The sequence below is a fragment of the Paenibacillus hamazuiensis genome, assembly GCF_023276405.1.
GTDB classification, from domain to species: domain Bacteria; phylum Bacillota; class Bacilli; order Paenibacillales; family NBRC-103111; genus Paenibacillus_AF; species Paenibacillus_AF hamazuiensis.
This window is the reverse complement of record NZ_JALRMO010000001.1, coordinates 2189746-2247416: the sequence shown is the minus strand read 5'-3', so window position 1 is coordinate 2247416 and position 57671 is coordinate 2189746. Positions and strand designations below refer to the sequence as shown.

52 protein-coding genes and 2 pseudogenes (2 of these 54 only partly in view) are annotated in these 57671 nt (G+C 54.9%); 10 read left to right on the top strand and 44 right to left on the bottom strand.

From position 1 onward, the window contains the following. Both larE and MYS68_RS09870 read right to left on the bottom strand, forming a co-directional pair. Nucleotides 1-369: the beginning of an ATP-dependent sacrificial sulfur transferase LarE gene (larE, locus tag MYS68_RS09875; protein WP_248925679.1), read on the bottom strand. 474 nt of this gene lie to the left of the window's left edge; only the first 369 of its 843 coding nucleotides appear in the window; the start codon lies at nt 367-369; its stop codon lies beyond the left edge, outside the window. 133 nt (nt 370-502) lie between these two features. Continuing rightward, nucleotides 503-976 carry a glutathione peroxidase gene (locus MYS68_RS09870; RefSeq protein ID WP_248925678.1) on the bottom strand — a complete coding sequence of 158 codons (474 nt, stop codon included), beginning with the start codon at nt 974-976 and terminating at the stop codon, nt 503-505. 171 nt (nt 977-1147) lie between these two features. On the opposite strand from MYS68_RS09870, the gene MYS68_RS09865 reads away from it, so the two are divergent. Continuing rightward, a complete protein-coding gene (locus tag MYS68_RS09865) occupies nt 1148-2446 on the top strand; it encodes an AAA family ATPase (protein WP_248925677.1) in 1299 nt (432 codons plus the stop codon). Nucleotides 2447-2480: 34 nt separating this feature from the next. Beyond that, a pseudogene (locus tag MYS68_RS09860) lies at nt 2481-4060 on the top strand (hypothetical protein). On the opposite strand, the gene MYS68_RS09855 reads toward MYS68_RS09860, so the two are convergent. From MYS68_RS09855 to MYS68_RS09835, 5 genes are all read right to left on the bottom strand, one after another. Continuing rightward, on the bottom strand, nt 4057-4953 hold the full coding sequence (locus MYS68_RS09855; RefSeq protein WP_248925676.1) for an SDR family oxidoreductase: 897 nt from the start codon (nt 4951-4953) through the stop codon (nt 4057-4059). The pseudogene MYS68_RS09860 and the gene MYS68_RS09855 overlap by 4 nt on opposite strands. Before the next feature lie 80 nt (nt 4954-5033). After that, nucleotides 5034-5195, bottom strand: coding sequence for a hypothetical protein (locus tag MYS68_RS09850; protein WP_248925675.1), 162 nt, complete (start codon nt 5193-5195; stop codon nt 5034-5036). A gap of 107 nt (nt 5196-5302) precedes the next feature. Next, a complete protein-coding gene (locus MYS68_RS09845) occupies nt 5303-7120 on the bottom strand; it encodes an ABC transporter ATP-binding protein (protein WP_248925674.1) in 1818 nt (605 codons plus the stop codon). Between the two features lie 110 nt (nt 7121-7230). Next, complete coding sequence (locus MYS68_RS09840; protein WP_248925673.1) at nt 7231-9066, bottom strand: ATP-binding cassette domain-containing protein; 1836 nt, start codon at nt 9064-9066, stop codon at nt 7231-7233. A 204-nt stretch (nt 9067-9270) separates the two neighbouring features. Continuing rightward, complete coding sequence (locus tag MYS68_RS09835; protein ID WP_248925672.1) at nt 9271-10938, bottom strand: DUF4091 domain-containing protein; 1668 nt, start codon at nt 10936-10938, stop codon at nt 9271-9273. Between the two features lie 131 nt (nt 10939-11069). Between MYS68_RS09835 and MYS68_RS09830 the strand changes: the two genes are divergently transcribed. After that, nucleotides 11070-11993: a nucleoside hydrolase gene (locus MYS68_RS09830; protein WP_248925671.1), complete on the top strand. Its 924-nt coding sequence runs from the start codon at nt 11070-11072 to the stop codon at nt 11991-11993. Between the two features lie 25 nt (nt 11994-12018). Next, on the top strand, nt 12019-14454 hold the full coding sequence (locus MYS68_RS09825) for an HAD family hydrolase (RefSeq protein ID WP_248925670.1): 2436 nt from the start codon (nt 12019-12021) through the stop codon (nt 14452-14454). Between the two features lie 13 nt (nt 14455-14467). Here MYS68_RS09825 and MYS68_RS09820 read toward each other — a convergent pair whose 3' ends face one another. Then, the gene (locus tag MYS68_RS09820) at nt 14468-15544 is read right to left on the bottom strand and encodes a DUF3900 domain-containing protein (protein WP_248925669.1); all 1077 of its coding nucleotides are present in this window, start codon (nt 15542-15544) and stop codon (nt 14468-14470) included. A gap of 158 nt (nt 15545-15702) precedes the next feature. On the opposite strand from MYS68_RS09820, the gene MYS68_RS09815 reads away from it, so the two are divergent. Continuing rightward, nucleotides 15703-16227, top strand: coding sequence for a GNAT family N-acetyltransferase (locus tag MYS68_RS09815; RefSeq protein ID WP_248925668.1), 525 nt, complete (start codon nt 15703-15705; stop codon nt 16225-16227). A 20-nt stretch (nt 16228-16247) separates the two neighbouring features. Here the strand turns inward: MYS68_RS09815 and MYS68_RS09810 are convergent, their stop codons facing one another. From MYS68_RS09810 to MYS68_RS09780, 7 genes are all read right to left on the bottom strand, one after another. Continuing rightward, nucleotides 16248-16874, bottom strand: a complete 627-nt coding sequence (locus MYS68_RS09810; protein ID WP_248925667.1) for an NUDIX hydrolase — start codon at nt 16872-16874, stop codon at nt 16248-16250. Nucleotides 16875-17106: 232 nt separating this feature from the next. Next, entirely contained in the window at nt 17107-17754 is a 648-nt protein-coding gene (locus tag MYS68_RS09805) for a superoxide dismutase family protein (protein WP_248925666.1), read from the bottom strand. Nucleotides 17755-17826: 72 nt separating this feature from the next. Next, nucleotides 17827-18495, bottom strand: a complete 669-nt coding sequence (locus MYS68_RS09800; RefSeq protein WP_248925665.1) for a GNAT family N-acetyltransferase — start codon at nt 18493-18495, stop codon at nt 17827-17829. A 27-nt stretch (nt 18496-18522) separates the two neighbouring features. Next, a complete protein-coding gene (locus MYS68_RS09795) occupies nt 18523-19380 on the bottom strand; it encodes a carbon-nitrogen hydrolase family protein (protein ID WP_248925664.1) in 858 nt (285 codons plus the stop codon). Continuing rightward, nucleotides 19377-20015 (bottom strand): class I SAM-dependent methyltransferase, encoded by a 639-nt coding sequence (locus tag MYS68_RS09790; protein WP_248925663.1) that lies wholly within the window; start codon nt 20013-20015, stop codon nt 19377-19379. The genes MYS68_RS09795 and MYS68_RS09790 overlap by 4 nt, the downstream gene beginning before the upstream one ends. A 300-nt stretch (nt 20016-20315) precedes the next feature. After that, entirely contained in the window at nt 20316-21260 is a 945-nt protein-coding gene (locus MYS68_RS09785; protein ID WP_248925662.1) for an aldo/keto reductase, read from the bottom strand. A gap of 17 nt (nt 21261-21277) precedes the next feature. Beyond that, on the bottom strand, nt 21278-22282 hold the full coding sequence (locus MYS68_RS09780; protein ID WP_248925661.1) for a Gfo/Idh/MocA family protein: 1005 nt from the start codon (nt 22280-22282) through the stop codon (nt 21278-21280). A gap of 127 nt (nt 22283-22409) precedes the next feature. Between MYS68_RS09780 and MYS68_RS09775 the strand changes: the two genes are divergently transcribed. Continuing rightward, on the top strand, nt 22410-23252 hold the full coding sequence (locus tag MYS68_RS09775) for a helix-turn-helix transcriptional regulator (RefSeq protein ID WP_248925660.1): 843 nt from the start codon (nt 22410-22412) through the stop codon (nt 23250-23252). Between the two features lie 72 nt (nt 23253-23324). Beyond that, a complete protein-coding gene (locus tag MYS68_RS09770; RefSeq protein WP_248925659.1) occupies nt 23325-23909 on the top strand; it encodes an LOG family protein in 585 nt (194 codons plus the stop codon). Nucleotides 23910-24067: 158 nt separating this feature from the next. Here MYS68_RS09770 and MYS68_RS09765 read toward each other — a convergent pair whose 3' ends face one another. The 9 genes from MYS68_RS09765 to MYS68_RS09725 all read right to left on the bottom strand — a co-directional run bounded on the left by MYS68_RS09765 (nt 24068) and on the right by MYS68_RS09725 (nt 30833). Continuing rightward, nucleotides 24068-24391, bottom strand: coding sequence for a hypothetical protein (locus MYS68_RS09765; RefSeq protein WP_248925658.1), 324 nt, complete (start codon nt 24389-24391; stop codon nt 24068-24070). Nucleotides 24392-24394: 3 nt separating this feature from the next. Continuing rightward, on the bottom strand, nt 24395-25297 hold the full coding sequence (locus MYS68_RS09760; protein ID WP_248925657.1) for a TIGR01777 family oxidoreductase: 903 nt from the start codon (nt 25295-25297) through the stop codon (nt 24395-24397). Between the two features lie 128 nt (nt 25298-25425). Further along, nucleotides 25426-26280: a polysaccharide deacetylase family protein gene (locus MYS68_RS09755; RefSeq protein ID WP_248925656.1), complete on the bottom strand. Its 855-nt coding sequence runs from the start codon at nt 26278-26280 to the stop codon at nt 25426-25428. Continuing rightward, nucleotides 26277-26936: a class I SAM-dependent methyltransferase gene (locus MYS68_RS09750; protein ID WP_248925655.1), complete on the bottom strand. Its 660-nt coding sequence runs from the start codon at nt 26934-26936 to the stop codon at nt 26277-26279. Before MYS68_RS09750 ends, MYS68_RS09755 begins: the two co-directional genes overlap by 4 nt. A 78-nt stretch (nt 26937-27014) precedes the next feature. Further along, on the bottom strand, nt 27015-28058 hold the full coding sequence (locus tag MYS68_RS09745) for a GNAT family N-acetyltransferase (protein ID WP_248925654.1): 1044 nt from the start codon (nt 28056-28058) through the stop codon (nt 27015-27017). 7 nt (nt 28059-28065) lie between these two features. Further along, a complete protein-coding gene (locus tag MYS68_RS09740; protein WP_248925653.1) occupies nt 28066-28407 on the bottom strand; it encodes an EamA family transporter in 342 nt (113 codons plus the stop codon). Beyond that, nucleotides 28404-28805 (bottom strand): DUF2304 domain-containing protein, encoded by a 402-nt coding sequence (locus MYS68_RS09735; protein WP_248925652.1) that lies wholly within the window; start codon nt 28803-28805, stop codon nt 28404-28406. The genes MYS68_RS09740 and MYS68_RS09735 overlap by 4 nt, the downstream gene beginning before the upstream one ends. A gap of 7 nt (nt 28806-28812) precedes the next feature. Then, nucleotides 28813-29532 (bottom strand): glycosyltransferase family 2 protein, encoded by a 720-nt coding sequence (locus tag MYS68_RS09730; protein WP_248925651.1) that lies wholly within the window; start codon nt 29530-29532, stop codon nt 28813-28815. Next, nucleotides 29499-30833 (bottom strand): glycosyltransferase family 39 protein, encoded by a 1335-nt coding sequence (locus MYS68_RS09725; RefSeq protein WP_248925650.1) that lies wholly within the window; start codon nt 30831-30833, stop codon nt 29499-29501. The genes MYS68_RS09730 and MYS68_RS09725 overlap by 34 nt, the downstream gene beginning before the upstream one ends. 145 nt (nt 30834-30978) lie before the next feature. Between MYS68_RS09725 and MYS68_RS09720 the strand changes: the two genes are divergently transcribed. Continuing rightward, nucleotides 30979-33996 (top strand): ATP-binding protein, encoded by a 3018-nt coding sequence (locus tag MYS68_RS09720; RefSeq protein WP_248925649.1) that lies wholly within the window; start codon nt 30979-30981, stop codon nt 33994-33996. A gap of 87 nt (nt 33997-34083) precedes the next feature. Here MYS68_RS09720 and MYS68_RS09715 read toward each other — a convergent pair whose 3' ends face one another. The 16 genes and pseudogenes from MYS68_RS09715 to MYS68_RS09645 form a co-directional block, all read right to left on the bottom strand. Further along, entirely contained in the window at nt 34084-34902 is an 819-nt protein-coding gene (locus MYS68_RS09715; protein ID WP_248925648.1) for an alpha/beta hydrolase, read from the bottom strand. Between the two features lie 15 nt (nt 34903-34917). Beyond that, nucleotides 34918-35259, bottom strand: a complete 342-nt coding sequence (gene ytxJ, locus MYS68_RS09710; protein ID WP_248925647.1) for a bacillithiol system redox-active protein YtxJ — start codon at nt 35257-35259, stop codon at nt 34918-34920. A gap of 30 nt (nt 35260-35289) precedes the next feature. Continuing rightward, nucleotides 35290-35790, bottom strand: a complete 501-nt coding sequence (locus tag MYS68_RS09705) for a metallophosphoesterase family protein (RefSeq protein WP_248925646.1) — start codon at nt 35788-35790, stop codon at nt 35290-35292. Nucleotides 35791-35908: 118 nt separating this feature from the next. Further along, nucleotides 35909-37009 (bottom strand): GerAB/ArcD/ProY family transporter, encoded by a 1101-nt coding sequence (locus tag MYS68_RS09700; RefSeq protein WP_248925645.1) that lies wholly within the window; start codon nt 37007-37009, stop codon nt 35909-35911. A 15-nt stretch (nt 37010-37024) separates the two neighbouring features. Further along, on the bottom strand, nt 37025-38206 hold the full coding sequence (locus MYS68_RS09695; protein WP_248925644.1) for a Ger(x)C family spore germination protein: 1182 nt from the start codon (nt 38204-38206) through the stop codon (nt 37025-37027). Then, nucleotides 38203-39129 (bottom strand): spore germination protein, encoded by a 927-nt coding sequence (locus MYS68_RS38495; RefSeq protein WP_338043559.1) that lies wholly within the window; start codon nt 39127-39129, stop codon nt 38203-38205. Before MYS68_RS38495 ends, MYS68_RS09695 begins: the two co-directional genes overlap by 4 nt. A 64-nt stretch (nt 39130-39193) precedes the next feature. Further along, nucleotides 39194-39697 (bottom strand): annotated as a pseudogene (locus MYS68_RS38490) (spore germination protein); the annotation flags it as partial. A 164-nt stretch (nt 39698-39861) separates the two neighbouring features. After that, complete coding sequence (locus MYS68_RS09685) at nt 39862-40623, bottom strand: GTP cyclohydrolase II (protein ID WP_248925643.1); 762 nt, start codon at nt 40621-40623, stop codon at nt 39862-39864. Nucleotides 40624-40760: 137 nt separating this feature from the next. Beyond that, the gene (locus MYS68_RS09680) at nt 40761-42833 is read right to left on the bottom strand and encodes a hypothetical protein (protein ID WP_248925642.1); all 2073 of its coding nucleotides are present in this window, start codon (nt 42831-42833) and stop codon (nt 40761-40763) included. Nucleotides 42834-42929: 96 nt separating this feature from the next. Beyond that, nucleotides 42930-43817: an ABC transporter ATP-binding protein gene (locus MYS68_RS09675; RefSeq protein WP_248925641.1), complete on the bottom strand. Its 888-nt coding sequence runs from the start codon at nt 43815-43817 to the stop codon at nt 42930-42932. Nucleotides 43818-43819: 2 nt separating this feature from the next. Further along, nucleotides 43820-46726 (bottom strand): ABC transporter permease, encoded by a 2907-nt coding sequence (locus MYS68_RS09670; protein ID WP_248925640.1) that lies wholly within the window; start codon nt 46724-46726, stop codon nt 43820-43822. 30 nt (nt 46727-46756) lie between these two features. Then, nucleotides 46757-47809, bottom strand: a complete 1053-nt coding sequence (locus tag MYS68_RS09665) for an efflux RND transporter periplasmic adaptor subunit (protein ID WP_420852104.1) — start codon at nt 47807-47809, stop codon at nt 46757-46759. Then, nucleotides 47784-48509, bottom strand: a complete 726-nt coding sequence (locus MYS68_RS09660) for an ABC transporter ATP-binding protein (protein ID WP_248925638.1) — start codon at nt 48507-48509, stop codon at nt 47784-47786. Before MYS68_RS09660 ends, MYS68_RS09665 begins: the two co-directional genes overlap by 26 nt. 556 nt (nt 48510-49065) lie before the next feature. Continuing rightward, nucleotides 49066-50289 carry an RNA polymerase sigma factor gene (locus tag MYS68_RS09655; RefSeq protein ID WP_248925637.1) on the bottom strand — a complete coding sequence of 408 codons (1224 nt, stop codon included), beginning with the start codon at nt 50287-50289 and terminating at the stop codon, nt 49066-49068. A 9-nt stretch (nt 50290-50298) separates the two neighbouring features. After that, nucleotides 50299-50652: a YciI family protein gene (locus tag MYS68_RS09650; RefSeq protein WP_248925636.1), complete on the bottom strand. Its 354-nt coding sequence runs from the start codon at nt 50650-50652 to the stop codon at nt 50299-50301. 127 nt (nt 50653-50779) lie between these two features. After that, entirely contained in the window at nt 50780-52165 is a 1386-nt protein-coding gene (locus MYS68_RS09645) for a protoporphyrinogen oxidase (protein WP_248925635.1), read from the bottom strand. A gap of 230 nt (nt 52166-52395) precedes the next feature. On the opposite strand from MYS68_RS09645, the gene MYS68_RS09640 reads away from it, so the two are divergent. Together MYS68_RS09640 and MYS68_RS09635 are read left to right on the top strand one after the other, a co-directional pair. Beyond that, nucleotides 52396-52977 (top strand): hypothetical protein, encoded by a 582-nt coding sequence (locus MYS68_RS09640; RefSeq protein ID WP_248925634.1) that lies wholly within the window; start codon nt 52396-52398, stop codon nt 52975-52977. Next, nucleotides 52949-53155 carry a hypothetical protein gene (locus MYS68_RS09635; protein ID WP_248925633.1) on the top strand — a complete coding sequence of 69 codons (207 nt, stop codon included), beginning with the start codon at nt 52949-52951 and terminating at the stop codon, nt 53153-53155. The genes MYS68_RS09640 and MYS68_RS09635 overlap by 29 nt, the downstream gene beginning before the upstream one ends. A 61-nt stretch (nt 53156-53216) precedes the next feature. On the opposite strand, the gene MYS68_RS09630 is transcribed toward MYS68_RS09635, so the two are convergent. The 4 genes from MYS68_RS09630 to MYS68_RS09615 all read right to left on the bottom strand — a co-directional run. Beyond that, nucleotides 53217-54767 (bottom strand): response regulator, encoded by a 1551-nt coding sequence (locus MYS68_RS09630; protein ID WP_248925632.1) that lies wholly within the window; start codon nt 54765-54767, stop codon nt 53217-53219. Between the two features lie 3 nt (nt 54768-54770). Continuing rightward, complete coding sequence (locus tag MYS68_RS09625; RefSeq protein WP_248925631.1) at nt 54771-56498, bottom strand: sensor histidine kinase; 1728 nt, start codon at nt 56496-56498, stop codon at nt 54771-54773. A gap of 154 nt (nt 56499-56652) precedes the next feature. Next, nucleotides 56653-56925 carry a hypothetical protein gene (locus MYS68_RS09620; RefSeq protein ID WP_248925630.1) on the bottom strand — a complete coding sequence of 91 codons (273 nt, stop codon included), beginning with the start codon at nt 56923-56925 and terminating at the stop codon, nt 56653-56655. A 59-nt stretch (nt 56926-56984) separates the two neighbouring features. After that, nucleotides 56985-57671 carry the 3' portion of a TIGR00266 family protein gene (locus MYS68_RS09615; protein WP_248925629.1) on the bottom strand. Its footprint extends 102 nt past the window's final position, so only the last 687 of its 789 coding nucleotides appear in the window; the start codon falls outside the window, past its right edge; it ends in the stop codon at nt 56985-56987.

Below are 57671 nucleotides of genomic sequence, written 5' to 3'. Positions count from 1 at the left end.
GCCGAAGACGACATGGTCGTAGCCGCGCTCGTTGGCGATCGGAATCAGATGATCGAACAGCGAGTTTTTGCAAAAATAGCAGCGGTTGGTCGGATTTTCCGCATAACCGGGAATCGCCAGCTCGCTTGTATGGATAACCTCGTGATGCGCGCCCAGCTCCTTCGCCAACGCAATCGCTTCTTCCCGCTCGCGGACCGGATACGTTTCCGAATCCGCGGTAATCGCCAGCACGTTGTCCTTGCCGAGGAATTCAAGCGCCGCCTTCAGCAGAAAGGCGCTGTCCACACCGCCGGAGAAAGCGACGACGACTTTGCCGAGCGACTGCAGCAGCTCTCCGAGTTTTTCGTACTTTTGTTCTATGTGATCCATCAAGATTCATCCTCCTGGGCTTCAGACAAGAAGTAATGTCATATTAAAGATTTGACATTGTCTATTATAGGGCTTTTTCGCTTCAGGAGAAAGAACTATATAAAAGGTAAGTACCCTGCCGGTATTAATCGGATTACAATAAAGACGTTATATCTTTGACCAACTGTTCGTCGTCAGGCGTCACTTTGCTGGAATAACGCCCGGCGATGGCGCCGTCTTTGCCGATCAGAAATTTTTCGAAATTCCACTGCACGTCGCCCGCAGGTTCCGCATGTTCGGTCAGGTAAGCGTAAAGCGGATGCTTGTCTTCCCCGAGAATGCGCACCTTATCGAACAACTCGAAGGTGACTCCATAGTTCAGACTGCAAAACTCCTTGATTTCCTCCAGCGTGCCCGGTTCCTGCCCGCCGAAGTCGTTGCACGGGAATGCGAGGATGCGGAAGCCGCGGTCTTTGTATGTGCGGTAAAGCTGCTCCAGTCCCTCATACTGGTTCGTAAACCCGCATTTCGATGCGACGTTGACGATCAGCAGCACCTGCCCCTCGAAATCCCACAGCGATTTGGGCTGCCCTTCGGCCGTTTTGACCTCAATATCATAGATGGACATGTAAAAAGCCTCCTTCGGATTTTGGCTTGGCATCAAGCTGTTTCCATTGTATCATTTGTTCGGCTTCGGGAAAACTTTGGAAAGATTGGTGCGTCATGCCCGAAGTTTGGTACAATGTAGATTAGCTGTCCTTAGTTCAGCGAACTAACGCACACCGAAAGAGGAGTTGCCATGAACGACACTCAAGCGATTCAAGATAAAATGCAGCGATCGATCCGCCTGCTCGAAGAGCGGTTTCTCGAGCGCGAGGAGCTGATCCGGCTCATTTTGCTCGGCGTCTTTGCCGGGGAAAACGTGCTGCTCGTCGGCCCTCCCGGTACGGCCAAATCGCAGCTCGCCCGCGCAGTTGCACAGCTGTTCGGCGGGCCATGGTTCGACTACCTGCTTACGCGGTTTACGACGCCGGACGAAATTTTCGGGCCCGTATCGCTGCAGCAGTTGAAAGAAGACCGATACGTCCGGCAAACCGACGGGTACTTGCCCGGAACGAGCTTTGCGTTTCTCGATGAAATTTTCAAAGCGAACAGTGCGATCTTAAACGCGCTGCTGTCGATTTTAAACGAGCGGATGTTCTTTAACGGCCGGGAAAAGCAGCAGGTGCCTCTGACGTTTCTGATAGCCGCCTCCAACGAGCTGCCGGAGGAAAACGAGCAGCTTGAGGCGCTGTACGACCGGTTTTTGCTGCGGTACGAGGTCGGCTTTCTGAAACAAATGTCGAGCTACGAGCAGCTGTTCGATTTACCTACGGAGGCGCTCCCTCCCCTTCTGTCGACCGGCGATCTGAACAAAATCCGCGAGGCTGCCGCCCAGGCGACCTTGCCGGAAAACATGATCTACATGCTGTTCCAGCTCAAGACGTCGCTCGAGGAGAAAGACTACCGCCTCTCCGACCGGCGCTGGAAAAAAATCGGCCATGTTTGGAAAACGTCCGCCGCGCTCAACGGGCGCGACAGCGTTTCCGTGTGGGATACCGTCTACACTCCGCATATGCTGTGGGATTTTCCGGAGGAGCTGGACACGATGCAGGAGCTGTACCACGCCGTGTTCCAGGATGCGCTGAAGAAGGAAGTCGAACGCGAGCTGCCGCTCCGCTCCTATGACCAGGTCGCCTCGAAATGGCTGGAAAAAGAAGACGAGCTGCATGCGTTCCAGTTTAAAAAAGAAGTCGGCGGCAAGATGAGTGCCGAAGCCGTGGAACATATGAAACATCTGACCGAGCACTGCCGGGACGAGCTGGAGGAAACCGCGCGCCAGCTGCGCAGCAAGCTCGTCGTCTGGCAGCAGCGGGAAAAAGATTTGCCGGGCTATATCCGCAACCAAAATTTCCTCGTCATGCATGCGGATCAATATGCGGTCAAATATACGCATCTGCGCATCCAGGGCGAGCGCATTTTGCAAACGATCCAAGGATTGTACCGTACGCTCTTCGACCGGGAAATTCCCGGCTTTCAATACGACTATACATTGTGAACGGCGCTGACGGCCGGAAAGGCGGTGCACACCGATGATTATCCGATGCGCGCGCATCGACCGTTACGTGTTCGACGGCTATGTTCATTCGTCCCGCATCGCCCAGGAATGGGTGCGTGAGGCGCAGGCGAAAACGCCGTGGTTTTCCGTCGAGTTAAGGCGCTGATGTGGCTGACGGACAGCTTCGAAGAGGAAGTGAAGCGGCGTAAAAAGGACGAGAAGCTGCTCACCGTCGGCATCGAAAGCCGCAAACCGCAGCAGGGTCAAGAGTCGCCGCAAGTGAGCGAGCATTTGTCGGAAAAGCAGCTCGAGAAGCTGAAGCTCGTCGGTTATACGCTGCAAATGGGAAAAAAAAACGTCGAGGAAAAGCAGGCCGCCCTCGATACGCGCCCTCTCGTCGCTGCGGAGATCCAAGCGCTCAAGGAACGCATCGCCTCTCTGCAGGAGGAAATGCGCACGGAGTTTATGAAGCGAGACAAGCTGCGGCAGAAGCTGAAAAAAGCGGAAGCCGAGCTCGACCAACGCGAAAAGCAGTTGGACCGCATGGACCGCCGCGAAAGCGAAGCGATGAAGGAGCTGGAGGAGCAGCTCGGTGATTGGCTGAACCGCTCGCTCAAGGAAACGCTCGCCAAAGAGGATGTCGAGAGCCTCAACGTGTTCGAGCTGCTGAAGGCCAGCCAGCAGGTTGCGAACCGCCGCTGGGGCAGCGATCTCGGCAAGCTGCACCGGCAGGAGCACGAGCGTTATATGCAGTGGGTCGAGAAGCTGCGGCGTCATCCCGAGCTCGTCTCGTTCCTGCAGGAGGTCGGCCGGAATGTCCAGCAGCTCCGCGCCAAACGCCGCCGCAGACGGTCGCCGCACATGCCGGAAGCCTATGACGACCTGCGCCAGTCCGGAGACATCAGCCATATGCTGCCCAGCGAAGCGAGCCTGCTCGCCGATCCGGACTACGAGGCTTATTTTACGGTCAAATGGCTGGAGCATAAGCTGCTCACCTACAACGTGTCCGGACGCACTTTCGAACCGCAAAAAGGCCCGGTCGTCTGCATGCTGGACACGTCGCATTCGATGCGAGGCGGCAAGCTGCGGCTCGCGCAAATTTTCACCGGCACGTTCGCTTCGTTCACGCTGCTGGAAAAACGCGACTTCGTGCTGCTGCTGTTCGGCGCCAAGGGCGAGCTCGTCGAGCGGCGCCTTTACTGGAAAAAGCCGGACTGGCCGGCTTTCTACGCTCTATCGCAAATGGCGTTCGGCGGCGGTACACACTTCGACGCGCCGATCAAACGCGGGATCGAAATCGTCGGCGCAAGCCCGGCATTCCGCGATGCCGATTTTGTCATGGTGACCGACGGGATCGGCCATATTTCTCCGCCCGTGCGGGAAATGCTCGGCGAGCTCGGACAGCGCAAGCAGGTGCGCCTCCATACGCTTATCGTCGGCAATCCGCGCCAGCATTTGGCGCAGAAATACGACATCCTCGGAGTATCGCATCATGTGCGGTTCGCCGCCACCTGGGAAGCGCAAAATCCCGAAAGCAGCGAGCTGCTGCTCGATGTATTTCGCAAGCCGGCGCAAAAACAGTCAACCGGAAAAACGCTGCATCAAAATCCCTAAGTTTCGCCGCCATCGACGTGAAAGGTCTGCCCGATAACAAAGGTGGAGTCGTCCGACGCTAAATATAAGTATACGGGCGCGATTTCAAACGGCTGGGCCGATCTTCTCATCGGACCGGCGGGATCTTCGGTCCCGTAATACATGTACCTTTCGGCAGGAAACGATGATGGAATGAGCGGCGTCCACGTTCGACCCGGGGCAACGGCATTGACCCGAATGCCCCGGTCAATCAAAGAAACCGCGAGCGACTTGGTAAAAGCGCTGACCGCTCCTTTAGTCGCCGAATAATCGAACAATCCCGGGTAGCCTTTTACCGCCGCTACCGAGCTCGTATTAATGATGGCGCTGCCCGGCTTTAAGTAAGGAAGAACTGCCTTGACAAAATAAAAACAGGAGAAAACATTTGTTCGAAACGTTTTCTCCAGCTGTTCGGCGGAAATTTGTCCGATGTCCGGCTGATAATGACTTTCTGCTGCGTTGTTGATCAGAATATCGATTCGTCCGAATTCGGATAACGTGGACCCTACGGCTTGCCGGCAAAATTCTTCATTACCGATGTCCCCGGCGATCGTCAGACAGCGGCGGCCGAGCCGGCGGATTCTTTCCTTCGTCTCCGCGGCATCCACGTGCTCATTTAAATAAACAACCGCGATGTCCGCACCTTCCAGAGCGAACAAATAGGCGACCGCACGCCCGATTCCGCTGTCCCCGCCTGTAACGATCGCCACTTTATCCTGCAGCTTTCCCGATCCGATTCGCCCCGGCAACTCCGAAACCGGTCGCGGTTGCATAATGGCCTCCACTCCCGGCTGCGAAGGCTGATACTGCGGCGGAAACTCAGCGGGAATATCTTCACATTTGATCTTGTGACCGTAATAGAAATTGGAATACATAAAGGTTCCTCCATTTCGGCTTCGCTACTTCCAGATTATTCTTCTCGCCGAAATAGGTGAACGCCCATAATTTCCAACTTTTAAAGTTCCAATTGCTCCCTGCTGTACTTGTTGTCCCAGACGAATTCGAGATCGAAGTTCGTCGTATCGTACGTGATCAACCTGTTTAAAACCGTACAAACAATTGCTGTAGGAATAGCAAAAACGATGCACCACAAAAACAGTTCGACGCCCGGAGCCATTCGCCTCAACTCCCTGCAAGCTTTTACTCCATTGTATGAAAGCGCTTCGCGGTTCATGTGTGCAACCGTCACATTTTTTTCAAAAAGACCAAGCATAACCGCTCTCGTTACGCCTGCCGGTACCATTCCGCTTGAGTACGGAACATGGCTGCGTATTCCCCGCCGGAGGCGAGCAGCGTTTCGTGCGTGCCCTCCTCCGCGATCCTCCCGTTTCGCAGTACGACGATCCGGTCCGCGAAACGCGCCCAGCCGAGTCGGTGCGATACGAACAGCGTCGTACGGCCTCGCGCCAGCTCGCGGAACGAGCGGTACAGCTCGGTCTCATGCTGCGGGTCAAGAGCCGCAGTCGGCTCATCGAGCACGAGCAGGCGCGGATTCCGCATCGCCGCCCGGGCGATCGCCAGCCGCTGCCACTGGCCGCCGCTCAGCTCCTGTCCGCCCTCCGATAGAAGTCCTACCGGCGCATCGAGTCCGCCCCGTCCTAATTCCAGCCCTGCGGCTCCGGATACATCCAAGGCCCGCCGAATCGCGGCATCGTTTCGAAAATCGTCCTGCTGCCCGAAAGCGACGTTATCGCGCAGCGTCGTTTCGTAGCGGACGAAATCCTGGAAAACAGCGGCCATGGAGCTCCGCAAAGAAGTCGGGTCCAGGTCGTTTATATCGGTGCCGTCCCAAGTAATTCGGCCTGAAGTCGGCCGGTACAGACCAAGCAGAAGCCGCACCAGCGTCGACTTCCCCGCTCCGTTCTCTCCGACAAGCGCGACCGTCTCACCCGGTTTCAGCTCCAGCCGTATGCCGCTCAGCACCGGTTCGTCCGCACCGCAGTAACGGTACGTTACGTCCTCGAACCGAATGAACCCTTCTTTTCCCGGGGGCAAAAAGCGGGACCGCTTATACACAGGAGATCGTTCGCTATCCGGATATGCTTTTAAAAACTCGACCAGATCGTATATTTTTCCGCTTTGGACATATATTTTTCCGAATGGAAACGCCATTTTGGACGAAACGGCGTACGCCTCGCGCATCGCTTGAAACACAACGACCATCGACCCGGCCGTGAAAACTCCCGTTTTCATATGCAGCGCCATCCATATCATTGCCGCAAACAATCCTGCGATCTGTATTGCCGACACAAACATGCCGCGCCGTATTTCCCTTCGCCTCGCGTCCATCCGCAGTCCGAGCGATCCACGCATCATGCCGCTCCATTTTTCAATGAGATAGTCAAGCGACCCGAACAGACGCATCTCCTTTACCGTTTCGGGTCGTGCTGCCATCCCGCGCAAATAATCGGACTGCCGCCCCGAGGTCGTCAAATCGCGGTTTAGCCTGCGAACGACGATGTCCGATTCCAGCCGGACGGCAAACGACAAGGCAAAGGCGACCGACAGCAGCAGACAGAGCAGCGGATGAATCAGCGAAACGGCGGCCAACAGGCCGAATAATTCAAAAGCCAGACGAATAAACGAGATCGCATTTTGCAGCACGCCGAACAAATCCGTACCCGCCACTGTTTCAGCCCTTTGCAGCCGGTCATAGTACAGCGGGTCGTCGAGTTTCTCAAGCGAGTCGGAGACGGCTCTTTGGTGCACCTCCGCTTGAATTTGCATGGAAGCTCTGTCCCGCAGTCTGGCATCGGCCATATTTTGACAAGCGGAAAGTATGACGCGCAGCAGGGCAATGCCGGTAAAAACGGCGAGAGGCGGCAATGCGGCTCGAACCGTCGCATTCCATTCCCCGCCTGCCGCTCCCTCCGCAAACAAGTTAACCAAATCTTTTTGCGCCGAATAACCCGGCACAAGCAGCACGCCGAGCAAAAGCGGGATACTCAGCCAAACCGACGTCAGAACCGGCATGCCTTTCCAAACCCGGCCCATAAGCGACACAACGCTTCGAACCGTTGATTCGCCTGAAGTTCGTCTCATCCGTTCACCTCGCTATATATTTGCAGCGCAGCCTAGCCCTTGTCTCTCTGCGGCGTAATCTTTAAAATCGGGCCAAGTTGTTTTATGGCTAATCTCCGTCCCTATTCCGTTCACGCATACCAGGAAGCCTGAAGCCTGAACATCCGGCAGTATTCGCCACCGCGCTCCATCAGTTCGCTATGCGTTCCTTCTTCAACAAGCCGGCCGCCTTTCAGCACAAAAATCTTGTCCATCAGCTTGGCCGCGCCAAGCCGATGAGTAACAAGCAGCGCCGACCGTCCTTCCGTCACCCGCAAAAACAGCTCGAACGCTTCCCTCTCGCTTTGCGGATCAAGGGCTGCCGTCGGCTCGTCGAAAAACACGAATTCCGCATTGCGCAGCAGCGCTCGCGCGGTCGCGATTTTTTGCCATTCCCCTCCGGAAGGTTCGATCCCGCCGAACGGCGGACCGAGCTGCGCATCCAAATCGCGGAGTCGGCTGCCTGCCGACCGAAGCGAGCCCTGCAGCTCCTCATCCCGATCAAGCGCGGACAAATCCCCGATTGCGACATTTTCCCGAAGCGTCACGTAAAGCCGCGTAAAATCCTGAAACACCGCGGACATACGCCTTCCGGCATCCCCGGCGGATCCCCTTTGCCGCTCAAAGGCCCAGTCGATGCTTCCGCCGTCCGGGGCATACATACCCGCCAGCAGCTTGACCAGCGTCGATTTGCCCGAGCCGTTTTCCCCGACCAGCGCTGCTCGGATCCCCTGAGGGATCGTCAAATTGACGCCGCATAACGTATCTTTTTCAGCGCCCGGATAACGATAACGAAGATCCCGCACTTGAAGCAGCATGCCCATTCCGAAGAGAGCGGCAGCGGTCGATTCGGCAGGCTTGAAGGTCCGCGTGCTTTCCGGCTCTTTATCTGTCGCCGGACGTATCGACGAATAGGAGAGTTCGTCATTATCGATTTCCTTAAGCTCCATATATTCGCGAAAATCAGCCCACCTCATATACTCCGTTCGCATCGTAACCGTATACCCGATCAGCCCGGGCAGCTGTGACCATAACAGCGTAAAGGCGATAAACAGCAAGGTGAACTGTCCGGCGGTAATCCCGCTTGCTCCCGGCAGCAGCACGATAAGAGCGACAAGCAGCCCGCCAAGCAGCGCCATCAGCAGCTCCGGAGCGATTTTTCGCAGTTCGGCGGTACGGACGGCATCCCACGATTCCTGCGATCGTTTTGCATGCAGTTCCGACCAACGGGACGCGAGCACAGGCCCCAGGCCGAACAGACGAATTTCTTGGGCGGCCTCGCGTTTGGTCATCAGATCGGCATAATATCGCAGCAGCCTGCGGGCAGCGGTCTGCTCCCGGTTTAATTGCTCGAGCCGTTCCGCCGACTTTCCGAAAAAGCGGATTTGCAGAAAGGCTGCGGCACATACGACCAAAACGGGAATCCAGTGACCGTATGCGAGGATAAGCGCAATCAATGCCGCCGCCTGCATGACAAGCTTCATCATTTGGCAGCCCGTATCGTAAATCCGATAAAGCGAAACATGAAACGCCCGTTCGCGGAGATTCTTCATCGCGGGATTTTCCAACGCGGCGAGCGGCAACCGCGCCGTTTTCCTCAGCAGAAGCCGCTGCTCCTCGAGCGAGCCGATTTCAATCAGCCGCGTCATCGCCATCGGGATCGGCACCATCCCGATGTTGTTTACGGCCATGAGCAGGGCAAGCCAGCCTGCCGCCGTTATGATCGGCCCGATCGGATCCGGCTCTGCCCAAGCCTGGACACGGTCGATCAATGTTTTAACCAGCCACAGCTCTCCCGGCACGATCGGGATGCTAATGAGCAGCGCCGCCGCCAATACGAGAACCGGCGCACGTTCGACCCGATATAAAATCGATGCCGCGTTTGCAAAACAACGGTTATACTCCCGGATATTCCACCACTCTCCCATTCCCCGTTATGGCTGCCGGTCCGATATATAACATCGCGCTCGCGGCAGCAGCATCCATAAAGATATAGAAATTTTTCCAAAAAGTATAGACTTATAATAAATCCAGATTTATAATACTATTATAGGGAGCTTGGAATAGCCCCCTCTTGTTAAAATCACCCAAAAATCAAAAGACACCGCGAGGGTGTCTTTTTTTTCGTTATCTCAGAGGACAATCTTCTCTTGTATCCTCCGGTTAACCCGCTCCCTTAACCCGAGCAGCCATTCGGCATCCTGCGGAAATTGATCGAAGGTGAGCGGCTCGGCCAGTCCCTCCTCCACCAGTCGGAGCGTCTCCTCGCGGCCGATCAGGCTCTCCAGCAGTCTTAAAGCGCGCAGATCCTGCAGCGCCTCGTAAAACACCTCCATGCGGATCGATTCGATCGGTCCGTCCTTTCCCGGATACACGAGAAAAGCGTCTCCGGAAGGAAAGGCGCAGCCCGCATCCGTCGTATGAAACGGATCGACGGACGATACGGAGTACTGCGTAAACCAGAAGTTATATCCCCAGTGTAAAAAGCCGGCTATATCGAATTTGTACAGCTGTACGCCGATTACCCGGTTGCGCGCGGACGGGAAAGCGAAAAACCGGTTGGACACTTTCCGAAACTGCGAGCAGCAGTAATACGTCCACAAAGGTTCAACGTTTCCCTGCAAAAACGGCGCGATCTTGTTGCTCGCAGGTATCGGCGTCGGCACGTCTCCTTGCTCGTAGAAGTCGTAGTCGGACAGCGCATCGATGATCGGGAAATCTTCCAGATGGCGGCGCACCGACTCTCTTGCGCTCCGGTACGACAGCAAATGCTCCTTATGCGGTTCGTCCGAAATATGGAAGAAACATCGCCGCTCAAGTCCGTTTTCCTTCAAAAATGCGACGAGCTCCGGCAAAAATGCGTCCAAAAACGCTTTGTAAGCATCGGAGGAAGCGTCGGTTTCCCAGCCGAATAGCTTTACGGGCTGTCCGTCCTCTGCAGCGACAATCTTGGGCGCGTGTTTGGCGCCCCACTGCGTGAACAGATGGGACATTTCCAAATAACGGATGCCGACCCGGCCGCACATCTCCACCCATCTTCGCAGCTTCCCGAAGCCAAACGAATACGACTCCCCGTTTTTGATCACATCGATGAGCTGCACGGTCGGCCTTTCCCCGCCGACTTTCGTATCGAGAGGCGGTGTAAACAACGGGGTAAGCAGCATGTTCACGCCATGCCGGGTAGCGGCGTCTGCGTATGCTTCCATCAGCCTCCAATGCTCTTCGCCGAAGACCTCGACGTTGTAATGGACGGCTAAACAATCCGCGTGAAACCATTCGGTGTGAATGAGCGTTTGATCCGGGAGCGCCGCAGGAAGCAGCGTCAGTTCGAACGCTGCTTCGCCGAGCAGCCGGCCGTCCTCCGCTTCGAACATGATGCGGATCGGATAAACGCCTTCCGGAATGCTGCCGCCGAGTTCGGCACCGACCCAAAGCGACCGCCATTGTCCGGGAACGGCGAGATGCCCTTCCGTCTCGGATACGGGCAGCAGCGGATCGGGAAACAAACCCGGCGCAGAGCGCAGAAGCGTCCCTTCGTATTCCGGGTACATCGGCAGCTCCGACGGCACCCATCCGACCGTCCGCACCGAAACGAACGGCTCGAGCCGAGATTCGACCTTTACTCGAACACCGCGAATCGTTCTGGTCACACCCTGAGCCCTGTAGGCTACCTGGAACGAATAGGTTTCGCCTGCAAGAGCCGTAGCCTGGCAAACCGGCTGCTCCGCAATATCCTCATCAGGAAATACTTTGCTGAGTGAACTCAGCGTTTTGGTTTCGATGGACGGTTCGGCCGACATGGTGGAGTCCTCCTTTTCCCTTTTAAAAGTTACATTCATTGTAACCTCGGGGGATGCAGTCTACAAGGCATTTATGCCGGTCCCCGAATTCGGGAACAATGGACATAAGCTGCAAAAGGAGGAAGCCCAGCATGGAACGATATGCGCTTTCAAACGAGATCATGATGGCGAGACTGGCCATTCCATCTCAAAACCCGCTGCCCGTCTTCATCGATACCGACACATCCAACGAAATCGACGATCCGTTTGCGATCGTTTACGCCTTGCTTTCCCCGGAAATTGATGCGTGCGGCATTGCATCCGCTCCCTTCCGCCACGAAAAATCCCGCAACCCTGCAGGCGGGATCGAAAAAAGCTGCCGGAGGATCAAGGAAATTTTATCGCTGCTCGGAAAAACCGGCGTCCCCGTCCACAAAGGCGCGTCATCGTTTCTTTTTTCAAGCGAAGCTCCCGTCCTCAGCGAGGCGTCGGAAGCCATAGCAAGCGCCGCGAGGCGGCAGCCTCCCGACGAGCCGCTTTATGTCGTCTCCATCGGCGCATTGACCAACATCGCCTCCGCCCTGCTGACGGATTCTAGAATCATAGACAAAATTGTAGTAATCTGGTTAGGAGGACACGCGTTTCATTGGCCGGACACGAAGGAATTCAACCTGCTTCAGGATCAGTCTGCCTTCGAGACGGTTATGGCCAGCGGCGTGCCGCTTATGATCGTCCCTTGTTTCGGCGCAGCTTCGCACCTGCAAACGACGCTGCCGGAAATACGGGAGCATGTCCTCCCTTGCGGAAAGCTTGGGCAATTTTTATACGATATCTATGTAAAATGCAGTTCGGATCATTTCGGATACGCCCGCGTGCTGTGGGATATGGCTCCTTTCGCTTTTTTGGCGAATCCCGAATGGACGCTTCACCGGCTCGCCCATTGTCCGCGGCTTACCCGGGATTTGCGCTGGTCAACACACGATAAAACGAGGTTGGTCCGCTACATTTATCATATTGACCGCAATGCGGTGTTCACTGATTTATTCCGTAAAATTCGCCGATTCAGCGGAAGTTAGTTTTTTTACATGGAGAGAGGGAACGATGACAATGCTTCGCAACAGCGATATAGAAATTGCGCCTGACAATTTGGAATTATGGAAAACCGACCGTGATTTGAGGCAATTTGTGCCGATGCAGAATAAGATCGAGCTGGTCAGCCTGGATATTTTCGATACCCTTCTGTTTCGCAAATGCATGTCTCCCGGAAAAGTCTTTAACCGCATGTGGGAAAAAGCGGCCTCGCGTTCCGCTTCGCTCCCTCCCCTGAATGCCGACGAATTCGCCAAACTCCGGATTGACGCGGAACATACGGCCAGGGATTTAAAATGGGCGCGCGAACGCAGCTCCGAAGTGTCGCTTCGTGAAATTTACGAGCAAATGCCCGGTTCCATCGGAAATACCAATATGTGGTTCGACCTTGAGATAGAAACCGAAAGCGAAATGTGCTATCTGAATCCGAATGCCGCCTCCTTGGTCAATTGGTGCAAACGGCACGGCAAACGGGTTGCGCTGCTGTCCGATATGTACTTGCCGTCATCCGCTATTCGGAGCATCCTTCGTTCCGCAGGGCTGAACGCAGACGAGTCGATCGATGTATTGCTCGTATCGTGCGAGGAGAACGGCGACAAGCGATCAGGGTATTTATTCGACCGTTTGCTGGCTAAGTTTCCCGGCATCTCCCGTGCCGCTATCGTACATATCGGGGACAGCACGTACGCCGACATAGATGGCGCGCGTTCGCGAAACATTCCCTGCATTCATTATCAGGTCGTTCCGGAAAATTTCGACAGTCCCTTTCATTGGGAATTTATTCGCCACGGAAGCGTGCTGCCGAACATCAAATCGATCCGTAAGCTGGCGGGCTGTTCCTTGCATAAAGAGGAGTATACCGGGGAGGAAGCTTACTTCCATCATATGGGGGCGTCCTTGTTCGGGCCGTTTCTGCACGATCTTTGCGAATGGGCCGTCGACGAATGCATCCGGAGCGGCAGATCCTCCATCCATCCACTGATGAGGGAAGGTTACCTGCTTGGTCCGATGCTGGAGCGCGTCGTGCGGCAGCGGGGCCTATCCCTTGAGGTTAAACCGCTCTACGTGTCGAGACAGGCGTTGTACTTGCCTTCTTTGGAGCAATTCGGGGTCCTGGAGCTGGATGAGCTGCTGCAAAGAAGCGAGATTTCAGCAAATGACGTTTTTCATGCGTTACAATTGGAGATGGCGGAGTTTGCTCGGCTGTCCGGCGTTTCCGAAGAGCTGCTGCGGACGCCGCTTTCGGACCACCCCGAGCTTCGAAAGCAGCTAGCGGACTATCTCGGACAATCCGCCCAACTCGAGCAAGTCCGACGGAATGCCCGCAGCCAACGTGAGCTGCTTATGCGGTATTTGGTTCAGGAGTGCGGCCCTTCCCCGGCTCTTGTCACATTGGATATCGGGTTTAACGGGACCATTCAAACGGCGTTGGACCGCATTTTTCGGCTGACCGGTCAGCCGTACGCCCCCATCCATCTGCTGGCCGTAGGTTCTTCGGCAATCAGCCGCACCGTACTAAGCGGTCACGATGTGCGCTGCTATATGACCGACTCCGGCGAAAACGCGGATCTGGCCAAGACGCTGGCGCGAACTCCCGCCTTTTTGGAGGAGCTGTCCATGGGGACGTTCGGCACGACGCTGGGCTACAAGCCGGACAACGCCGGTGCCGTTCGGCCCGAACTGGCCGTTCTGCGACACAAATCGCATGACTTTGCGTTAAAGGAAGCTTGCCAACGCGGGATATTCGCATTCCAGCTGTACCTGGACTATTTCCGGAAGCGCATCGATCCGAACGTCCCGAAAAACCGGCGGCAGTGGGTGCTGCCGTTTCACCGGCTGATTGACATGCCGACTCCGAAGGAAGCGCAGCTTCTGGGCGATCTGACGCATCAAGACAATCATTTCGGGGAAGTGTCTCTCCCGATTTGCCCGTCTTTTCCACAAAGCTATTTCGAGCATGGCGGCGATTATTTTATGGACTTTTGCAACTTGGCGCCATCGGTGATCAATGCATTTTGGCCGCAAGGGATTGTGACCCGCGACTTACCTTATTACAGGTTCAACTATTTTTCGCGTTTGCAGGATGCGTTCGGACGAAAGACGATGCTCGCCAACCTGATGCTGCGAATCAAACAAAACCGGGCAAGCATCGTTCATGTCGCAGGCTCCGGCGGAATAGCGGATGAAATCATCCAAACCGCCTATTTTCACGGCATCGACGTCCGTTATTTGATCGGATCCGGCCGTACCGAACGGGACCGTCCGTGGGGCAGCTTCCGGTACGGCACGATTGACGAAGCCGGAGATTCCGGAATCCATCACTATGTGATCGCTTCGCTTGAGCGGCCGGATGCGATCATACAATCGATACTGGCTCAATATGCGGAAGCCAATGTTGAGCCGACAATTTATCCGATACTTCCGGGCGGCGATCTAGGGAAGGTGTGAGTTTCCGGCCGGCTCAGTAAGGTACGCCGTCCTCTTCCTCCGCCTTGCTGCGGATGCGCTCCACCGCCTGCTCCAGCGTCTCGGGCTGGGCAAGCTCTACCGGGGAAACGGCGCGATCGAACATCAGCGAGTCGCCTTCGATCAGGACGACGTAACGTCCCCCTTCGCGGGCGATGTGCACCCGGTCGCCGTAATCCGCGAGCAGGCCGCGAACGGTAATGTGCCCGAGCTTCAGCTTCAGCTCGAGATCCGGCTTCTGCTCGATAAGCGGGGCGGCCGCCTCGACAACCTGCTGAGGGGTCCATTTGTGCTGAAGCTCGCGCTCCTCGCTGTAGGCCCACAGCTCGAGATCCTGCTCCTCCTGCTGCCGCAGCGGGCTTTCCGGCTCGTATTTCTCCTCGATATATTGCTGCACCATCTGCACGACCCGGTCGTTCATGATTTCCGGTATCGATTTTTCATATTCGACGAATTTCAAAAAGTCCTCAAAATATTTTGCATGGGACGACTGATGAATCTTCAGCTCCCACGGCTCGACCATGCCCGCCTCCGGCATGTGCGGATACATGATCGACTTCATATTTTTCGCGCTGATCGCCATTTCGACTTGATGGAGCAGACTGCGCTCGTCGGTGATGCGGGCGATTTTTTGCTCGAAATCGCATTTCATCAGGAAAACGAACCGCTCGTCCGTATACTTCGGCAGCTTCGCCCTGGCGATAAACAAGGCGCCTCCCCGTATTGCGCTGGCATCCATATACGCCCGCAGCATATCGTCGGCAAAGTTCAAAAATTGCTCCTTCGTTTCGGCTTCGCGCAGCCGATTGAACTGGTTGTAGTTCGGATTGCTGTCCACATCGTAGCCTGCCTCAACGATAAAACGGCCGATTTTCGTCGGCACCTGCTCCGCCCGCGGATTGCGTTCGGCCTTTCGCTTTGCGATTTTCGCCAACTCGCCGTCCAGGAACGAGCTCAGCTCGCTCTCCTCGTATCCGCTCTCGTCCAGCGTTTGAAAATGCTTATAATGCTTGCTTTCGTCACCTTCGGTTTGAATGACAAAAAAAGACAAATATTCCACTGTAAAATCCATGCTGCAGCTCCTTGTTCCATATGTCGAAGGTAACTTATTCGATGCGCGGAGGCATAATCCTGCCGAACAAACGATTTTGGAAAAAAAGGAGCCAGCCGCTGTCTATTCCTGTATAATTCAGGAAAAGGATAAACAGAACTTAAGCGGGAGGAATGCGAGTGAAAACCGAAGTGCGATTGGTAAGCCCAACCGTAGAGCTTGAAGCCGAATATTTGGCGTTTTACAGGGAATGGATGATCAGCGGCGAAGATGTGGTGCCGTGGGTGGTCGGCAAAGACCCGACGGATTTTGCGGGCATGGTCCGATTTCTATCGGATCGCGAAAAAGCGGAAAGCAGCATCGCCGGATGGGTTCCGGATTCTACCTATTGGCTCGTCACCGAAGAAAACGCGATCGTCGGTGCGGTAAATATCCGGCACCGGCTTACGGAAAAATTGTTCCAATGCGGCGGACATATCGGCTACGGGATCCGCCCTTCGATGCGGAGAAAAGGCTATGCGACCCGGCTGCTTGCTTTGTCCCTGGAAAAAGCGAAGCAGCTCGGCATTCGCAAAGCACTGGTCGTATGCGACGAAACCAATATCGCGTCGGAAAAAACGATCTTGAAAAACGGCGGCGTACCGGACGCACCTTTCACCGAGGAAAACGGAAACGTGGTCAAGCGGTTTTGGATCGAGCTTTAGCGCGCCCGGCTTAAGCCGCCTTACAGCTTTTCCGCCGCTTGCAGCACCCGCTCGTAATAGTGCGTCGAATGCGGAACGAAATCCGCCATCGTCACGGAGCGGCTCTCGCCGAGCAGCGTACCCTCCGGTGTCAATACGGCTCCATTCGCCATGACGCGGTCGGTTCGACCGTGCAGCAGCTCGCGAAACGACTGTAAATTCACGCGGAATAATCCGGCCACCTCGTCCTGTTGAACCCGGTAGATGTGCAGCGGCCCGTCGAAGCGGTACATAAACACATGGAAAAATTCGCGGTCGATCAAACCGTTCTGCAGAAAATTTTCCTCCGCAACGATGCCGCAATCGTGCAGCTGCTCAAAAGGAACGGCAAGCCCGAGTTCCTCCTCCAGCTCGCGGGCCCCGTCCGCAGCCTCTTCTCCGGCAAGCAAATGACCTGCGGACGAAATATCCAGCAGGCCTGGAAACGTATCTTTTTCATGGTGGCGAAGCTGGAACAACAGCTCGCGATCCGCCCCGCTACCGCTGACGATCCAGCAGTGGAACGTCCGGTGCCACAGCCCTTTGGCGTGCGCTTCGCCGCGTGGGGCGATGCCCACATGATTCAGCTGCGCATCGTAAATATCAAGAAGCTCGTCCTCTTTTCCCATGTTTGCCCGTCCCTTCTTCTTCCATTGCAATTGTACACCAAAATGATCCAACTTCATATGCTGGAACAAATCCCCCAGAAGTGAAGTAATCCTCTGTAGCCTATTCCGATTACTTCTGGGGGAGCCCCCGGTTATCCACAAAATTGGCCTCACATAATTTCCTATACAACAAGAAAAACGCCGAGCCGCAGCCGCTTTACAAGCGACGCGAATCGGCGTTATTTTCCGCAAACTACCCTTTGATCACTCCGCAAGCGATGCGGCTTCCGGAATTTCCGGCAGGGTCGGTGATGTAATCGTCGGCTTTTTCATGAATAACCAGCGAGGTCCCTTCGGACTTCAGCAGCGAATTCGGCTTTCCTTTTTGCAGCGTAACCAGCTTGGTCACAAACTCCGTCTTCGCCTTGCCGGACGCATCCGCCATAAGGTTAGGCATGTCTCCCATGTGCGGTCCTTCCGGAGTCAGGAATCCGTGTTTTTTGCCGGACGGATTGAAATGATCACCCGCCGATTTAAAATCCGGCGCTTCGCATTTGCCGATTTGGTGAAAATGGATGCCGTGCTCTCCCGGAGTAAGTCCGGCTGCCTCCACGCTGACCTTGAGCCCGTCTGCGAGCTGCGTCAACACGGCGGTGCCAAGCTTCTCTCCTTTGGCGTTTCGGATTTCGACCTGTACCGGCGCGGCCGTTTCGGACGAAGTCTTTTCGGAAGTTTTGTCAGCCGCGTTTTCCGCAGACGAATCCAGACCATGGCTTTCGTGGTTTTCCCCGGTCACGGCTTCCGGCACTTTGTTCATCGTCGGCGCCGCCTTATCGAAACAGCCGGTCAGCGAAACGGCGGTTATTGTCAGCACCGCAGCCCAATACATGTTTGATTTCAAGCAAAAAACCTCCCTCACAATTTAGCTGTCAGTAGCTCATTGTTTCCAAAAGGGAGGCATGTAAACCTTGTTTTACGTTCGTTTAAAAGGATTTTTCCATTCCATAAGCAAAGCGTGGTTGAGCGATTCCTCGTCTTCCAAATAACCGGGGACGATCTGCACCGGCGTGCGCCCGCAGCGGAGCAAGAAGCTGATGACCGGGTCCTTGAGCGTCCCCTCCAACACCGCTTGAACGTATTGTTCGGCGCTCATATGATCGGCATATTTATGGAATCCGGGCATTCTTCCGCCGCCAAGCAGCCTCTCGACACCGAGCTGCACGACGACCTCGTACATCGACAGCATGAGCCATTTGCCGAGTCCCAGCTTACGGTACGCAGGGAGCGCACAGATGTCGACGATATACAGCGTGTTGCCGTCCGGACGGTGGTTGGTTATGTATCCTCCGTCGGTTATTTCCACCCATGTATGCTGAGCATGCTCAGGGTCGAAGTCGACGAGCAGCGCCGTGATCGAAGCGACCGGACGTCCATCCATCTCGACGCATAGCGCTCCTTGAGGGAACAACGTGATGTGGTTGGTCAGCTGCTCCTCGTTCCACCACAGCTCCGAAGGGAATGGCGGCGGGAAGCTCATCTTTTGGATATCGATCAGCGCCGCAAAATCGTCCCGGGTATAGCTGCGGATGACGGCCTTCTCCGGAGTGTCTCCGTTAAACACGTATTGCTCTTTTCGGTACAAAACGAGCTCGCCCCCCTTCCGTTAAAGTTAGCTCCAATCCGCATACAGATCGGTGCGGCGGTCGCGCCACGTCGTCACAGAGCCTTTTTCCCTCACCTGATAAAGCAGGTCCAAATCCAGATCGGCGGTAATGACCATATCGTCGTTAATTTCTCCGGCAGCCAGGATGCCCCCCGGCGGGAACGGAATGTCGTTCGGCGTAATAACGGCCGCTTGCCCGTAGTTCGCTCTCATGAAATCGACGGTCGGCAGCGAACCGACGGTCCCGGTCGTCACGACGTAAACCTGGTTTTCGATCGTCCGCGCATGGCAGGTGTAGCGGACCCGATGGAAGCCGTGCTTATCGTCCGTACAAGACGGGCAGAAAATGATGTCGGCGCCGCGAGCCTTCGCCATCCGGACGATTTCCGGAAATTCGATGTCGTAGCAAATCAGCATGGCCACGGTCCCTTTCGCGGTCTGAAACACGTGCAGCTTGTCGCCGGCCGCCATGCTCCATTCCTTGACCTCCGTCGGCGTAATGTGCAGCTTGCGCTGCTCGGCTACGGTGCCGTCCGGATAAAACAGAAACGCCGTATTGTACAGCCTGCCGTTCTCGTAAATAATATGAGTGCCGCCGATAATGTGTATCCCCGTGCTGCGGGCAAGACCGGTAAACAGCTCCTTGTATTCGTCCGTGAACCGAGGAAGCTCGTTTATGGTCAGCGCTTCTCCGTCTGCGCCCCCGATGGACATAAGCTGAGTCGTAAACAGCTCGGGGAAAAGCACGAAATCCGCTTCAAACTCTGCGGCGGTTTTGACATAATGCGTAACTTGATCGGCAAACTGCCGAAAACCGGAAATGGTGTGCAGATGATACTGTACGGCGGAAACTCTTACTTTCATCTCGTTCTCTCCTGTTCAAAAAATACGATATGCGGTTTTTTCATAATCCATGTCGTCATGCAGCGCTTTCCCTGCACGTTCACCGTTTTGAGCGGCTCGAGCAGCGTTCCGTACAGCTTTTCGGTCAGACGCAGCAGTTGATCTTCGTTCACCAGAAACCGTTCGCTGCCGTCCGGGAGCTTGTACCGCTGCCCGGATATGCGTTCGATCGACGCCTCGATGCCGATGCTGGACGCAAGCCGTGCGAAAAAGAGGCCTCCCGGCTTGAGCACCCGCCACAGCTCGGTCACCATTTGCCGGAAATGATCTTCGTCCTCGGCAAAATGCAGCACTGCATTCGCGATCACGAAGTCGAAGCTGTCATTGGTGTAGCTCAGCTTTTCCAAAGGCTCCACGGCGAAGCGGTCCTCCGGCAGATGCGGCGCCAGCCGTGACGCCAGCTCTTTGACCGCTTCTATGGCCGACTCCGAGCGGTCCACCGCATAGACGTCATATCCGTTTCTTAAAAAATATACCAGATTGCGGCCTTCGCCGCATCCGGCATCGAGCAGCGTCATGTCCGGGGCGATTCTCCCCTTCAGCAGCTGATCGAACAAATAGATGTCGATATCTCCGAACTGTTCACGCAAATCCATCGCGTTCATCCTTTTTGCGGCCATATATTATGATTAAAGTCCGTTCCTTATTATACCATAAAGTAAAGCCCCCCCTAAATCCCCCCAATGGGGGACCCCAGACGCCCCAAGCTCCCAGGACCCGCCAGTAGGAGCAAGTGCTCGCTTCTAGTCCGCACGCTTCACTTTGGAGCTATGGTTCGATCATACTTCTCGTTTGCTTCGCTTTAACGAATCGTACTTATCAATCGTTCATTCCGGCGGTTTTCCAAACAAAAAATCGGACCCTCCTCATCTTTAAGGAAGGTCCGATTATTCATATTACTTCGCCAGCGCCTCGCGGCTCAGATCGAGCCAATCCAGCTCTTCGCGCGTCAGCTTGATCCGCGCGCCCTCGTCGCATGAGCGAAGCTCGGCGGTGTTTTGCGCGCCGATCAGCGCGCATGTCGGGAACGGCTGGTTCAGCACATAAGCGAGAGCGATCTGAATGACGCTCACCTGCTTCTCCTTGGCGAGCTGCTCGGCGCGGCGCAGCCGCTCCCAGTTGCCGTCGCTGTAAAACACGCGGACCATGTCGGCATTGTCGCGCACTTCCGGGCTGAACCGCCCGGTGAAGAACCCGCGCGCCTGCGAAGACCAAGACAGCAGCGGCAGCTGGTGCTTCTCGTGCCATGCGCAAGTTTCTGCATCGGCGGATACGCAGCCCGCCCAGAACGGCTCGTTCGCCTTGGCGAGGCTCAGATTCGGGCTGCTGAACGTGAAGCCGACGAGCCCGTGCGAGGCCGCATAGTCGTTGGCCTCCTGCAGCCGCTGCCACGACCAGTTCGAGCCGCCGATCGCGCCGATGCGCCCCGCTTCAATGTGCTCGTTCAGCGCTTCGAGGATAGCGCCGACCGGCACGGACGGATCGTCGCGGTGAAGCGCATACAGCTCGATGAAGTCGGTTTCCAACCGCTCCAGACTTGTGAACAGATCGCTGTCGATGCACTCCTTGTTCACGCGGGGACCGTCCTTGTTATGATGCGCTCCCTTCGTCAAAATGACGAGCTCATCGCGGTTGCCGCGCTCCCGCATATAGCGGCCGATGACCTGCTCGCTTTCCCCACCGCAATAAATGTGGGCGGTATCGAGCGTATTGCCGCCGATCGCGAGAAACGCATCGATGTTTTCGCATACTTTGTCATATACGTCGAATTTGAAATAATCGGAACCTTTAATCAACTTCGATACCGGTTTGGGTGAACCTTGAATGGAAATGTACTCCATAGCGTTTTCAGCCTCCATTATCGGATTTCAATGCGGGCGCGCTGGCGTCCCGAGGCAAGACATGCGTCGACGACCTTCATATTGCGTACGGCATCCTCCGGCTTGAATTTCGTCGCTTCTCCGTACAACACGGTTTTGGCAAAATCGTCCGCCTGAATCGAATACTGGTTCACGTGCGGCACTTCCACTTCTCTGCGTTCTCCCTTGACGGTGACGAAGAAATTCGAGCTGGCGTCCGGCCTGCTGACATATGCCGAAGGCAGCTCAATGCGCCCGTCGGTACCGATGATTTCCAGCACATTGCGCCCGGCCGCCCACATGCCGCAGTCGAAAGTAAGCGCCACCGCATTCGGAAACTCAAGCAGCCCGGAGGCCATCATGTCGACATCGTCGTGCTCCGGCGAGAAGAACGCGTGGACCGTTGCCGCTTCCGGCTCTTGCCCCAAAATGAAGCGCGCAGCGTTGATCGGATAAACGCCAACATCGTAAATCGAACCGCCGCCCATCCATTTATAGAAGCGCACGTTGCCTTTGTTCGCCGAGCTGTTGAACGTAAACGCCCCGTGAATGCCGCGAATGTCGCCGATTTCGCCGGAAGCGATCAGTTCCTTGATCATCGTGTAACGGGGGTGATGACGGTACATAAAAGCTTCCGCGAGATGAACGCCGGCTTTGGCGCAGGCGGCCGCCATCTCCTCCGCCTCCTGTGCGTTCAGCGCGATCGGCTTCTCGCAAAGCACGTGTTTGCCGGCCTCCGCCGCCCTGATCGTCCACTCCTTGTGCAGATGGTTCGGGAGCGGGATGTAAACGGCGTCCAGGCTCTCGTCAGCGAGCAAAGCCTCGTAGCTGCCGTAAGCGACCGGGATGCCGAGCTCCTTCGCCGTTTCCTTCGCCTTTTGCTCGTCGCGGCTGGCAATCGCGACAACTTCTCCCAATTCGGACTGCTGAATTCCCGGAATGACGGCGCGTTTCGCGATGCCCGCGCAGCCGACGATTCCCCAGCGAAGCTTGCGTTTCTCCATGCTTAACCTCATCTCCTAAACGGTATGTATTATGACTATATTGCCATTATAGAATAACAGGAATAAAATGAATATAATATCATTTTGCCATACGATAAAACAATATTGTCATTACAGGAGAACTCTTATGAAGCGCCAATTTTTGTTCCCGACGCTGGCGGAGCAGCCGTATTTTTGTTTCCCCGAATCGGTCGGGCGGTACTGGGAAGAGCCGGATCACAGCGTACAGCGAGATGTCGGTTCGCTGAACAACTTCAACATCCATTATGTCGCGTCCGGCGTCGGCTACGTCGAACTGGAAGGCAAGGTGCTCACGCTGCAAAAAGGAGACGCCGTCCTCTACTTTCCGCTGCAGCGGCAAATTTACTACAGCAGCGAGCACGATCCCTGGGACGTGAGATGGTTTCACTTTTACGGGCACAAGCTGCAGGATTATTTGCTGGAACGGGGGTTTCATCGCTCTCCGCTGTGGACGCTCAGGCAGCCCGCATCTTTCGAGCAGGCGCATCTGGCACTGCTTGAGGAGGCCATGGAGCACAAGCTGCTTCGGCCGACAAAGCTGTCTATCTTGACTTATGCGGCATTAACCGAGTTTATGAGTCAAGCGGTCCCGATTACGTCCAGCCGCAGCGGAGACGCCGTGGAGCGCGTCACCGGCTTGCTTCCGCTGATGCAGAGCGAAGCGTGCAGCCCGTTTATTTTGGAGGAATGGGCGGAACGTGCCGGAGTATCTCCTTATTATTTCTGCAAGCTGTTCCGCAAGTCGATGCAGATGACGCCGATGGATTTCATTACGTTATGCCGGCTGCAGGTTTCCAAGCAGTGGCTGCTTGAGCGCAAAGATGCGACGATCCGGGAAATCGCCGTCCAGGCCGGATATCCGAGCGTCAGCTATTTCAACAAACGGTTCATGGAACACGAAGGAATGACACCTTCCGAGTATCGGCAGCTATACGGCAAGCAGAGTTAATCGAACTTTAACGTGCGAAGCGGCCTTCAATCCGGTATACTGGTCTACATCGGATAAGGGAGGTATGCCACAATGAAACGAATCTGTGTTTACGCGGCATCGAATCCGGGAACGCATCCCGAATATGCGGACGCAGCCGTCCGGCTCGGGCAAGCGATCGCCCGACGCGGATGCGATCTCATATACGGGGGCTCCAAATTGGGGCTGATGGGAAAAGTCGCCGACGAAGCGATGCGCTGCGGCGGTAAGGTGATCGGCATCATGCCGCGCGGTTTATTTCGGGCTGAGATTGAACATACGGGGTTAACCGAGTTTCACGAGGTCGAAAGCATGCATGAAAGGAAAGCGAAGATGGCCGAGCTTTCCGATGCGTTCGTCGCGCTTCCGGGAGGCCTCGGCACCTTTGACGAGCTGTTTGAGGCTGCCTGCTGGTCGCAGATCGGGATTCATAGCAAACCGATCGGCCTGCTGAACGTAAGAGGATTTTACGAGCCGCTTCTTCAAATGCTGCAGCATACGGCACGGGAAGGTTTTATGAAGGAGGCGAGCCTGCATCTGTTCGTCGTGGAATCTGACCCGGACAAGCTGCTTGACCGGCTTGCCGCTTACCGGCCTATCGATGCAGGCAACAAATGGATGGAATTGCCTTCCAGCTGAACGCCGTTTAGAGCAAACCGTCGTATTGACGTTTCCTGCGCAAAATACGCCTATGCTCATAACAACCATATCGCCAGCGCCGTTTTTTGAGTAAAATTTACAGCACATCATGAGCAGCTATTTATGAACTTCCCCATTAACAAACTCAACCCACGGATTTATCCGTGGGTTTGGTTAATCTTCACCAGCGCCGTCACATCCAGCTCCTGCTCCACGTAGCGGATGATCTGTTCCTTCTCGGACGGAGTGAACTGGTACTCGCAGTCCATTCCTTCGTCCTGCGGCACCACCTGGAATACGTCCCCCTTTTTCGTACAAATGACTAAGGCCGTCAAGTCTGTTACATCATCGGGCAGCGCCGATCCTTCCTCAAGCTCGAATCTCAGCTCCACGTCGATCCACTGCTCGTCCCTGCGCTCCACGCGCGAGCGAAATGCTTTGAACCTCAGCTCGCCCGTTTCCGGAGATCCATATTTCAGCATGCGCTAATCGCTTCCTCCCTTCGTTAATGCGGTCAAGGCCCGCTCAATGGTCGGATATTCAAATTCAAATCCGTGCCTGAGCAAAACCCGCGGAATTACCCGCTGCCCTTCGAGCAGCAGCACGGCCAGCTCGCCGAACAAAAGGTTGAACATAAACGCCGGCACCGGAAACAGGTGCGGCCTTCCGAGAGCGCGGCCCAGCGCGCGGCCGAACTCGTCGTTCGTCACCGGATTCGGCGCGGTCGCGTTGACCGGGCCCGAGATGCCGTCATGCCGGATACAGAAGTCGATCAGCCGTACCATATCGCGAATATGTATCCAGGAAAGCACCTGGCGCCCGCTGCCGATCCGGCCCCCTACCCACAGCTTGTACGGCATGGCCATTTTCGGGAAAGCGCCGCCGTCGTTTCCGAGCACGACGCCAACCCGCAGCTTGACGACCCGCACCCCTCGGATGCGGTCGATCGCCGCCTCCCATTTTTCCACCGTATCCGCCAAAAAGTCGGTGATTCGTTTCGGGCTCGATTCGTCGAATTCCTCCGTTTCCGACGTACCGTAGATGGACATGCCGGAGGCGTTCACAACGACGGACGGCTTCGCCTGAAGCCGGTCCACCAGGCTGACGATTCGCCCTACGGTATCAAGCCGCGACTGCAATATGCGCTCTTTCGCCGCCGCCGTCCAGCGCTGATTGATCGATTCGCCGGCAAGGTTGACGATCGCGTCCACTCCTTCGAGCGAACCCGTATTATTTTCCAATTCCGCCCACGTCACCGTCCGCACGTTCGGATCAGCCTGCTCCGTATAGCGGCGGCTTATCAGGATGACGGAATGCCGTTCCTGAAGGAAATGTCTTATCAAATGCTTGCCGATAAACCCGGTGCCTCCGGCTATTGCGATTTTCATACAGCTTCCTCCCATACGGACTTGTTGCTGACCGCTAATACCAATAAAGACCGCCGTTGAATCGGCCGGGCAGCAGAGATCCTCTCCCCCTGCTCTCCCCGATTCCATCGGCAGTCTCTCTAAGCCGTTTATACTTCCAGATTATACCTGGTCTTCAGCTGCTCCGCAATCGACGTAAACTCGAAGCTCCGCAAAATGCGCTCCAGCTTCGATTTGGTCCCCCGCACATTGTAATAATGGATAAAATGCTCCTTAAACGGCAGGCTGAGTTTTTGCTCCGTCGGATCGACCTCTCTCGGATGCAGGTAGACGATCGAGCTTTTTCCTTGGCGGTTGGCTGTGCGAATAACGTTTTTGATCCATAACTCAGGGAAAAAGCGGAAGTAAAATCCTCCGGAATATCCGATGTTTTTGCCGGCCATTTGCATGACCGACATCGGCACCTCATAAATACCGAGCTCCTTGCCGCCGACCCGGGGCTTATGGATTTCCGTAGGAGCCGTCGGGATGCCGTACAGAAACGTTTTGACCGGAAAAATGCTCGCATCGTATTTCAGTCCAAGCTCTTCGAGCGCCTGCAAGTAATGCAGGTTGCTCTCGACGATCGACCAAGACGGAGCCCGGTAGCCGATGACCTTCACTCCGGTAATATGCTCGAGAATATCGACCGATTTTTTCACGTCGGCCTTAAATTGTTCGTACGTCTGCTTGTAAGCGAGCTGATGTGCGTAACCGTGGGAAGCCACCTCATGCCCTTCCCGCAAAATCGCCTTCACGACATCGGGGTAATGTTCTCCGATGTAGCCGAGCACGAAAAAAGTCGCCTTGCAGTCCGTCTTCCTGCATATTTCCAAAAGCGTATCCATGCAGTAGCGGAAATGGGAAGGTTTGCCGTCCGCAGGGGTTACGATATCGTCGTAATTGGCATGAAACCATTCCTCTATGTCAAAGGTCAGCATATTGTTTACGCCGGATTTTATCAATGTTTCTTGCTCCCTTTTATCGCAAACGAAGTGCAGAACATGTCGGACAGTTTACCTTCATCGCCCGAAGTGACCGTCTTGAACGGATGGTACATTTTTAAAAATTGGATCTGCCCGAAGCCGTACTGGGCATACACTTGCTTCAGCTCGTCCATCGTATACATCCGGTCGAATTTTTTGTCTTTTTCGAACAATTTGAGCAGTTTTCTCTGTATGGAGCCTTGATGCAGCGTCTGCACGAGCATTGTCCCCCCGGGCTTCGTCACCCTCGCCAGCTCACGGAGCACGGCCGTATACTGCTCGATAAGCTGGATGACGCCAATGCATAAAACGACATCGAACTTGCCGTCCTCGAACGGGAGCGCCGTCAGGTCCTCCGACATCGTTACAAGCCCTCTGGCTGCGGCGAATTCCAGGCTTTTGACGGAAAAATCGACACCGTATACGGTGTTATTCGCCACAAGCGGCTCGCTGAACGCTCCGACGCCGCAGCCGGCGTCCAATATTTCCTTGCCCTTCTGCTCGCCGAGCCAGCGCAGCGTATTGTCTCTTTGCATAAAGAAGCTTTCATCATCGAAATAGTCGGATGATTTCACGGATGCTCCGTGGGTTGCGGCTTTTTGGTCAAAATACTGCTTCCAGTTGGAATTGCTCATTGATCTGCATCCTCCGATGATGGCAACGAAATGTTGATTATCGCATTTCTGCACATGGATAAGAATTGTACGCGCTTTTTACGGCAGGAGGTACTTGATCAGCTTTTTCCCCACATAATCGGTTACAAAGCCGGGAGTCACCTTCCACATTTCGATAAAAAAGCCCAGTTTTTCCTTGTCGGGAGCGCTATGCCGTCCGGCGCCGCCATCGTATACGCAATAGTTGAGCTGCTGCGCGACGGCTCCCCACTGCTCTTTGTATTTGTACGTCCCGGACCCTGTCTGCGAGCGGCCGAGATCCAGATGCTTCATGCCGCTACGAATGCCGAATCTGACGGCTTCCCAATACATGAAGTTGTTTAAGTATTTGCCGTTATACTCGATCAGGTTCGCGCCATACGGATAATATAACGTGGAATTGGCGGGACTTGTGAGCAGCAGCATCCCCCCGACCACTTGTCCCGTCTGCTTGTCCAGTACGGTGAGCAAAAAAGAGTTGTCCGGCAAACACTTGAAAAAATTACGAAAGAAACGGATGTCCGGCGCCGGAGAACCAAGCTGCTTCATCCTTCTCACATACACCTTGTAAAAAGCGTCCAGATGGGCCTGGTCGAAGGAGGCTTGAAACCAGTCGTTTTTGTACACCTTCCGCACATGGTTTCGGTTGCTGCCGCTCGAAAGCGACAGCACTTTTTCCTCATCGTCCGACAGCGGCAGCACAAATGTATGATTTTGCAAATTCAGATTCCAAACGGGGTCGTTCAAGCTTTGGTCTTTCAGCCGCAGCTCGATATAGTCGAGCCCGCCTTGATCCTTTAACCGTGCGATGGAATCGATGGCAAACCGGAAGGCTTCTTCGCTGTCTGCACAAATGTCGGTATAATTGACAAATGGGAGGGAAACGGCGGCCTGCTTCAGTCCGAGATTGCGGCCCGCCACAAGCGGAAATATCGCGCGAATGCGGTTTTGCCCGTCCATAACGGCATGATATTTGCAGCTGTATCCGAAAGAGTCCAGCAGGATCCGCCGGAAGGCGGTCGTATGAAAAACCGTCCCCCGCTGCTGCGCGAATCGGTCCCACTCCTCCTTCATGGACTCGGTGTAAAGAGCAAAATGGAACATCAAACGGTTATCCTTTCAACCAGAAAAATACGCCTATCAAAATAAAAACGCAGCCCGCCCACTTCATCATGCTGATCTGCTCGTGAAACACGACGATGGATACCAGAACGAGCAAAATGTACTGAAAGCTGGAAACGAAGGTGACGTAGCTCAGATCGAATTTGGACAGGCAGTATACCCATAAAACGGCTCCTACCGCGTAGGAAGCGAAACCCGCGATAATAAGCGGAGAAGACATGTACCCCAGCAGTATCGATAATATCGCTCCGTCAAAATTGACGGCACGGCTTCCGATTTTCAGCAGCGTGCTCGCGACGACGGTCATCGAAACGCTGGCAAACAACATCAAATACTGGATTTGAAGTCCCCCTCGCTTTTGTTGATCTTTTTCTCCAGCTCCTCCAGCCTGAGCTTGGTAAGTCCGAGCTCCTGGGTCAGCGCTTTATTGTGCATCTTGAGACCGGAGATGCTGACGCTCATGTTGAGGAGCAAAAAATAAGCGCATACGATCAGGAAGCCAAAAAAAGCGGAAGGCGCATAGTCGACCCCGATCAGCTGGGAAAACGACTCCAGCAAATCTCTGAAAATGGACATCACCAATGTAAACAATCCGACCAAAAACCAGATCAGCGAATATTTTTCTTTGATCATTCTCGCCCTGACCATTAAAAAAACGGAAACGATCACGATCAGGCTGAATGCGATGCCCATCAGCTGAAAGCTGTAAATATGAAGTCCGTTCCCCATCGTGCGTTCACCACCTTGTTCTCGTATAGGAGAACAATATCGATAAAATTACCTTAGCCATATAATAAGGGCTTTTGATCGGCGTAATAGAGGAAGAGCCGTGCTCCCGTTCTCTCATTTCCACGCCGACCTCGCAAATGCTCAGCCCGTGCTTTTTAAGGAGAATGATGGCGTCCGGTTCGGGATAATCATCGGGATAATGCCTGCTTAACAGTTCGATGCTTTTGCTGTTGTAAATGCGGAATCCGGACGTGCTGTCCGTCACCTTGGTTTTAATCAGCAGCCTGAACAGCACATAAAACACTTTAATGCCGAATCTTCGGAGCCACGTCGTGCGAAACGACTGGATATCGAGGAAACGCGATCCTATCACCATATCGCTGCCGCTTCGTTCCATGGCGCCGAGCAGTTTGACGACCTCTCGCGGCAAATGCTGCCCGTCCCCGTCGATCTGCACCATGTACTCGTAACCGCGTGCGTGCGCATATTTAAAGCCGGTTTGAACGGCCCCTCCGATGCCAAGATTATACGGAAGGTCGATCACCTTGATTCCATCCGCCTTTCGTGCATAAGCGGAAGTCGCGTCGTGCGAACAGTCGTTGATGACCAAAATATCGAAGTCGGGGAGACTCTCGCGGATATCCCCGATCACTTTTAATATGTTGTGCTGCTCGTTAAAAGCCGGAATGACGATCAGTGCTTTTCCTTGAACCCTATCTTGTCCCATACCCGCATCCCCACATATTTTTTGGCAACGACTATCAATCTACGGATAACAATGTCCGCCCCGTAAGCGGCAATGATTACTATAAAAGGAATGCCGGGCGCCTTGTACCGATACATTCCGTCGATAAAAAAAACGATGCAAAATACAAATACGGACAGGACAAGCAGCCATAAGATGGAGGCTCTTCGAAACAGCTTGTTTGCTATAGCGGCATATGTGCCCAGCAAAAATAAAACCGTCGGAATCAAATTGACGAGCAAGTTGAAGATCCCTTTCATGCTGCTTACATCCGTCTTCCATACCCAGCTCCCGAGAAAAGCGATGATCCTTCTTCCGTATAATGCCAACACGTGATCCCAATTGTTTATTATAAAGCTAAGTATCAGGCTGTTCAATATATTAATGTTGTAGTTCGGCTTGTAAGGCATATCGTAGTCGGACGGCTTGTCGTATATCCACCCCCGTGCGTAAATATTGTACAATACCTTTTTGGCATTGAACTGCATGGAAGTAATGAGCGGGTCGAGCTTATGCCCTGCGTACAAAAAAATGACAGCCGACAGTCCGGCAACCAGCACTCCTCCGATCGCAAGACGGTATTTTTTGAGAAAACCGAGCAGCTTCTGACCGGGCATGCGCAATAGGATATAAACCAGAATAAAGGCTATCGTGATGATGCCGGCCGGCCGGAATACGATCATGTATAAAGCCGATGCGGCAAACAGGATCTTGTAAATTCGCTTTTCGGATTCGAACGATTTGAGCAATAAATAGACGCATAACAGCAGCAGGCTGATAAAAAAGCTGTCCGACAAAATGTACATCGCCCATAACGTGATATCGTATTTGTCGTAAAAGAAATAGCAGGCGAGCACGGCGGTTAGCCGGTTAAACAATATTTTCGCAATTTTATACACAAGAATGACGCTGAGGCCAGCGGTTATGGCCTGAATGATAATAATGGCGTGGGGATCCTTGAAAATGGCGAGCAGTACGGCAAGCAGCACGTTATACCCGAAGTATAAAATATCGTTCATTTCCAAGCCTATCTTAAAATGGGCAAGCAGGTTGCGGGCGTAATCGATGTACCACTGAGAATCATCCGCCTGGGGAAGACTGTTGCCGGGCTTCAAACGGTAGAAGTAATGGCTGATTCTTACATTGAGGGAAAGCAGTGCGAACGGGATATAATAGATGAAATCGCAATCCTTGTATCTATCATAGAGCCTGTATGCCGGCTCCTTGTATTTATGATATATTTGATTCAACCGGTATAAGTATTTTTGATAAAATAAGTCCATTTATTCACAGCTCCGGGCTACAGCATCAGATTGTCCTTAACCGTATTAATTATTGCACACACCGTTATCTGATCGCAATCATTTTGTGAAAAAAGTGTGAAAAAAGTGTAAAAAAAGAGCGTTTTTTACCAAGGAGGATTTACTCTTGCAGCCGATAGCCAAAACCGATCCATTACAAGAGGTAAACCCTTTTCAATTACCGGATAAAATATACGGCCGGGACGCGGAGCTCCTGCTGCTTGGCGAAGCTTACCGCCGCGTTTTGCAGGGCGGTCACGAAACCATATTTGTGTCCGGAGACTCCGGAATCGGAAAATCGCGGCTTATTTACGAGTTTCACAAATCGGTGGCCGGCGGCAGCGCCCTGTTCTTGAAAGGCAAGTTCGAGCAGTTTAGGCGGGACGAGCCTTATCAGGCGATCGTTCAAGCGATCCACGAATACGTCCGACATCTGCTCACGCTCCGAAAAGAGGAGCTGGCGAATATAAGGCGGCGCATTGCGGACGCCGCCGGCGGAAACTGTCAAATTTTGCTCGACATCGCCCCCGATCTCGAGCTTGTTGTCGGCAAGCAGCCTCCCGTTCAAAAGCTGCCTCCGGCCGAAATGCAAAACCGGCTTGTAGGCACGACTCTGCAATTTATGAAAGCGGTCGCTACCGCGGAACAGCCTCTTATCCTGTTCCTCGACGATTTGCAATGGGCGGACCCTGCATCGCTGCATTGGCTCGAAACGATTACGGCAGGCTCGGAATTATCTTATCTGCTGCTCATCGGGGCATACCGCGACAAAGAGGTCGGCGGAGCTCATCCGCTCGGCAGGCTGATGACCAAGCTGGCCAAATCCCCCCTTCCCCGGCTGCAGCATTTCCGACTGGACCCGTTCTCCGCAGAGCAGGCCCTTCACCTGCTTGTCGATACGTTTTCCGCCGAATCGGAAGCGCTCTCCCCTTTGGCCGGGCTGTTGATTCGCAAAACGAAAGGCAATCCGCTATTTACCCGGCAGCTTCTCAAATCGCTGCACGATCGCAAGCTGCTTTCTTTCGACCGACAAAAGCGAAGCTGGCAGTGGGATTTAGGCGAAATCGACGAGCTGCATCTAACGGAAAACATGACGGACTTCCTCGCCGAGAAGGTTAGGCGGTTGCCTCAGGAGCTGCAGTGGTTTCTGATGACAGCGGCATGCATCGGAAGCACCTTTTCCTTGCGTTTGCTCAGCGAAGCAGTCGGCATGGAGATCGGTACCGCCGAACAGCTTGCCAAACTTGCCGAACGTGAAGGAATCGTCGCCGTTTTCCGCAAAGACCGCGCCTCCGCCTCCGATTCCGAGGCACCGGAATCGGATGCGCCGGAGCAGATCTACCACTTTGTCCATGACCGGATGCAGCAGGCTGTTTATTCGATGATTTCGAAAGATAAATGCTGTGAAATTCACCGCAGCATCGGCTCCGCAATGCTGCGGCTCTATAACCCGCAGCAGCAGGAATCCGCCGTTTTTGACATCGCCGACCAATGGAACAAAGGCATGGACCGGTTAGCCGTACCGAGGGAGAAAGAGCAGCTCGTCCGGCTTAATATCGCAGCCGGCCGCAAGGCCAAACAAAACACCGCCTTCGAAACGGCGCATAAATATTTTGCGAAATGCACGCAGCTTCTCGACAAAAACAGCTGGAAGCTCCAATATCAGCTTACGCTGAGCGTGTATATGAATTTGGCGGAAACGGAATATTTGTGCGGTCATTTTGAGGAAGCGGAACGGTCCTTTTCGCTGATTTTGCAGCATGTGAAAACGAACCGGGAAAAAGCCGAGGCGTATAACCTGATGATGGTGCTGTATACGAACATCGGCATGCATGAAAAAGCGATGGAGGTCGGGCTCGAGGGACTGAGGCTGTTCGGAATCCGCGTACCGATCGCCCCGAACCGGGCTTTGATTGCGGCGGAGCTTGTCAAATCGCGCTGGAAGCTCGGTCTCAAAAAGCCGGTCGATTTGCTCTACATTCCGCAAATGACCGATCCCGATCATAAAGCCGTCATCATGCTAATGGTGAATTTGATCCCGCCGGTTTATTTTCTCGACCCCGATACTTACGTGCTGCTGATGCTGAAAATGTTTAATTTTTCGCTCGATCACGGAAACTCGGAAGGCTCCCCGCTCGCTTACATGATTTACGGCGTTATTCTGAGCGCCCTGCTCGGCCGGCTGCAAAGCGGCTGCGCGTTCGGATCGCTCAGCCGGCAGCTCAGCGAACAGTTTCAAAACCTGTCGATTCGCGGCAAAGTATATTTTATGGCGGGAGCGTTCACATGCAACATCAAGGAGCATTTGGCCGGCCATGTTGGGCTGCTTCAAAAATCTTACCGGCTCGGGCTCGAATCGGGCGATTTGGTTTATGCCGGCTATGCGATCGCACACAGCTTTATGATGCGGGTCATGTGCGGCGATTCATTGGAGGATATATACCGGGAGTCCGAGGAATACGCTCCGTTCGTGTGCCGGACAAAGGATCGCGATACGATGCTTATTTTGACTTCGGTGCAGCGGTTTTTACTGTTTATGAAAGATCGCGACTGGCGGCAAGAAGACCTGCAGCCCGGGGAATTCATTGACGCGAAAACATTGGATGCATTGAAAGGCTTGGCGAACTACGCCCCCATCCATACTTACTACAGCTTGCAGCTGCAGGCGCATTTGATCTTGGACCGTCCCGAGGATGCCAAAACGGTGTATGATGCGGCAGGCCCCACCATTGCGTCCTTGTTCGGCCTCGTTCATGTTCATTTGTACCGGTTTTACGGGGCTCTCGCGTTAACGCGTTTTTACGGCAAAGCTTCCGCCCCCGAGCAGCGGCAAATCCGCAAAACATTGCACGGGCACCGCCGCTTTCTCGCCAAGTGGGCCAAACATTCTCCCGACAATTATTTGCACCAGCTTCTGCTCGTGGAAGCCGAGATGCACCGCATCTCCGGGCGCTTCACGGTCGCATGGGACAAATACGATCAGGCCATCCGCGAGGCACGGCGCCATGGTTACGTACAGATCGCGGCGCTGGCCAGCGAATGGGCCGGCCGACTGTACGCGGATACCGGCCACAACCAGGCCGGAACATATTTGAACGAAGCCCGGCGTCTGTATGCCGAATGGGGCTGCGGGCGAAAACAATAAGGCTGGAGCCGGAAGTAAACGAATAAACCCTCGCCCATCATTTGCAGCTTGAAATGACGGACGAGGGTTTTGTTCGCTTTGTATGCTTCAGCTCCCGACATGGCTTTGGCCGGCAAACCAGTCTTCCAGAAAGCGGAGCGCGTCGGGCAAATGCCCGGTCCAATACGCCCAGTTATGCTCTCCGGCGAATTCTTCGTACCGGTACGGGTAACCGATCGCGTCCAAATGCCGTTTAAACGCCATATTCATCGGGTGCAGATAGTCTTCGACGCCGCAGTTAAAATACAACGCTGGCCGATCCGGCGACCCGATCTTCGATTCGGCAAGCCGGTACAAATCGCGTTCGCGGGCATAAGGCCCTCCGGCCGGCCCGACGATACGGCCGAAATTCGAGCGGGCGAATTCTTTCTCGCCGAACTCGGCTGTGGAGCCGAGCGCTCCCGATAGGCTCGCCGCAGCCCCGAACAGATCGGGGTGCCGCAAAGCGAGGTAACAGGCGCCGAAGCCGCCCATCGACAACCCGGACAGAACGCGGTGCCTGCGGTCCGCGGCGGTACGAAAGTTGCGGTCGATATGCGGGACGAGATCGTAGACGAAGTATTGCTCGAAATGGCCGCTGCCGTCGTACCAATCGATATAAAACGTACCGTGGTCGTACCCGCCGTCATCCGGCATCACGACGATGCACGGGCGAAGCTCACCGCTTTCGATCATGCGGTCGAGCGTCGGTTCGGCGCTGCCGTTTTGCAGCCAGCTCAGCTGGTGGCCGTAAAGCCCGTGCAGCAGGTAAATGACGGGATAAGCCGTATCCTCATCGGAACTGTCATACCCGGGCGGAACGTAAACGCAGCAAGTTTTGCGGCTGTATAACGCCCCCGAAAAGAAGGGCACGTGATGAATGGCCATAAACCGTCCCTCCGGTTAATTAAGAACAGCGGTCATATGCTCCAAAGTGATGGACCAATGCGAGGTATTCCAGTACGCTGATTTGTCTTTGATATACAAGATTTGCGGCGAAGCGTGAGTGATGCCGGTGTCTTCGGCAATCTTGTTCGATACCGGACGGGACTCGATCACCTTGACCATGTAGTAATTCACGTCTTCGTTCGGCGACTTACCCAAATAGCTGTCGTATTCCTCCAGCGCGTTCGTGCTGACCGGGCAGCGGGTGCTGTGCTTCAATATGACGAACGGCTTCTCATTCGAACCTTCAAACAAGCTGTTCCATTCCTCGACGGTCGTAATTTCTTTCCAATTGGCCATGACACGTTCCCTCCTGCAGATGATTAATCATTATTGCTTCGCTTCGTAATAATAATGAGTCGCCTTGGCCTCTCCCTGCCCCAGCTCCAGAATACCGTAAGAATATTTGGGCTGGAACCGTTTGTCGGTCGGCGATCCCGGGTTGAACAGCAGCGCTCCTTGATGCTTTCCGATATAAGGAATATGCGAATGCCCGAAAATGATAACATCCGGGCCATCGCCGCGGAAAGCCTCTATCGCGTTGTCCAGCGTCGACCGGGAGCCGATATGTCCGTGTACGATGCCTACAAGGTGGCTCCCCAGCGTAAGCAGCTTTTTCATGCGGAAACGGGCGATGATATCGCTTCCGTCGTTATTCCCCGCCACTCCGTCGACGGGCGCGATTTCTCCGAGCAAATCCGCAATATGCGGACTGGTCCAGTCTCCCGCGTGCAAAATCAGTTCCACGCCCTGCAGTCCGTCCACGAGCGCCTGCGGCAGCCGATCCGCCCGCGGGCTCAGGTGCGTATCGCTGACTACGCCTATGCGCATCCCGCCCCCTCCTTCCTGCTTGCTAAAGCTAACGTCCCTTTATTTTACCACAGACGGGCAGGTGAAGAAAAACGGCATCAACAAGCCGGGATCGCCGCCAAAAGATTTGCGAAGCGGATCAGGAAGATCCGGCTCCGTTTCTCCGCTGCCGGATCTTCCCCACTACAAGAAGCAGCAAAGGAAGTCCGATCATATTGACGGGCATCGCGACGGGCACCCAGTAATTAAGCAAATAATTCGAAGTTGCTTGCGTCACGTTTTTCGGAAGCAAAGCGAATGCCACGATGACCGGAGCGATCCAAAGCACCAGGTTCCGCCAATTTTTGATCCCGAGCAATTCGGCGGTTCCGTAAGCCGCGATGAACAAATATACCGCCAATTTAATGAACACGCTGGCCACCCAGGTGATTATGGTTAAAGGATCGAGGTTCTCGATAAATCCGAACAATGATATTTTTCGCGTCATCTCGAAAAAAGGATACCATAGCCGGGGGCTCATATGGACGCTAATGGTCGTGAGCGTCATCGTCATCGCAACGAGCACCAGAAATGTGGCGCCGCCGACGGCCCAGTAAACGTAAGGCTTTCCTTTTTCGGGCTGATACAGAAACGCTGCGAGCATAAGATATTCGACGCAATGTCCAAGATAAGAAGCGGAAGGCAGTGCGCCTTTGAGGATCGCCTGGGCCCCGTTGTCCACGAATACCGGCAACAGATTCCTCACGTCAACATTATTTAGGCTCGTGAGCAATACAAGCACGATCATCAAAACAACGATAGGCCCGAGCATTTCGCTGCAGCGCGCAATGGATACGATACCACCGTAATAAGCTGCATAGGAAATGAGCAGCACCATGACGATCATAACCGCAAGTTTCGGCGTTTCCGGCATGATCATGATATTGATGACGTCAGTGAATTGTCTGAGCACGATCGGAATGATGGTATACCACTGCACCAAATAGACGACGACAACGATTTTGCCAAATACGCTTCCCAGGATGGTCTGACTTAAGCGGATCAGATCTTGTCCGGGATGGAGATGGGCGGCGTTGGTGACTATCCAGGCGATCAGCATCGCAATGCAACCGGCGATCAGGATGGAAATCCACAGATCCTGTCCTGCCGCCTGTACTCCCGGCGTAAGCGTCATGACCAGCGTCATCCCGACTTCCATGATCAAAATCATCCAAAAAAGCTGAAGCCCGGTAATTTTCAAGAGACTCCCCCCTCGTCAGCGTTCCTCAAGCAAATGCCCCGACTCTTGCGTTCTTCCTACACGAACGATTCGCAGCTCGGCGTTCACCCGGACGGACATTTTCGGATATGCCTCCAACCACGGGCCGCTCTTCAGTTTCTTCCATTCCTCCGGATGCTGAGTATGCAGCGCTTTCCCGAAACCGACAACATCCGACTTGAATTCGTCTTGAGTCTGCGAGATCATGCCGGCGATCATGTCGTGCAGTTCCTGCGATAACGCGCTCTCTGCGCGGGTAAGATCCGCGGTTTTGCTTAAATTCAAGGTCGTATCGTTGGCTGAGACCCTGCTATTCGCCCGGACGGACACCTCCGCCTGCAAGCTCCCGCCAGCATCCACAAAAGTGCGAATGTTCTTTTCGAAATGGAGAATATCAACGGTAAGGGTACCTTTCGTGAACTTTTTCTCCGGTTCGATCTTTATTGCCAACTTCAGCCGTTTGGCTTGGTCATGCATCATTCTGAACGCTTTCAAATGCTTTCCCGACAAATATCCGACCAGCTTGTTATCCAAATATACGGCGGTTTGATCGATCTCGAACCCTGACTCGCCCTCCTGCATCTTCGTACGCCGAATGGCCGCGGTATACGGCTGAATTTCATGGGTGGAGACCGAATTGAGAAATTCATCGATCTTGGTGGCCGTACTGTATTTTGCGGCTTGCATCGTTTTCATCCCAATTGCGGGAATCAGTTCCATGTGGTATGGCAGCTGCAAAATCTCCTTGGCCGACGCCCCTTGTGTTGTCAAAATATAGGAATTGTAACGACTTTCCGGGAACCGCAGCAGTGTATCGAGAACTTGATCGATGCCGTGTCTGGCAAAGGATTCGCCGATAATAACAATACCGCGATGGCCGAAAAAAATTTTACGGGACAGCCGCTGCTGCAGTTGGCCGATCAACTCGTGCGCATTGGATCCTTTTACCGAAATCGCCATAACCGGTTTTCCTTTCGCCGAGCCTTGCAGCAGTCCCGGCATACCGGTAGGCAAAGCGATCTGTAGTGTCAGTTCAATTTGGTCGTCGTCTGTCATATCGATGCCGCTTGCCATAACGAGAGCGAGCTCGTCTATTTCCTTACGATCCCAGCAGCCGGTAAGCATCGCGCTGACGGTCAAGATCAAGATGCAGCGCATCATGATTGCGGACGGCTTCATCGCTTCCTCATCTCCAGCATCATTTGAATATGTTGCTGCCTTTTATACATGACATGCCAGGGTGCCCGAACCAAAACATCCTCCAGTCCGGTGCGGTTGAAGGGCGCGAGCGGCCATAAATAAGGTACGCCGAAGGAACTCATCATGCTGATGTGGATCAGCAACGCAATGACCCCTGCGCTTACACCGTAAAGTCCGAACATACCTCCGCAAATCACCATGGGGAACCGCATAATGCTGAACGCCTGGCTCATGCTCGTATGAGGAATCAGAAACGACGCGATGCCGGTCATAGCCACGACGATGATGATCGGGGCGGATATGATTCCCGCCTGCACCGCCGCTTGTCCGATCACGAGTGCGCCTACGATGCTGATGGTTTGGCCGACCGGGCGGGGAAGCCGGACGCCCGCTTCCCGAAGCGCCTCGAAGGTTACCTCCATGATCAAAATTTCCATCATGGCCGGAAACGGAACGACCTCTCTGGCATTCGCCAGACTTAGAGCCAGGCTGGTCGGGATCATTTCCTGATGGAATGTCGTAACGGCTACATAGACGGCGGGAAGCACCATCGCAAAAAATGCAAATATAAACCGGAGCCACCTCAGCATCGTTGCAAATATGAAGTTGGTGTAATAATCCTCGACAGATTGAAAGCCGTACCAGAAAGTGACGGGCATTAGAAGCGTCATCGGCGTACCGTTGACGAGCAGTGCCACTTTTCCGGAAATTAAAGATGCCGCGGCAGCATCGGGCCGCTCGGTCGATCGCGTTACAGGGAATGGCGAGTATGGGTGGTCGCTGATAAATTCCTCGATGTAACCGGAGCCGACGATGGAATCCATCTCTATTTGCGTGAGGCGTTTTTTGATTTCCTCGACCACGCCCGGCGCAGCATAACCTTCCAGGTAAACAATCGCCACGTTCGGTACGGCTGATCTTGCCGACGGTCATCCGCTCCATCTTCAATTTCGGACTGCGGATCAACTGCCGTAACAGAGACATATTGACATACAGATCTTCAATAAATCCGAAACGGGGACCGCGAATGACCGCTTCCGTTCGCGGTTCTTCCAATTGGCGATGATTTTTGCTTTTTGTGTGAAAGGCAAGCGCCTGTTTATACGATTCGAAAAATAATACGATACTGCCCTGAACGATCTGCTCAATGACATCTGTCATCGTTCCGACCAACTGCGGCGGGGTGGAAAATGCCAGTTCGCCCTTTAACCGCTCCGGCAGGCCGGCCGGATCCTCGCCTTTTTCAGGCTCGAAGCTCATCAGCGGCTCAAGCACACCCTCGTCCCACGTCGATTCATCGATCAAAACACTCAGATACACCGCCATGCAAGATAAGGAGCCGGGAAGCAGAATCCTGCGGACCGAAATGTCCGAACATTTGTCGAAGACATTGCGGACAAAAGCTTCATTGTCCTGCAGATTTTCGGAAATTTCCGCATCCGTCGTATGAGCGAGCTCTTCCAGCTGCATTGCTTCGATCCTCTTCGCTTTTTTTCTCATCGTACCCACCGATTTGCTCAGGATTGAAAACAATAGAAGCTATTTCCTTATTATTCCTTGATTACCTCATTTTATTTATCTCAACGGTTCAAGTTCAGATTTAAATGAACAAAAAAAGCGCCTTGGGCGCCGAGTCAGTCGTTATCGCAGCATCCGTTCCCTTCATTCAGGTGGCCGGAACGCTCGATTTTCGTTTTCAAATACTTCTCGTTATATTCGGAAACGTCTCCCCAAAGCTGGACCCGGTCTTCGACGTCCAGTCCCGCCGCCCGCAAAGCCTCCAATTTTCGCGGATTGTTCGTAATGAGCGTGACCGGCTTCGTTCGAAGCGCCTTCAGCACTTCTATCGCGTCGCTGTAGTTACGCTCGTCATCCGCAAAGCCGAGCTTCAGATTCGCGTCCACGGTATCGTAACCGTTCTCTTGCAAAATATATGCAAGCGCCTTGCTGAACAACCCGATGCCTCTGCCTTCATGATTGGCCAAATAAAACAACGCACCCGCACCATGCTCAGCGATATGCTTCAGCGATTGTTTCAGCTGGTAGCCGCAATCGCAGCGCTTGCTGCCGAAAATATCTCCGGTATGGCAGATGGAATGAAAGCGGATCAACGCATGATCGGCGTTTTGAAAATCGCCGTGAACGAGTACGCTCGATTGCTGGTACTCGGCTAAATTGGCGGAAGATAGCTTGGCAATGATCCGTCCCATATCTTCCGTCGCCTCGTCGCAATTTAACCAGCAGTACCATTGGAACAAAATTGTCTCCCCCATCAAATTAACCGGCAATCGGATCGGGCCGACCAGGTAGATGGCTCCTTTCCGTGTTTTGATCGATTTTACTTTTTCCTGCAAAAGCGAAACGACACTTGGGTCGACATGCTTCGTAACGGTCATAGCTTAGTCTCCTCCGGCGGCAATTTTGGATGTTTCCGGTAAATGATGTTATTTTGTGCAAAAACCGATGTTTGTAACCTTGAAAAGCATAAGGGATGCTTATGCCGATCGATTTCGGCACAAACATCCCCCATCGCTTAGTCCGACAAGCCGAACCAGGTGATCTCCTTGGACGCCAGCAGCTTGCTCTGCCCTTGAAACTCATGGTAAATCGACAGTTTATACGTCTTGAGCGTCTGAATGTTGGCGATCAGATCCTTGTCGGATTTCACCCATTTGTAGCTGTGCTCGCCCAGTTCGAGATAAACGTCGTCGTCGTCAGGCCCTTTTTCAAAATAAAACTTTTGCGTCATTGATATGTTGCCGTTGCTATCCTCAAGCTGAAGCACAAGCTTCTGTCCGTCCGTGCTCGTTTCGTAATACGAATCTTTGCTGAGATCGTACAGGAAATTGATCCGCAGCTGACTGGCGTCCAGCCATGTGCTGATATTCCAAATAGAAACGGTGTACGGGTACAGCTCGACATTCCGTAAATCGGGGCTGACCATGGTGTTTTCAACGGGCAAGTCGAACACGGCGGCATCGAGAAACGCATCCGGCTTATCGTCGAAGCCGGACAAATGGTTGTCGGTGACCGCATCGCCCAGAATCAGCTTCAGCCCGTCGGTGCTCATCTCTTTCGGAAGCTTCGCCCAAAACGAAACGAGCGCTTTCCCTTCCGGATTAAGCTTGGCCTTCACTTCGCGCACCTTGGTCGGAAATATCGCATGCTCCGGCGTTTCCAAATATGCGGCCAGCTTGGGGACCGCCGCGCTGCGCTTATCCGTGTTTTCCACTTCGACCTGCACCTCGTACAGCTTGGAGCCCTTGTCCGTGTAGGTATGAACAGTTCTCGGTGCGTACAGCAAATTTCTGCCGCTGCCGCTGACCGGGCGTTTGCTTCCGTATGTGATGCTTGGCATGCCCTTATACTCGAGTGGAAGCGCAAATTCGCATACATCGACATAGGAGGAGTCGCCGTTTTTCTCCTGGATGAGCAGCTTGGCGCTGCCGTACCGGTAATCGTACGGAATTTTCCCGATCAGCTTGAAAAACGTTTCCTGCCCCGCAGGCAGCCCGACCTGCCGATCGATTTTGACCGCCTTGGCTTCGATTTTCACTCCGTCATCCAGCACGTAATAGGCGCGAAGCTCGGGAATCGGCAGCCCGCTTTCGTCTTTATTCGTAATCGTGAGCTGCGCGGTCAGCAGGTCCTGGTCGTCCCACGGAAGACGCTGCAGCTGATCCGCTTTCAGGCTGTACAGCCCCGACGGGTTCGAATATTCGTAATCTTGGCCGAGCGACACCGGCGTATCGGACGTATCCGGAATCCGGAAAAAAGCGACGGGCGCGGTGACTTTACCATCGCCATTGCCTGGGAAGGTCTGCGTAACGACCAGCTCCGCGCCGAAAAATTCGGTTGCGGCTGGAACGCCGGAAGATTTAAGCTGCAGCTCTTTCGTCACCCTCGGTGGAAGCGACAGCTTTTCCCCACCCGCCGTGTCCAGCGGAAACATGACGCCGTCCGCCGTTCTCAGCGCATATTGGTAGTCCGGCAGCGGCACGCTCGCCTCGCCTTCGTTGACAAGCCTGAGCGTAAATTGCGGGAAATAATATTTCTCGTTCTTCTTGAGAAGCATCCGCGAAACGGTACCTCGAACCGGTACGGTACCGACCTCCATCACTCTGGATGAGCCGCCCGGGCGCAAGTAGGAAAGGTCGTCCGTGCGGAAGCGGATATCACCGACCGGCCGCTCGAGAGTCTCCAGCGTGTAATCCCACTTCGTTACGCGCAGCGCGATATCCTGCAGTGCCGCGGCATCGCCCACCACTGCATAAAATGAGAAATCCATCCGTCCCCCGGCGGGAATTTCGTTTTTGCTTTTGTCCTGTGGCAGAAGCTCGGCCGTAAATTGCATACCGGACGAACTGCTGTACGGCCGGACCCAGTAGTCCGCAAAAGCGATCTCACGATCGCTGCCGTTGACCGCCGTTATCGTGAAAAACAGCGTTTTGCCGCCGTCAGCCGGCAGAATGGCAGCCCTTTTCAACTCGATGTAGCTGCCCTCCCCTATCGAAACGACGGGCAGCGCGAGCGTTTCTTCGATATCCGCCTTCATATAATGCTCGCCTTCCGCCATGGCCGTCGCTGTCTGGCCGAATGCGATCATCCCGGCTATCGCCGCGGAAAGAAGCAACCGTGAAGAATTATGACGATGCCAAGAAGATTTATATCGATGCAAAACGTCTTCCCTCACTTTCCCGCGCTATTGTTTCTCCTCCGGAGGAAGCAGCACGATTTTGCCGTCCTCCAGATGAACCTTGATTTTGTTGGTGTTTTTCACGCCGATCGTTTCGAGATAGCCGGACGGAATTTGCAGCCGCCCCGCCTTGTCAAGCACCGCATATTCTACATGCGACTCCTCTGCAGACGCCGCCCCTTCCTGCTCTAGCTCCGCCAGCTCCTCCGAATACGATTTGCGGCGGATGATTTCCGACGATGTCTTTCCGTCGCGAATGGCGACGACGCGGTCGACTTTCTTGGCCAGCAGCGGGTCGTGGGTGACGATGACGACCGTCAGCCCGAGCTGGCGGTTGAGCTGGCGAAACAAATCGAGAATTTGGTTCGCCATCTTCGTATCGACCGAGCCGGTCGGCTCGTCGGCGAGAAGCAGCTTCGGGCTGTTCGCCAGCGCAATTGCGATCGCGACGCGCTGCTGCTCGCCTCCGGACAGCTGATTGAGCCGGTTTTTCGTACGGTGGCCGAGGCCGACCGCATCGAGCAGCTCGAGCGCCCGCTCGCGTTTGCGGCGGCCCTGCAGCAGAATCGGCAGCTCGACATTTTCAAGTGCGGTCAAATAAGGGATCAGGTTGCGGGCGTTATTTTGCCAGACGAAACCGACGGTTTCCCGCTTGTATTTGACAAGGTCTTTTTCGGTGAATTTCAGCATATCTTTGCCGTCCACTACCAAGTTGCCGGCCGAAGGCCGGTCGAGTCCGCCGAGCATGTTGAGCAGCGTCGATTTGCCGCTGCCGCTGTTGCCGATGATCGCCATCAGTTCGCCCGTCTCGACATGGAGATCGAGCCCCTGCAAAGCAACGACTTCCAGATCGGCGACCTTGTAAATTTTCACCAGATTATCGCATTGAATCATCGTTAATCCTCCCCTAGCTTGACGGCCTGGTGGATTTTAATGCGCGACAGCATATAACCGAGAATGAACAGGCCTATCGTAATCATGAGCGTTACGATCGCGTACAGCTGCAGCTGGTCGCGCGGATCGAATGTGACGAGAAAGGGCGGCACCTGCGTGGCGGCGTTGAACGAAAGCTGGAACATCGGCACGAACAGCCGGCTTGCCAAGCTCCCGGTGAGCACGCCGATGCCGACCGCGGCGCCGGACGTCAGCAGCTGCTCGCCGACCAGCATGCCGATCAGCTGCATAAACGAGACGCCCATCGCGCGCAAAATGCCGAACTGCAGGATGCGCCCCGACAGGGAAAGCACCCAATACAGCAGAAATCCGAAAAAGCTGATGATGATCGAGATGATAAAACCGAGCGTCATGACGCCGTTGATGGCGAGCTGGAACGGATCGTTTTTTTGCTTGATCAGCTCCTGCTTCGCGTCGCTGAGGCTCGTCACCGGAATGTTTCGTTCCTCCAGCGCCTTGTACAGCTCCTGGCTGGACGCCTCCGGCTTCAGCTTCAGCCATACGTTATATGGCTCGAGCGCCATGTTGTTCTGGATGTAAGACAGATGGCCGACGACGAGCATCGGCAGCACAACTTTTTTGTTTTTGCTGTTCGCGGCAGACGAGCCGGATGCCGCCCCGAACCCCGACTGCGGATTCGGGTTCCAGGAAGGCCAATAATCGATGATGCCGAACACCTTGAATTGAGTGCTTTCCACTCCCTGCCAGCTTGCATACAACCGGTCGCCTTCTTTAATTTTGAATTGCTCGGCCACCGATCGGGAAATGAGCACGGCCGCCGGATCGCTGGCAATCAGATTCAAATAATCGTAGAAATGATGATCGAGCAGTCCATCGCGCAGCCAGGCCACCTGACCGAAATCGTCGGTGTCGATGCCCATGAGCAGCACGTTCGCCCGCTCTTTGCCTACGGTGACGGAAACGTCCTTTTTGCTGAACACTTTCGCCGCATGCTCAACACCCGGCAACTGCGTAAGCGGCAAAAACGGCGGCTCGGAAAACTGCACCTTCGTATTGCCGGACAGCGTCAGCGGGACGGCCGGAACGGCGTTCTCCCCTTCGCTGTCTCCGCCGCCTTCGTTCATTCCCGGAGGAGGCGCATCGTCCTCCCACTTGATCTGCAGCGCAACGTCGGCGCCGATGCCGTATTGGATTTTTTCCGCCGCATTTTTGTTGATCGTGCGGGCCGCGCTTGCACTAAACAGCCCGGTCGCCAGCGTGATCGCGAGAAACACCATGATGAACTGGTACTGCGCCGCCTGCCGGCCCACCTGAATCAGAGTGGAATAGAGCGAAGGCGGCCACCATTTGCGGCCGAGCCAATAAACGAACCGGATAAACCACGGATACACGCGCAAAATGAACAGCGCCGAACCGAGGATAAACAAAGCGGGCACGAGAAACAGCAGCGGGTCCATCTTCAGATCGTTCGAGTCGAGTCCGAGCGACACCATATCGGCCATTCTGCGGCGGAACGATTGCAGCCCGTACAAGGATACTCCGAGCAGAGCGATATCGATGAAAAATTTATGCACAAACGAGCTTTTTTGCTGCCGGGCCATCTGCTGCTTATGGCCGACGATCGTGGCGCGCGTTGCTAGAAACGCCGGTATCAGCGTCATCACCAGCGAGCAAGCGACCGCCACCGCCCCGTACTCGTAGGCCTCCCGGTTCATCCGCACATCCAGCGCCGCCCGCTGCACGAATTCCAGAAACCCGTTCGACGCGCCGAGCACCCGGGTAAGCTGCAGCCCGACAAACGGTCCTGCGGCAAAGGCGATCGCCCCCAGAAACACCCCTTCCGCCAAATAGCCGAGCAGCACTTGCGTACGGCTGGCGCCTCGGCTGCGCAATACGGCGATTTCGGTCTTCTGCCGGTCCGTGATCAGGTTGGCCACCATGAACAGGTAAAAAGCCAGCATGATCATCACCGGCACGTTAAGCGACCACAGCATCATCCGCAGCTTCTCTTCCTTCTCGAAGTACGTGCTCAGCGTCGGCATCGCCTGCGCTTTGATGTTGTAATTAGGGTAATTCTCCGCCAGGTGGTTCTCCACCCATTGGTGAGCGGTCAAATACCGGTTGATATGAGGGAGCCGCATTTTGGTGTAATCGAGCGCAGTGAGCCAATAACTCGAGCGCACGTTCAGCTTCCGTTCGTGGGTAAAATCTTTTTCGAACAGCTCGAACGGGACGAGCATGCTTCCGCTGTAACTGCTCAGCTTGTTGTACCAGAACACGTCGTCGTACGTTTTTTGATCAATGACGCCTACCGGCCTCACACGAATCATCTCTTGGCCGGCATCATCCCGCAGAATAAACTCGTTGCCGAGCACCATCTTCATATTCGTCAGGGCGCTTTCGACCACCGCCGTTTCGTAAACCCCATTGACCGGCTGCGCGGAAGGCAGTCTGCCATCGACGATCCGCACGTGCTGTTCCAACCCTTTGATCCCCGTCATGTCGGTAATGCGCTGCTTGCTGCCGTCGATCCGCTCGGCATCGACCGGCTCCATCTTGTATTTGTCGGTGGACCGTTCAATCACAAATTCCTTCACGGGCAAATCGAAAATTTGGTGCGCCTGCGAAACCATAAAATCGTCCGTCTTGTGCAGCACGGCTTCGATCCGATCGGATGGAATATCTCCGGTGAGATAGATGGACATCCAGTAATCCCCGGAGTACTGCTGCGTATTGACCTGCAGAAGGTCCAGATCCTTGACGAGCAGCCGCTGCAAAATCGCCGCCGTATAAATCGGCATGCTGCTGGCGAGGCCGACGGAAATAATCAGGCCGGCCAAAAGGCTCAGCTCGAGCCATTTGTTTTTCACCATCTTGCGTAAAATCATTACGAACAGGGCCACCGGAATGTTGTCACCTCAATTGTTTAAAATCACCTTCTGCCCTTCCTTCAAGCCTTTGCGGATCTCCACCTCGGTCGAGGAAACGATCCCTTTCTCCACGTCGATTTCCTTGCGGCTCTCCCCTTCCAGCACCTGAACGTAGTCCCTGCCCAAATAGGAGCGCAGGCCGACTCTCGGGATGACGAGCACGTCGTCGCGCTTTTCCGTCACGATTGAAATATCGGCATTGCCGCCGATTTCCACGTCAGCCGGCGGGTTATCGACGACGATGACGACCGACTTGGCATTTTTGTCGGCAATCGCCTTGACGTCGCTCTGAGGCGCGGTGGCGGGAATTTGCACCACTTTGCCGGTGAACGGATTTCCCTTGATTTTCACGTCCGCCGCCATGCCGACCTGAATGCCCGTCAAATCGTTCGTATTGGCGAATTCGTAAACCAGTTTAAGCGACTTCGGATCGGAAATCGTAATGATCGGGCGAAACGCGACGACCGGGTCTCCCGGCTTCAGATTCGTATCGATGAAAGTCACTATGCCTTCGATATTTGAGACCAGCTGCGTCTTGGCGAGCTGGTTTTGCAGCATCTCGAGCTGCACCTGCTCCTTCTGGATGTCAAGTATTTTAAGGCGCATCGTCTGCACGTCTCCCCGCTTCTCTTCCTTGGCCTGCTCCAGGGCGATTTTCGCTTTCTCCACGACGATCTGCTGCTGCTTGATTTTGTTTTCGATATCGCCTTTATCAAGCTGTGCGACGACGTCCCCCGCCTTAACGACGGTGCCCATCTGCACGTCGATGGATGCGAGCCGCCCTCCGGATTCGGTAAAATTCAAATACTGCATCTTGTCCGACGCAAACGTGGCGACACCGCTCACCTGCTTGGCGATGCTGCCGCGCTTCACTTCATAGACTTCGAAGTTTTCTTTGACCGGCTTCACGAGCGGCGGCTTCAGCGCCTCTTCCTCCTTGGGCAAAAGCGAGCAGCCTGCGAGCGCCGCCGCCAGCATTCCCGCGCAAGCCACCCGGACGAAGCGAAGCGGCCGCCTATCCTTCGTCCACAATGTGTCCATCCTCCAATGCGTATACATGATCGACAATTTCCATGATTGCGGGGTCATGCGTCGTTAAAATGATCGTCATGCCCTCCTGCTCGACCAAATCTTTAAACACCTTCATCACCTGCAGCCCCATCTTGCTGTCGAGCTCCGCCGTCGGCTCGTCCGCCAGCAGAAGCGACGGCCTGTGCGCGATCGCTCTGGCGATGGCGACGCGCTGCTGCTCGCCTCCGGACATTTCGAAGGGGCGATGCTTCATGCGCGCCTTCAGTCCGACGAAATCGAGCGCTCTTTCCGCGTACTCCTTGTAACGGCCGGTCGGTACGCCGGCGATGCGCAGGCCGAATTCGACGTTTTCGTACGCCGACATCAGCGGCACGAGCGCGAACGATTGAAAAATCAGGCCGATCTGCGTTCGTCTCAGCTCGCCGCGTTTTCTTTCGGACAACCCCGATATTTCCTGCCCTTTAAAATAAACCGCCCCTTCCGTCGGACGGTCGAGTGCGCCCAAAATATTCAGCAGCGTCGTCTTTCCGGAGCCGGACCGTCCGCGCAGCGCGACGAGCCGCCCGGGCGGTATCGACAGATTGGCGCCCTTCAGCGCATGAACGGCGCTGTTTCCCCGGCCGAATGTACGGGCTACGCCGACGGCCTGAATCATCGGCTCTGTGGACGGTACGGCATGAGCCATTTTCGTAGTGGCGGAATGCTCCATCTTGCGGGTCCCCCTAACGTTTATTGCGTCTAATGCGTGCAGAAAAAGCCGGCAAATCATAACCAATGTAACCCTTTTCAAAATAAATGAACAGGCGTTATTTGTTAGAAAATGGTGTGAGTTTGTTAGGTGCTTCTGCCCCCCTAAGTCCCCCCACCGGGGGGACCCCAGGCGCTCGGGCGCCCTGGACCCGCCCGCAGTGCGGGAGTGCTCGCTTCTAGTTCGCGTTTGCCGGGCATGGATTTGGGGCCGCTCGCCCAAATCCTATGCCCGGCACGCTTTACTTTGGGAGCGATGATGCGTGGAGCTTATGCGTGTCTCGGGCTCGCTTCGTTTTGGCGCATTACCAGGTAGCGTAAGATGAATGGTTTTGCGGCGAAATAGCGGCGCCCGTGTCCGCTGCATTTCGCATACTGCCCTTCTTGGCGCAAATAAGGTCCGTGGTGTCCGTTTCGTCGTTCGCCGGAGAAGGGCACGCACCCGGGCAAACAAAAAAAAGCGAAACCCTTTACGTAGAAAAGGTTTCGCTTCGGGAATATTGCCGGGGACTTAGAGATCATTGCTGACCTGCCTGCCGCTGCAAAAAATCGCGAACGGACGGGTCCGTGCACAGCCCGATGGCGCGGCTGTATGCGGCGTGGGCGTCCTCGTCCCGACGCAATCGCTTGAATAAATGGGCGGCAAGCGCCCAGTACGGCTGATAGCTTGCGATCGTCTCGGCCGGAATCGCCTCAAGCAGCGCAAGCCCGCTTTCGGCGCCGCGCGCCTCGGCCACGGCGGCGGCACGGCCTATGTGCGTGCTGATCGTAGGTGCGATGCGCACGAGCCCTTCGTACAGGAGGGCGATCTCCTCCCACTCGGTGCGGCCGGTGTATGCCCGCTGCGCATGCACCGACTGAATCGCCGCTTCGAGCTGGAACCGCCCGATTCGGCCCGCTTGAGCGGCACAGCTCAGGATGCGCTCCGCCTCCCCGATCAGTACGCGCGACCAAAGCGCGGTGTCCTGCTCCGAGAGCGGCACATAGCTTCCAGCCGCATTGCGGCGTGCTTCGAGGCGGGCCTCGCAATGAAGCATCAATGCGAGAAGTCCCAGCGCCTCCGGCTCGTCCGGCATAAAACGCACAAGCAATCTTCCCAAATAGACCGCTTCCCCGGTCAATCCTTTCCGCCGCGGATCCGCTCCGGCCGCATCGTCCCACCCGCTGCCGTAAGCGGCATAAACCGCTTCCAGCACGGCGCCAAGGCGTTGTGGCAATTCGCTTTCGTCGGGAAACTCAAACCGGATGCGCTCCTCGCGGATTTTCGCCTTCGCGCGGCTGAGACGCTGCCCCATCGTCGACGGCTTGACAATAAAAGCCGACGCGATGCGCGCGGCATCAATGCCCAGCACGGTCTGAAGCATCAGCGGCGTGTGCATGGACGGATCGATATCGGGGTGAGCGCACATGAACATCATTCGCAGACGCTCATCGGGAAAATCTTCGTCCGATCGGGACCAGCGCCGCGCTTCCTCCGCCATCGCGAGCAGAGCCGGTTCCGCCTTGGCTTGCACCCGTGCGCGGCGTGCTCCGTCGATCAGCTTGCGCCGGGCCGCCGTAAGCAGCCATGCCTCCGGCTTGTCCGGCACTCCCGTGCGCGGCCATGTTTCCAGCGCGGCGACGAAGGCGCCTGAAAGCGCATCTTCCACCGTTGCGATATCATGCCAGCGTGCGGCCAAATACGCGACGAGTCGCCCGTAGGAATCGCGGGCCGCCTGTTCCACCGCATGATGAACGTTCATGGCGGCCGATCATTTCATCGGCGGCAAATTCCGCCGTACTTCCACCGCGTTGTTGGGGCAGCGGGCCGCCCATTCCAGCGCAGCGTCAAGGTCGGGTACATCGATGACGAAGAAGCCGCCGAGCTGCTCTTTCGTCTCCGTAACAGGCCCGTCCTGGACGCGCATTTCACCGCCGTGCCGCCTTAAGGAAGCGGCTGTGCTTGGAGCATCGAGACCGGCTCCGCTCACAACAATGCCGGATTCGCGCAGCGCTTTTACATAATGGGACCAGCCGGCCAAATATTCCTGCTGCCGCTCCGGATCGGAACGACGTGCAAAATCCTCCGGCGTTTCGTAAAACAAAATCGTGTAGTGCATATTCATATTCCCCTCTCCATAATTTCGGGCGGCCTTTTGGCCTGCTCAATAACATGACGAACGGACGACTTCGATTTCGACATCTTCATCCAAAATTTTTTTGGAGATAGGGGAATCGGCACATCGTTCTCGCTTACACAAGCTCTGCAATACGCCGGGCGGTTTTCTCGCCGCTGAGGATACAATCGGCAATACCTACCCCGTAATAGGAGCTGCCGGCCAAAATCACGTTCGGATAACGTTCGGCCAGCTTGCTTTCAAGCGATTTTACGATCTGCGGGTGCTTCAGATGGTAATTCGGCATCATCTCGTTCCACTCGGTAACGGCAAAAGAAACCGGCGTGCCGGTGATCCCGAGACTGTCTTCAATATCTTTGCGCGCGACCTGCACCAGCTCTTCTTCGGTCATGTTCCGGAGGCTCTCGAAGTCGCGGCAAGTACTTTTGTAAAAAAGCCGGACCAAAAGACGCCCATGCTCCGAGGTATGCTCCCATTTGCGGCTGGTCCAGGTGCAGGCATTGCACCTCAGATCGCTGCCCTCCACGGCAATAAATCCGGTCCCGTCCTTCGGCAGTTCGCTGTCGGGAACGTCGAAGCCGAGGTATACACTGATCAGCGAGCTGTTCTTTAGAAGACGGAAATCCTCGTCCAACGTTTCATCGCGCAGAATACGCTGGGCGACCTGATGCGTCGTGCTGACCACGACGAAGTCCGCTTCGAGCTCCTCCTTCCCGGAAAAAGCGACGACGTACCGCTCTCCCCGCCTGCCGATGGTTTCCGCCCGTACGCCTTTACGAATTTCGACATCGGTTAACCGTTCCTCCAACCTGTCGATCAGAGAGGACACACCGTTTTTGAACGACAAAAACTTCCTGTCCCCTGTCCCCAAAAACCGCTGCCTGTTGGCCGCCAAGCCCTGGATGATGCTCCCATACTCGTTTTTATAATCAAGCAGATAAGGCAGTGTCGAAGCGATCGTCAATTCGTGCAGCCGGCCGGAATAAACGCCGGACAGTACCGGAGCGATCTGTTTTTCGACCAGTTCTTCGCCAAGAAAAAACTCGAGGAAAGCGCCGATGGAATCTTCCTTAGTAAACGATTCGTTAGGCGTATAAAAATCTTTGAGGGCGTCAACCTTGCCTTGCGCCGAAACAAGCCCCGTCTTGGCCAGCGATTCCAGGCTGAGCGGAATGCCGAATACCGCCTCCTTCGGGATCGGCTTCAATTCACCATCCGCATAAATATACGAGATCCCGGTTGCGTTATAAACAACCTCCTCCCGAAGTCCCAGCTCATCCAAAAGAGGAGCTACATTCGTTTTCCTCGCGACGAGCGAATCCGCTCCCGTTTCCATAATAAATTCGCCTTGATGTACGGTTTTGATTTTTCCGCCCAACGTCTCGTCTGCTTCGACCAGCACGATCTCCGCGTCCCGGCGACCGGCTTGCAGCGCTTTTTGAAGGTAGTAGGCGGCAGATAACCCGGTCACTCCGCCGCCGATAATTAGGATCGTTTTCAAATGCACTCCCACCTGTCCTGCCTTATTTTTATAGTGAAAGAAAGCTGATCGGCATCATTGCCCCGTTCCATTATCCTTCAAATTATACCGAAGCTCGCCCGTAAATGCACGAAGCGGTTAATGCGCCTGGGTTCGGAAATTAAGAAATCGATAAGAATTCGCATGACCTTTAAGAAAGATTTAACGGTTACGGTATAGTCAATCTTAATAGAAAGCACGGTGAACGTACAATGATGTTTCGCACTTTCGGAAAAACGGAACAAAACTTTACTTCCGTTATCTCCGCCCAAGGATTTCCCGGACGCTGGGCGGGAGGAATCGCGCTCATTCTGGGCCCGGTGCTGCTGCTTGCGGGAACCGTGCTGAAGTTCCCGTTTCATTTCTTTTTTCCCGCACAGCTGGCGGCGTATGAAGATCATCCTGCTCTGCTGACTGCTGCGTACAGTACGTTTAATGCCGGCAATGTGCTTCTTTGGCCGGCCGTTCTCGCATTGGCCGGTTTGATCGGCGCGAGGAAGCCCGGCTGGGCGTTATGGGGCGGCATCTTCGCGATATTCGGGCTGTTTGCGAGGGCATTTCACGCCGGTGTCGATCACCTCGCCTTTCAACTCGTCCGCACCGGATCTGTCGAAATGGCGACAAAAACCGTTGCCGAATCCTATGGCGCGTTCCACATCTTCAGTATGTTCAACCTGGCCATCATGCTCGGATGGGTCGTGCTTGCCGTCGGAGCGTACCGCTCCGGTACGCTCGGTCCGCTCCCGTTCCGCCGCGTTAGCGCTGATGGCCGCTCTTCCGTTAGGCGTGCTTAAAGGCACAACGCCTCTTTCGCTCGTCGCCACGGCCGGATTGTGCACGGCGCTCGTTCCTCTCGGCTTCAGGCTTCTGCTGAAAGCAGGCTCTTTACCCCGTTTGCACACAGCCTTGGGCTGGACATTCGCCGTCGCCGCCATCGGCATCATTTTCTTCTTATTCGGTCAAGCAGGATAAGCCGGCCGCAGCGGGTAGGTAGGTCGGCAGGTCACCCGCACTCCGCAGTCCGGCAGCCCGCTTACCTCGCTTCGTATTCTTTGGGCGAGCAGCCGACGACCTTTTTAAACGTCTTGGCGAACGTTTTCGCATCCTGGAAGCCGACCGCTTCGGCAACTTCGTACACTTTTTTCTCGCCGGTGCCGAGCAGCCGCTTTGCTTCTTCGATGCGAATGCGCGTAAGCGCCTCGCTGAGCGACTCGCCCGTTTCCTTGCCGAACAAGTCGCTCAAATAGCTGCGGCTTAACCTCACGTACTGGGCGATATCGGCGGTTCCGATATTTTCGCGGAAATGATCGCGCATGTACTGAAGCGCTTTGCGCACGAACGGGTGCTTCGCAGCGTCCGGTGCATAACCGTCCGTCCCGGCTCCGGCGAGTGCCAGTGCCGCTTCCGATAGAAAGCGACGCAGCCCTGCGAGCGACATAATCGAACGGAGCTTTCCTCCGTTCAAATAAGCCGCCTCGAAATCATCCAAACGGATTGAACCGCGTTCTCTGGCGTATTCGGCAGCCAGGCCGAGCAGCTCATGGACAAAAGCGTGCGTTTTACCGACCGGCGGCCTGAGCTCGGCCAGCGTATCGCAAAGCCGCTGCGCGGCATGCAGCGCGGCTTCCGCATTGCCGCTGGCCACGGCCCGCAGCAGATCTACCTTCTCCTCCTGCGGCAGACGAATCGAATGGGCGACAGCAGTCGTGTCCGGCAAAGGTATGATCCGGGACGAAGCGCCCTCGTAAAATGACCGGTTTACCTGGCTTTCAAGCAGCCGGGCAGCCGCGGCGACATCTGGCAGCGATCGGACTTTCATACCGATACCGATGACGAAGGCACTTTCCTCCAAGCCGATTTCACGGATGATATACCGCTCCAACCATGCGGCCCGCTCGTAACACATGACGTTCCATTCGTGCTGCGAAACGAGCGGCTCCGCCGCATACAGCAGCAGCACGGACTGTTCTCCGCAGCGAACGGCGGCATGGACGCCCAGGTCGGACCAATCCGTATACGCGGGCTGGCCCTCTGCGGCATGCACGCCCATGCTGTGCAGCCATTTTCCCGGCGGCAGCAGCTGCTCGGCCAGTTCTTCATCGGGCAGGCCGGAAATCAGCCACTTTTCCAGCTTCAGGCCGAGCTGCGCCTGCTTCGACTGCTGCAGCTCCTCGCGCCAGCGCGCCACCTGGGCCTGCTCCTGCCTTTGCCTTGCAAGCGCCTCCTTCGCCTCCAGCAAAATAGCAAGCAGCTCCTCGGGTTCCATCGTCGGCTTGAGGATGTAATCCCGTGCGCCAAGCTTCATCGCTTCCTTCACATATACGAAATCGTCCAGGCAGCTGAGCACGACGACCGCCACGTCCGTCGACGACTCCTTCAGCTTGCGAACCAGTTCGAGCCCATCCATCCGCGGCATCAAGATATCGGTGACTACGATATCCACCGCTTCCGTTTCAATGCGCTTCCACGCCTCGACGCCGTCGGCCGCCGTTCCGGCAAGCGCAAATCCGTGGCGCTCCCACTCGATCAGCGTGGACAAACCGAGCCGCACGATCGGCTCGTCATCTACGATCAGTACGTTCACCGTTTATCCCTCGTTTCGATGAATCGGCAGCGTCAGACGAACCGTCGTCCCCTGCCGCTCTTTGCTGGTAACGTACATTTTGTAATCATCTCCGTAGTAGAGCTTGATCTTCTCGCGGATATGGCGCATGCCGATGCCGCTCATCCGCTCCTTCAGCTCGCGGGCTTCGGTGAGCCCCCCGCTCTCCTGCTGAATGCCGACACCGTTGTCCTCGACCTGGCAAAACAAAATGTCGCGCTCGATCCAAGCGCGGATCGTAATCAAGCCGTCCCGGCCGCTGGGCTCGATGCCGTGAATGATCGCATTTTCGACCAGCGGCTGTAAGATCATCCGCGGCACGAGGCAGCGGGCCGCAAACGGATCGATGTCGTAAACCAGCTTTACTTTGTCGCCGTAGCGAAAATTTTGAATTTCCATGTAATCCTTAATCAGGCCGATCTCTTCGCGAATTTCCAGAAAATCGCCCTTCTTGCCCAGGCTTGCCTGCAACAGCCGCACCAGCGCGCTGACCACCTCGGAAATTTGCGGCGTCTTATGCAGCTTGGCCACCCATTTGATCGTATTCAGCGTGTTGTATAAAAAATGAGGGTTGAGCTGATACTGCAGCGCTTCGATTTCCGCTTCTTTTTTCAGCGCTTCCTCGCGCTTCACCTGCTTGATCAGCTCCTCGACCCGGTTCAGCATCTGGTTGTAGCTCTCGCCGAGATCGTTCATTTCCTGCGTCCCGCGGGCCACCCAATACGCTTTCAAATCGCCGAGCTCCGCTCGCTTCATCAGCCCACGCAAATGACCGAGCGGCTTCGTTATGTATCTGGAGAATATGATCGAGCTCATGAGCGACAGCACGACAAGAACGGCAAAAATCGCGATCAGCGTGTCGCGAAGTCCCCGGAACGCGGATGTTGAAAAACCGTCCTTCACTGTGACCGCTGAAATCCACTCCGTCTCGTCCAGAGAAAGTTTTTTCTGCGAAACGATCTCGCTCTCGCGGAACAAAACATACGGCTCGGTACGCCGCAAATCAACCTGCGACTCTTCCGCCCGTGCGGGTTTCATTTGATAAAAGACGCTCCCTTTCGCATCGTAAAGCAGGTGATTGTCAAGCGGCCAGCGGCTCTGCGATTCGGCCAGCACCCTGCTCAAGTTGATCGCCGCAACGACGGTGCCTTTGACCGCGCTCGTCCTCCGGTCGTAAACGGGAATCGTCATTTTGACTATGTTCGTCAAATCGGCCCGTCCGCCGGCGTCGGCCGATTCCAGCAAGCGCTCGCTTTTTTTCAGCATCGCCGCCCCGTCCGAGGCCAGCAAGTAGCCTTGAAGACCGCTTTCATTTGTGCAAATCGCGTAGCCTGCTACATGAGAAGCAACGCACCAATCCGCGATAAATTTCGCTTGATTCATCTGCTGCCGCAGGCTCGCATCGATGTAATCTTTGAGTCCGCGCTCCTCCGGGTCACGGGTTCCGGCAAGATCAAGATAACGCTGGACGGCGTAATCGTTCGCCATATTCCGAGCCGTATGATCGATCTCGTTCAAAGCCCGCTTGAGCGCAAGCAGCATCTGTTCGTGCGATTGCTGGACATATGCGGCCAGTTCCTTCTGCGCGTACGTTCCGGCTTGCCGGTAAAACACCAAAATCGCGCACAGCAGCGGAATCGAGCCGACTAAAAGCAGATATAAAAGCAGCCTGGACTGAAAGCTGCCAAGCCGAATAGGAACGCGTGTTTTCATCTGTCACTCCGAGGCATCTGCATAGGTTTTATGTACAATCATTCGACACGGAGCGGCTTTTCCCTTTTTCCGGGTTGCTGCAAAAATAGCGTTTCATGGCAAAAAAAAAGCCTCCCCCAAACGCTTTGACAGCGTTCAGGGAAGGCTTTCAGATTTACTGTGGTGTACCGGCGATGCCGAGCGCCTGCGACGAAATATCGTCAATAAAACGCGTCATGCAGTTGCACAGAAAATCTTTCCGACAAACCGGGCAAGGTTCCTTATACAATCGGTTGATATGCGTAACTTTGACTTCGCCCGTCGCATCCTTCTCATACATGAGCCGGCATTCGGTGCGGTCCTTCAGCTTTGCGACGATTTCGAACAGTCCGTTTTTCGGATTGTTGCTGACGATTTTCGCGTCAACGACTTGCGGTTGGAAAGCCATCTGCTGCACCTCTTTTTACGAAAATAATTCAGAACGGGTTACATTGAATATTAGCTATTTTATCTGTCTCCGTCAAGCAGATTGCCGAGGCCGCCCAAAATACTGCCTTCCTCCTTGCGTCCTCCCGCCCCTGCCGCGGACAAAACGCGGTCGGCCAGCCGGCTGAACGGCAGCGATTGAATCCACACGCGGCCCGGTCCGCGAAGCGTGGCGAAAAATAGCCCTTCCCCGCCGAACAGCGCCGTTTTGATGCCTTTGACAAATTCGATGTCATAGTCGACATCCTGGGTCATCGCAACGAGACAACCCGTGTCGACACGGATCATTTCCCCATGTCCGAGTTCTCGCTCGCAAATCGCTCCGCCGGCATGGACGAAAGCGAGGCCGTCTCCTTCGATCTTCTGCATGATGAACCCTTCGCCGCCGAAAAAGCCGGTGCCCAGCTTGCGCTGAAAATCGATGCCGACCGACACGCCTTTGGCCGCACACAGAAACGAGTCCTTTTGGCAGATCAGCTTGCCGTTCAGCGTCGTCAGATCCATCGGCAAAATGCGGCCGGGATACGGGGACGCGAACGATACGCGCTCCTTGCCGTGACCCCGGTTCGTGAATACGGTCATAAACAGGCTCTCTCCGGTAAGGAGACGTTTGCCTGCGCCGAGCAGCTTGCCCATAAACCCTTTGTTGTCGCTGCTGCCGTCGCCGAAAATCGTCTCCATCTGGATATTGGCATCCATCATCATCAT

Coding starts and splice junctions, on each gene's coding strand:
- MYS68_RS09870 (WP_248925678.1), bottom strand. CDS start 976: ATGTCCATCTATGATATTGAGGTCAAAACGGCCGAAGGGCAGCCCAAA.
- MYS68_RS09865 (WP_248925677.1), top strand. CDS start 1,148: ATGAACGACACTCAAGCGATTCAAGATAAAATGCAGCGATCGATCCGC.
- MYS68_RS09855 (WP_248925676.1), bottom strand. CDS start 4,953: ATGTATTCCAATTTCTATTACGGTCACAAGATCAAATGTGAAGATATT.
- MYS68_RS09850 (WP_248925675.1), bottom strand. CDS start 5,195: ATGGCTCCGGGCGTCGAACTGTTTTTGTGGTGCATCGTTTTTGCTATT.
- MYS68_RS09845 (WP_248925674.1), bottom strand. CDS start 7,120: ATGAGACGAACTTCAGGCGAATCAACGGTTCGAAGCGTTGTGTCGCTT.
- MYS68_RS09840 (WP_248925673.1), bottom strand. CDS start 9,066: ATGGGAGAGTGGTGGAATATCCGGGAGTATAACCGTTGTTTTGCAAAC.
- MYS68_RS09835 (WP_248925672.1), bottom strand. CDS start 10,938: ATGTCGGCCGAACCGTCCATCGAAACCAAAACGCTGAGTTCACTCAGC.
- MYS68_RS09830 (WP_248925671.1), top strand. CDS start 11,070: ATGGAACGATATGCGCTTTCAAACGAGATCATGATGGCGAGACTGGCC.
- MYS68_RS09825 (WP_248925670.1), top strand. CDS start 12,019: ATGACAATGCTTCGCAACAGCGATATAGAAATTGCGCCTGACAATTTG.
- MYS68_RS09820 (WP_248925669.1), bottom strand. CDS start 15,544: ATGGATTTTACAGTGGAATATTTGTCTTTTTTTGTCATTCAAACCGAA.
- MYS68_RS09810 (WP_248925667.1), bottom strand. CDS start 16,874: ATGGGAAAAGAGGACGAGCTTCTTGATATTTACGATGCGCAGCTGAAT.
- MYS68_RS09795 (WP_248925664.1), bottom strand. CDS start 19,380: ATGAAAGTAAGAGTTTCCGCCGTACAGTATCATCTGCACACCATTTCC.
- MYS68_RS09790 (WP_248925663.1), bottom strand. CDS start 20,015: ATGGATTTGCGTGAACAGTTCGGAGATATCGACATCTATTTGTTCGAT.
- MYS68_RS09785 (WP_248925662.1), bottom strand. CDS start 21,260: ATGGAGTACATTTCCATTCAAGGTTCACCCAAACCGGTATCGAAGTTG.
- MYS68_RS09780 (WP_248925661.1), bottom strand. CDS start 22,282: ATGGAGAAACGCAAGCTTCGCTGGGGAATCGTCGGCTGCGCGGGCATC.
- MYS68_RS09775 (WP_248925660.1), top strand. CDS start 22,410: ATGAAGCGCCAATTTTTGTTCCCGACGCTGGCGGAGCAGCCGTATTTT.
- MYS68_RS09770 (WP_248925659.1), top strand. CDS start 23,325: ATGAAACGAATCTGTGTTTACGCGGCATCGAATCCGGGAACGCATCCC.
- MYS68_RS09765 (WP_248925658.1), bottom strand. CDS start 24,391: ATGCTGAAATATGGATCTCCGGAAACGGGCGAGCTGAGGTTCAAAGCA.
- MYS68_RS09760 (WP_248925657.1), bottom strand. CDS start 25,297: ATGAAAATCGCAATAGCCGGAGGCACCGGGTTTATCGGCAAGCATTTG.
- MYS68_RS09750 (WP_248925655.1), bottom strand. CDS start 26,936: ATGAGCAATTCCAACTGGAAGCAGTATTTTGACCAAAAAGCCGCAACC.
- MYS68_RS09745 (WP_248925654.1), bottom strand. CDS start 28,058: ATGTTCCATTTTGCTCTTTACACCGAGTCCATGAAGGAGGAGTGGGAC.
- MYS68_RS09735 (WP_248925652.1), bottom strand. CDS start 28,805: ATGGGGAACGGACTTCATATTTACAGCTTTCAGCTGATGGGCATCGCA.
- MYS68_RS09730 (WP_248925651.1), bottom strand. CDS start 29,532: ATGGGACAAGATAGGGTTCAAGGAAAAGCACTGATCGTCATTCCGGCT.
- MYS68_RS09725 (WP_248925650.1), bottom strand. CDS start 30,833: ATGGACTTATTTTATCAAAAATACTTATACCGGTTGAATCAAATATAT.
- MYS68_RS09715 (WP_248925648.1), bottom strand. CDS start 34,902: ATGGCCATTCATCACGTGCCCTTCTTTTCGGGGGCGTTATACAGCCGC.
- ytxJ (WP_248925647.1), bottom strand. CDS start 35,259: ATGGCCAATTGGAAAGAAATTACGACCGTCGAGGAATGGAACAGCTTG.
- MYS68_RS09705 (WP_248925646.1), bottom strand. CDS start 35,790: ATGCGCATAGGCGTAGTCAGCGATACGCACCTGAGCCCGCGGGCGGAT.
- MYS68_RS09695 (WP_248925644.1), bottom strand. CDS start 38,206: ATGAAGCCGTCCGCAATCATGATGCGCTGCATCTTGATCTTGACCGTC.
- MYS68_RS09685 (WP_248925643.1), bottom strand. CDS start 40,623: ATGACCGTTACGAAGCATGTCGACCCAAGTGTCGTTTCGCTTTTGCAG.
- MYS68_RS09680 (WP_248925642.1), bottom strand. CDS start 42,833: ATGATCGCATTCGGCCAGACAGCGACGGCCATGGCGGAAGGCGAGCAT.
- MYS68_RS09675 (WP_248925641.1), bottom strand. CDS start 43,817: ATGATTCAATGCGATAATCTGGTGAAAATTTACAAGGTCGCCGATCTG.
- MYS68_RS09670 (WP_248925640.1), bottom strand. CDS start 46,726: ATGATTTTACGCAAGATGGTGAAAAACAAATGGCTCGAGCTGAGCCTT.
- MYS68_RS09665 (WP_420852104.1), bottom strand. CDS start 47,809: ATGGACACATTGTGGACGAAGGATAGGCGGCCGCTTCGCTTCGTCCGG.
- MYS68_RS09660 (WP_248925638.1), bottom strand. CDS start 48,509: ATGGAGCATTCCGCCACTACGAAAATGGCTCATGCCGTACCGTCCACA.
- MYS68_RS09655 (WP_248925637.1), bottom strand. CDS start 50,289: ATGAACGTTCATCATGCGGTGGAACAGGCGGCCCGCGATTCCTACGGG.
- MYS68_RS09650 (WP_248925636.1), bottom strand. CDS start 50,652: ATGAATATGCACTACACGATTTTGTTTTACGAAACGCCGGAGGATTTT.
- MYS68_RS09640 (WP_248925634.1), top strand. CDS start 52,396: ATGATGTTTCGCACTTTCGGAAAAACGGAACAAAACTTTACTTCCGTT.
- MYS68_RS09635 (WP_248925633.1), top strand. CDS start 52,949: ATGGCCGCTCTTCCGTTAGGCGTGCTTAAAGGCACAACGCCTCTTTCG.
- MYS68_RS09625 (WP_248925631.1), bottom strand. CDS start 56,498: ATGAAAACACGCGTTCCTATTCGGCTTGGCAGCTTTCAGTCCAGGCTG.
- MYS68_RS09620 (WP_248925630.1), bottom strand. CDS start 56,925: ATGGCTTTCCAACCGCAAGTCGTTGACGCGAAAATCGTCAGCAACAAT.